The 55,056-nt window shown below is 70.6% G+C and carries 54 protein-coding genes and 1 pseudogene (2 of these 55 only partly in view); 25 read left to right on the top strand and 30 right to left on the bottom strand.

Translation table 11 applies throughout. From position 1 onward, the window contains the following. Window positions 1-411 carry the 5' portion of a hypothetical protein gene (locus AB0I43_RS29580; protein WP_356977164.1) on the bottom strand. The gene continues 117 nt to the left of window position 1, outside the view, so only the first 411 of its 528 coding nucleotides appear in the window; it begins with the start codon at window positions 409-411; its stop codon lies off the left edge, out of view. Window positions 412-825: 414 nt separating this feature from the next. Here AB0I43_RS29580 and AB0I43_RS29575 point away from each other — a divergent pair, with 414 nt between their 5' ends. Together AB0I43_RS29575 and AB0I43_RS29570 are read left to right on the top strand one after the other, a co-directional pair. After that, window positions 826-1,650, top strand: a complete 825-nt coding sequence (locus AB0I43_RS29575) for a hypothetical protein (protein WP_356977162.1) — start codon at window positions 826-828, stop codon at window positions 1,648-1,650. A gap of 75 nt (window positions 1,651-1,725) precedes the next feature. After that, window positions 1,726-2,778 carry a glycerophosphodiester phosphodiesterase family protein gene (locus tag AB0I43_RS29570; RefSeq protein WP_356977160.1) on the top strand — a complete coding sequence of 351 codons (1,053 nt, stop codon included), beginning with the start codon at window positions 1,726-1,728 and terminating at the stop codon, window positions 2,776-2,778. Between the two features lie 25 nt (window positions 2,779-2,803). Here the strand turns inward: AB0I43_RS29570 and AB0I43_RS29565 are convergent, their stop codons facing one another. Next, on the bottom strand, window positions 2,804-3,769 hold the full coding sequence (locus AB0I43_RS29565; RefSeq protein ID WP_356977159.1) for a YafY family protein: 966 nt from the start codon (window positions 3,767-3,769) through the stop codon (window positions 2,804-2,806). Between the two features lie 128 nt (window positions 3,770-3,897). Here AB0I43_RS29565 and AB0I43_RS29560 point away from each other — a divergent pair, with 128 nt between their 5' ends. Together AB0I43_RS29560 and AB0I43_RS29555 are read left to right on the top strand one after the other, a co-directional pair. Further along, entirely contained in the window at window positions 3,898-4,509 is a 612-nt protein-coding gene (locus tag AB0I43_RS29560) for an NAD(P)H-dependent oxidoreductase (RefSeq protein WP_356977157.1), read from the top strand. Between the two features lie 84 nt (window positions 4,510-4,593). Then, window positions 4,594-5,811 carry a lipase family protein gene (locus AB0I43_RS29555; protein WP_357432989.1) on the top strand — a complete coding sequence of 406 codons (1,218 nt, stop codon included), beginning with the start codon at window positions 4,594-4,596 and terminating at the stop codon, window positions 5,809-5,811. Window positions 5,812-5,862: 51 nt separating this feature from the next. On the opposite strand, the gene AB0I43_RS29550 is transcribed toward AB0I43_RS29555, so the two are convergent. Next, window positions 5,863-6,252 (bottom strand): DUF4870 domain-containing protein, encoded by a 390-nt coding sequence (locus tag AB0I43_RS29550; protein WP_356977153.1) that lies wholly within the window; start codon window positions 6,250-6,252, stop codon window positions 5,863-5,865. 88 nt (window positions 6,253-6,340) lie between these two features. On the opposite strand from AB0I43_RS29550, the gene AB0I43_RS29545 reads away from it, so the two are divergent. The 4 genes from AB0I43_RS29545 (at window position 6,341) to AB0I43_RS29530 (ending at window position 8,451) form a co-directional block, all read left to right on the top strand. Continuing rightward, complete coding sequence (locus AB0I43_RS29545) at window positions 6,341-6,862, top strand: hypothetical protein (protein ID WP_356977151.1); 522 nt, start codon at window positions 6,341-6,343, stop codon at window positions 6,860-6,862. Between the two features lie 70 nt (window positions 6,863-6,932). Further along, window positions 6,933-7,358 carry a hypothetical protein gene (locus tag AB0I43_RS29540; protein ID WP_356977149.1) on the top strand — a complete coding sequence of 142 codons (426 nt, stop codon included), beginning with the start codon at window positions 6,933-6,935 and terminating at the stop codon, window positions 7,356-7,358. A gap of 145 nt (window positions 7,359-7,503) precedes the next feature. Beyond that, window positions 7,504-7,938, top strand: coding sequence for a YdeI/OmpD-associated family protein (locus AB0I43_RS29535; protein WP_356977148.1), 435 nt, complete (start codon window positions 7,504-7,506; stop codon window positions 7,936-7,938). Between the two features lie 120 nt (window positions 7,939-8,058). Continuing rightward, window positions 8,059-8,451, top strand: coding sequence for a DUF4259 domain-containing protein (locus AB0I43_RS29530; protein ID WP_356977147.1), 393 nt, complete (start codon window positions 8,059-8,061; stop codon window positions 8,449-8,451). Window positions 8,452-8,483: 32 nt separating this feature from the next. Here the strand turns inward: AB0I43_RS29530 and sigJ are convergent, their stop codons facing one another. From sigJ to AB0I43_RS29510, 4 genes are all read right to left on the bottom strand, one after another. Further along, a complete protein-coding gene (gene sigJ, locus AB0I43_RS29525) occupies window positions 8,484-9,359 on the bottom strand; it encodes an RNA polymerase sigma factor SigJ (protein WP_356977145.1) in 876 nt (291 codons plus the stop codon). 180 nt (window positions 9,360-9,539) lie between these two features. Beyond that, complete coding sequence (gene cysC, locus AB0I43_RS29520) at window positions 9,540-11,372, bottom strand: adenylyl-sulfate kinase (protein ID WP_356977143.1); 1,833 nt, start codon at window positions 11,370-11,372, stop codon at window positions 9,540-9,542. Continuing rightward, on the bottom strand, window positions 11,372-12,304 hold the full coding sequence (gene cysD, locus AB0I43_RS29515; RefSeq protein WP_356977141.1) for a sulfate adenylyltransferase subunit CysD: 933 nt from the start codon (window positions 12,302-12,304) through the stop codon (window positions 11,372-11,374). Before cysD ends, cysC begins: the two co-directional genes overlap by 1 nt. 32 nt (window positions 12,305-12,336) lie before the next feature. Further along, window positions 12,337-13,227 carry a helix-turn-helix domain-containing protein gene (locus AB0I43_RS29510; protein WP_356977139.1) on the bottom strand — a complete coding sequence of 297 codons (891 nt, stop codon included), beginning with the start codon at window positions 13,225-13,227 and terminating at the stop codon, window positions 12,337-12,339. A 75-nt stretch (window positions 13,228-13,302) separates the two neighbouring features. Between AB0I43_RS29510 and AB0I43_RS29505 the strand changes: the two genes are divergently transcribed. From AB0I43_RS29505 to AB0I43_RS29495, 3 genes are read left to right on the top strand one after another with little or no spacing between them, the layout of a single operon-like run. Beyond that, window positions 13,303-14,487: a hypothetical protein gene (locus AB0I43_RS29505; RefSeq protein ID WP_356977341.1), complete on the top strand. Its 1,185-nt coding sequence runs from the start codon at window positions 13,303-13,305 to the stop codon at window positions 14,485-14,487. After that, window positions 14,487-15,263, top strand: a complete 777-nt coding sequence (locus tag AB0I43_RS29500) for an SDR family oxidoreductase (protein WP_356977137.1) — start codon at window positions 14,487-14,489, stop codon at window positions 15,261-15,263. Before AB0I43_RS29505 ends, AB0I43_RS29500 begins: the two co-directional genes overlap by 1 nt. Window positions 15,264-15,283: 20 nt before the next feature. After that, a complete protein-coding gene (locus AB0I43_RS29495) occupies window positions 15,284-16,447 on the top strand; it encodes a sulfotransferase (protein WP_356977135.1) in 1,164 nt (387 codons plus the stop codon). Window positions 16,448-16,505: 58 nt separating this feature from the next. Here AB0I43_RS29495 and AB0I43_RS29490 read toward each other — a convergent pair whose 3' ends face one another. Then, window positions 16,506-17,192, bottom strand: a complete 687-nt coding sequence (locus AB0I43_RS29490) for a PaaI family thioesterase (RefSeq protein WP_356977134.1) — start codon at window positions 17,190-17,192, stop codon at window positions 16,506-16,508. A 175-nt stretch (window positions 17,193-17,367) separates the two neighbouring features. On the opposite strand from AB0I43_RS29490, the gene AB0I43_RS29485 reads away from it, so the two are divergent. Continuing rightward, entirely contained in the window at window positions 17,368-18,024 is a 657-nt protein-coding gene (locus tag AB0I43_RS29485) for an HAD family phosphatase (protein ID WP_356977132.1), read from the top strand. A 14-nt stretch (window positions 18,025-18,038) separates the two neighbouring features. On the opposite strand, the gene AB0I43_RS29480 is transcribed toward AB0I43_RS29485, so the two are convergent. Beyond that, window positions 18,039-18,629, bottom strand: coding sequence for a TetR family transcriptional regulator (locus AB0I43_RS29480; protein WP_356977131.1), 591 nt, complete (start codon window positions 18,627-18,629; stop codon window positions 18,039-18,041). A gap of 20 nt (window positions 18,630-18,649) precedes the next feature. On the opposite strand from AB0I43_RS29480, the gene AB0I43_RS29475 reads away from it, so the two are divergent. Together AB0I43_RS29475 and AB0I43_RS29470 are read left to right on the top strand one after the other, a co-directional pair. Further along, on the top strand, window positions 18,650-19,018 hold the full coding sequence (locus tag AB0I43_RS29475; protein WP_356977130.1) for a hypothetical protein: 369 nt from the start codon (window positions 18,650-18,652) through the stop codon (window positions 19,016-19,018). Window positions 19,019-19,067: 49 nt separating this feature from the next. Next, window positions 19,068-19,829, top strand: coding sequence for an alpha/beta hydrolase (locus AB0I43_RS29470; protein WP_356977129.1), 762 nt, complete (start codon window positions 19,068-19,070; stop codon window positions 19,827-19,829). A 17-nt stretch (window positions 19,830-19,846) separates the two neighbouring features. Here the strand turns inward: AB0I43_RS29470 and AB0I43_RS29465 are convergent, their stop codons facing one another. Both AB0I43_RS29465 and AB0I43_RS29460 read right to left on the bottom strand, forming a co-directional pair. Next, entirely contained in the window at window positions 19,847-20,656 is an 810-nt protein-coding gene (locus tag AB0I43_RS29465; protein WP_356977127.1) for an ATP-binding cassette domain-containing protein, read from the bottom strand. 23 nt (window positions 20,657-20,679) lie between these two features. Then, window positions 20,680-21,351 (bottom strand): FCD domain-containing protein, encoded by a 672-nt coding sequence (locus AB0I43_RS29460; protein WP_356977126.1) that lies wholly within the window; start codon window positions 21,349-21,351, stop codon window positions 20,680-20,682. Window positions 21,352-21,588: 237 nt separating this feature from the next. Here AB0I43_RS29460 and AB0I43_RS29455 point away from each other — a divergent pair. Both AB0I43_RS29455 and AB0I43_RS29450 read left to right on the top strand, forming a co-directional pair. Next, window positions 21,589-22,917 (top strand): annotated as a pseudogene (locus tag AB0I43_RS29455) (2-isopropylmalate synthase); the annotation flags it as partial. A 73-nt stretch (window positions 22,918-22,990) separates the two neighbouring features. Then, window positions 22,991-25,312, top strand: a complete 2,322-nt coding sequence (locus tag AB0I43_RS29450) for a LuxR C-terminal-related transcriptional regulator (RefSeq protein WP_356977125.1) — start codon at window positions 22,991-22,993, stop codon at window positions 25,310-25,312. A 6-nt stretch (window positions 25,313-25,318) separates the two neighbouring features. Here the strand turns inward: AB0I43_RS29450 and AB0I43_RS29445 are convergent, their stop codons facing one another. The 5 genes from AB0I43_RS29445 to AB0I43_RS29425 all read right to left on the bottom strand — a co-directional run bounded on the left by AB0I43_RS29445 (window position 25,319) and on the right by AB0I43_RS29425 (window position 29,805). After that, window positions 25,319-25,846, bottom strand: coding sequence for a DinB family protein (locus AB0I43_RS29445; protein ID WP_357432988.1), 528 nt, complete (start codon window positions 25,844-25,846; stop codon window positions 25,319-25,321). 40 nt (window positions 25,847-25,886) lie between these two features. Beyond that, complete coding sequence (locus tag AB0I43_RS29440) at window positions 25,887-26,741, bottom strand: alpha/beta fold hydrolase (RefSeq protein WP_357432987.1); 855 nt, start codon at window positions 26,739-26,741, stop codon at window positions 25,887-25,889. Then, the gene (gene hsaA / locus AB0I43_RS29435; protein WP_357432986.1) at window positions 26,741-27,907 is read right to left on the bottom strand and encodes a 3-hydroxy-9,10-secoandrosta-1,3,5(10)-triene-9,17-dione monooxygenase oxygenase subunit; all 1,167 of its coding nucleotides are present in this window, start codon (window positions 27,905-27,907) and stop codon (window positions 26,741-26,743) included. The genes AB0I43_RS29440 and hsaA overlap by 1 nt, the downstream gene beginning before the upstream one ends. A 141-nt stretch (window positions 27,908-28,048) precedes the next feature. Continuing rightward, the gene (locus AB0I43_RS29430; RefSeq protein WP_356977117.1) at window positions 28,049-28,267 is read right to left on the bottom strand and encodes a hypothetical protein; all 219 of its coding nucleotides are present in this window, start codon (window positions 28,265-28,267) and stop codon (window positions 28,049-28,051) included. An 86-nt stretch (window positions 28,268-28,353) separates the two neighbouring features. Then, complete coding sequence (locus AB0I43_RS29425; RefSeq protein WP_357432985.1) at window positions 28,354-29,805, bottom strand: FAD-dependent oxidoreductase; 1,452 nt, start codon at window positions 29,803-29,805, stop codon at window positions 28,354-28,356. Window positions 29,806-29,969: 164 nt separating this feature from the next. Here AB0I43_RS29425 and AB0I43_RS29420 point away from each other — a divergent pair, with 164 nt between their 5' ends. Beyond that, window positions 29,970-32,396 (top strand): PEP-utilizing enzyme, encoded by a 2,427-nt coding sequence (locus AB0I43_RS29420; RefSeq protein WP_356977113.1) that lies wholly within the window; start codon window positions 29,970-29,972, stop codon window positions 32,394-32,396. Between the two features lie 45 nt (window positions 32,397-32,441). Here the strand turns inward: AB0I43_RS29420 and AB0I43_RS29415 are convergent, their stop codons facing one another. The 4 genes from AB0I43_RS29415 to AB0I43_RS29400 form a co-directional block, all read right to left on the bottom strand. Beyond that, window positions 32,442-33,065: a maleylpyruvate isomerase family mycothiol-dependent enzyme gene (locus tag AB0I43_RS29415; RefSeq protein ID WP_356977111.1), complete on the bottom strand. Its 624-nt coding sequence runs from the start codon at window positions 33,063-33,065 to the stop codon at window positions 32,442-32,444. Between the two features lie 61 nt (window positions 33,066-33,126). Further along, a complete protein-coding gene (locus AB0I43_RS29410; RefSeq protein ID WP_357432984.1) occupies window positions 33,127-34,845 on the bottom strand; it encodes an amidohydrolase family protein in 1,719 nt (572 codons plus the stop codon). Between the two features lie 191 nt (window positions 34,846-35,036). Next, window positions 35,037-36,428, bottom strand: a complete 1,392-nt coding sequence (xylB, locus tag AB0I43_RS29405; RefSeq protein ID WP_357432983.1) for a xylulokinase — start codon at window positions 36,426-36,428, stop codon at window positions 35,037-35,039. A 13-nt stretch (window positions 36,429-36,441) separates the two neighbouring features. Continuing rightward, window positions 36,442-37,437 (bottom strand): zinc-dependent alcohol dehydrogenase family protein, encoded by a 996-nt coding sequence (locus AB0I43_RS29400; RefSeq protein ID WP_357432982.1) that lies wholly within the window; start codon window positions 37,435-37,437, stop codon window positions 36,442-36,444. 118 nt (window positions 37,438-37,555) lie between these two features. On the opposite strand from AB0I43_RS29400, the gene AB0I43_RS29395 reads away from it, so the two are divergent. From AB0I43_RS29395 to AB0I43_RS29375, 5 genes are all read left to right on the top strand, one after another. Further along, window positions 37,556-38,053, top strand: a complete 498-nt coding sequence (locus AB0I43_RS29395; RefSeq protein WP_357432981.1) for a hypothetical protein — start codon at window positions 37,556-37,558, stop codon at window positions 38,051-38,053. A gap of 228 nt (window positions 38,054-38,281) precedes the next feature. After that, window positions 38,282-39,700 carry an L-fucose/L-arabinose isomerase family protein gene (locus AB0I43_RS29390; RefSeq protein ID WP_357432980.1) on the top strand — a complete coding sequence of 473 codons (1,419 nt, stop codon included), beginning with the start codon at window positions 38,282-38,284 and terminating at the stop codon, window positions 39,698-39,700. Continuing rightward, window positions 39,697-41,196, top strand: a complete 1,500-nt coding sequence (locus AB0I43_RS29385) for an FGGY-family carbohydrate kinase (protein ID WP_357432979.1) — start codon at window positions 39,697-39,699, stop codon at window positions 41,194-41,196. The genes AB0I43_RS29390 and AB0I43_RS29385 overlap by 4 nt, the downstream gene beginning before the upstream one ends. Before the next feature lie 78 nt (window positions 41,197-41,274). Then, on the top strand, window positions 41,275-41,730 hold the full coding sequence (locus AB0I43_RS29380; protein WP_356977098.1) for a thioredoxin domain-containing protein: 456 nt from the start codon (window positions 41,275-41,277) through the stop codon (window positions 41,728-41,730). Beyond that, entirely contained in the window at window positions 41,727-42,740 is a 1,014-nt protein-coding gene (locus AB0I43_RS29375) for a glycoside hydrolase family 172 protein (RefSeq protein WP_357432978.1), read from the top strand. The genes AB0I43_RS29380 and AB0I43_RS29375 overlap by 4 nt, the downstream gene beginning before the upstream one ends. Window positions 42,741-42,742: 2 nt before the next feature. Here the strand turns inward: AB0I43_RS29375 and AB0I43_RS29370 are convergent, their stop codons facing one another. From AB0I43_RS29370 to AB0I43_RS29355, 4 genes are read right to left on the bottom strand one after another with little or no spacing between them, the layout of a single operon-like run. Then, window positions 42,743-43,621, bottom strand: coding sequence for a family 43 glycosylhydrolase (locus tag AB0I43_RS29370; RefSeq protein ID WP_356977095.1), 879 nt, complete (start codon window positions 43,619-43,621; stop codon window positions 42,743-42,745). 40 nt (window positions 43,622-43,661) lie between these two features. Then, on the bottom strand, window positions 43,662-44,378 hold the full coding sequence (locus AB0I43_RS29365; RefSeq protein WP_357432977.1) for a hypothetical protein: 717 nt from the start codon (window positions 44,376-44,378) through the stop codon (window positions 43,662-43,664). Window positions 44,379-44,397: 19 nt separating this feature from the next. Beyond that, window positions 44,398-45,162 (bottom strand): tyrosine-protein phosphatase, encoded by a 765-nt coding sequence (locus tag AB0I43_RS29360; RefSeq protein ID WP_356977092.1) that lies wholly within the window; start codon window positions 45,160-45,162, stop codon window positions 44,398-44,400. A 3-nt stretch (window positions 45,163-45,165) separates the two neighbouring features. Further along, window positions 45,166-47,424, bottom strand: coding sequence for a pyruvate, phosphate dikinase (locus AB0I43_RS29355; RefSeq protein WP_357432976.1), 2,259 nt, complete (start codon window positions 47,422-47,424; stop codon window positions 45,166-45,168). Window positions 47,425-47,668: 244 nt separating this feature from the next. On the opposite strand from AB0I43_RS29355, the gene AB0I43_RS29350 reads away from it, so the two are divergent. Together AB0I43_RS29350 and AB0I43_RS29345 are read left to right on the top strand one after the other, a co-directional pair. Next, on the top strand, window positions 47,669-49,540 hold the full coding sequence (locus tag AB0I43_RS29350; RefSeq protein WP_357432975.1) for an ABC transporter ATP-binding protein: 1,872 nt from the start codon (window positions 47,669-47,671) through the stop codon (window positions 49,538-49,540). A gap of 85 nt (window positions 49,541-49,625) precedes the next feature. Next, window positions 49,626-50,153, top strand: coding sequence for a hypothetical protein (locus AB0I43_RS29345; RefSeq protein WP_356977089.1), 528 nt, complete (start codon window positions 49,626-49,628; stop codon window positions 50,151-50,153). 14 nt (window positions 50,154-50,167) lie between these two features. On the opposite strand, the gene AB0I43_RS29340 is transcribed toward AB0I43_RS29345, so the two are convergent. From AB0I43_RS29340 to AB0I43_RS29315, 6 genes are read right to left on the bottom strand one after another with little or no spacing between them, the layout of a single operon-like run. Further along, window positions 50,168-50,518: a type II toxin-antitoxin system PemK/MazF family toxin gene (locus tag AB0I43_RS29340; RefSeq protein WP_357432974.1), complete on the bottom strand. Its 351-nt coding sequence runs from the start codon at window positions 50,516-50,518 to the stop codon at window positions 50,168-50,170. Further along, entirely contained in the window at window positions 50,515-50,766 is a 252-nt protein-coding gene (locus tag AB0I43_RS29335; RefSeq protein WP_356977085.1) for a hypothetical protein, read from the bottom strand. The genes AB0I43_RS29340 and AB0I43_RS29335 overlap by 4 nt, the downstream gene beginning before the upstream one ends. A 37-nt stretch (window positions 50,767-50,803) precedes the next feature. Then, entirely contained in the window at window positions 50,804-51,622 is an 819-nt protein-coding gene (locus AB0I43_RS29330) for an SDR family NAD(P)-dependent oxidoreductase (RefSeq protein ID WP_357432973.1), read from the bottom strand. An 8-nt stretch (window positions 51,623-51,630) separates the two neighbouring features. Continuing rightward, window positions 51,631-52,362: a glucose 1-dehydrogenase gene (locus AB0I43_RS29325; RefSeq protein ID WP_357432972.1), complete on the bottom strand. Its 732-nt coding sequence runs from the start codon at window positions 52,360-52,362 to the stop codon at window positions 51,631-51,633. Between the two features lie 15 nt (window positions 52,363-52,377). Next, window positions 52,378-54,033, bottom strand: coding sequence for a 3-oxosteroid 1-dehydrogenase (kstD, locus tag AB0I43_RS29320; RefSeq protein WP_357432971.1), 1,656 nt, complete (start codon window positions 54,031-54,033; stop codon window positions 52,378-52,380). 13 nt (window positions 54,034-54,046) lie between these two features. Beyond that, entirely contained in the window at window positions 54,047-54,796 is a 750-nt protein-coding gene (locus AB0I43_RS29315; protein ID WP_357432970.1) for a glucose 1-dehydrogenase, read from the bottom strand. Between the two features lie 156 nt (window positions 54,797-54,952). Here AB0I43_RS29315 and AB0I43_RS29310 point away from each other — a divergent pair, with 156 nt between their 5' ends. After that, window positions 54,953-55,056, top strand: the 5' end (the start) of a protein-coding gene (locus AB0I43_RS29310; protein WP_356977077.1) for an LLM class flavin-dependent oxidoreductase. 1,030 nt of this gene lie beyond the right edge of the window; the window shows 104 of its 1,134 coding nt (coding positions 1-104); it begins with the start codon at window positions 54,953-54,955; its stop codon lies off the right edge, out of view.

Here is a 55,056-nt window from a genome sequence, read left to right as displayed (position 1 = left end):
GCCGCTCTGCACGCCGAAGGTGCTGATGGCGTTCTGGCCGACGGGGGAGGTGACCCAGTTGCCGGAGACGACGCTGACCGAGCCGTCGGACCAGGCGATGGTGCCGTTGGCCGGGTTGCCGCCCGCGCCGGTGCCGGACGAACTGCCGGTCACGACGTTGAACGGGTAGGTGATGTTCAGCATGCCGCCGGTGACGCCGGGCAGCTGCGGGCTGCCGCAATCGGTGAGCCCGCCGGTCACGTTGACGTTCATACCGGCGCTACCGGTGCCGGGGACGTTGGTGGTGGTGAGCTGGCCGCCGTAGCAACCGCCGGCGACCGGATCTGCCGTGGCGGGCGCTGCCAAGCCGGTCAGCGCCGGTATCACGAATATCGTGCCGAGAAGAGCTGCTGTGCCGCGCTGGGATCGCATACTTGTACCTTTCGTCGTGATGCACAGGTGCATCTCGAAGGCAGTGCGAACGACAAATCCATCGTAGGCCGATATTTCGGGGGATGCGAAAAGAAATTCGGCGCGACAGAAATCCGTATTCTCAGCTGCGAAACTGCATTGCTGTAATTCGCGGAATTTCGGATCATGCCCCGTCCGATCGGCGTGATCCCCCAAAAAATGCTGGCTGTCGGCGGCTGTCGGTGAAACGTACGGTGAACCCGGCAACCCGTCGCGCCGGCACGAAAGTGGGCGCGGAACAAAGGAGTCGATACGATTCGCAGCTCGGGGAGAGTCCTGGCCGTAGTCCTGACCGCACTGGTCCTCAGCGCCTGCACCGCTCTGTTCACCGACCATCGGGCCGAAGCCGACGACCTCGAGCGGGAGATCGCGGCCATGCCCGGCGTGCAGCGCGTCGTGGTGAGCCTTGCCGAGGATTTCCTCGAGGGGGACAGTTTGTTTCGGGTCTCCGTCGACCTGCCCGCGGCCGATGAAGCGCAGATCCGCGAGGTCGTCACCCGCATCGACGCGCGTATGGGCCGTTTCTCGGGCGTGCGGGAACGAGAGGTCGACGCGCTCGTCGGCAGCGGGGCACGAGTGAGCGCGGGCAAGGAGTTCGAGGTCGAGCCGTTTCTCGCGGCGGTCCGAAACGTCCGGCAGTACACCGCTTCCGAGCCCTCGGGCTCAATCTCGTGGGTGTTGCGCGCGACCCCGTCCATCTCGATCAGCGACGCGCCCCGCGGCACGGCGGAACCGCTCGCGGCGATCCGGGCGATGATCGGCCCCGCGGCCGCCGCTGAGGTCTCGATCCGGACCACCGAACGCCGGCACTGGAACGTCGAATTGCCGCTGCCCGCCGAGCGGGAAGACGAGTTGCGCCGGCGGCTGCCCGAAACCCGTTGGAACGCCGACTTCGTCGTCGTCCGGGCGGGCCGGATCGCCCAGCTGACGCTGCACGGCACGGAGCCCGGGCCCGTCGATCCCGATCTCGACTTCAGCCGATTGGCCTACATCGTCCGGACGCTGGATCCCACCGGCGCGCTGCCGCTGCGCCTGGACTGGACGTGGTTCTCCGCCGCCGCCGGGGACAAACGCAACGAGGGCTCCGTCCACGTCGGCGGTTGCGATTACACGGTGCCCACCGTCGCCCCGGAGTCGCTCAGCGCCGAAGCGCTCGGCGTGCAGACCAGGATGCGCCAGGAATTCGACGCCTGCCCGTGACACGCGCCGCGCGATGTGGCCCCGCGTTCACCCGATGGACGCTCACGCGTCGCGGCGCGCGGTGAGGATGGGGCGATGCGATGGATCGGTGCGGCGGTTCTGGCGATACTGACGACGCTGTCCGGGGCTGGCCCGGCGACCGGCGGCGGGTTCACCTTCGACCTCCAGGCGCACCGGGGCGGCTTGGCCCTGGTCGTGGAGAACACGTTGCCCGCCTTCGCCAATGCCCTCGAACTCGGGGTGCGGACCCTGGAACTGGACGTGCAGATCACCGCGGACGGCCACGCGGTGGTGACCCACGATCGGGATCCGAGCCCGGCGAAATGCCTCGACACCGCACCCGCGTTCCCGGGCGACCCGAAGTTTCCGTACGTGCCCGGCACCACCTACATCCGCGATCTGACGCTGGCCCAGGTGCGCACCATCGATTGCGGCAGCCTGCGCCTGGCCGCCCACCCGGGGCAGCGCACCGCCCCCGGCGCTCGGATGCCGCTGCTGTCGGAGGTTTTCGACCTGGTCCGGGACTATCGCGCCGATTCGGTGGGGCTCAATATCGAAACCAAGGTCGAGGCCGCCGCGCCCGAGCAGACCGCGCCCCGCGAACAGTTCGCCCAGGTGGTCTCGCAGGAGATTCGGCGCGCGGGCGTGCAGCAGCGCGTCACCGTGCAGAGCTTCGACTGGGGTGCGCTGCGCCGCGTGCGCGAACTGGCGCCCGAGCTGTCCTTGGTCGCGCTGACCAACGGGCAGCAGTTCCTCCAGGTGGGAGCCCCCGGCGCCTCCCCGTGGCTCGGCGGCCTCGACATCGATGACTTCCCGGGCTCGCCCCAGGAGAAATTCGTCCGTGCCGCAGCCACTTTCGCGGTCGGCACCGTCTCGCCGGTGCACGGCGACCCGCAGGACGCCGCCGTCACCAGCCCCGGCTACCAGCCCTTCACCACCGCCGAGCTCGTGCGACTCGCGCACCGGCGCGGCCTGCGCGTGGTGCCGTGGACCGTCGACGACCGGGACACCATGTCCGCTCTGCTCGATCTGCACGTCGACGGCCTGATCACCGATCGCCCGGAGCTGCTGCGCACCGTGCTCGCCGAACGCGGACTCGCGCTGCCTCCGGCCTACCGTCGAGGGTGAGCGCGGGGGGATCGCCGTGCCGCGCTCAGCGTTCCGGGCCGGGTTCGACCGCGGCGCCGAAGCGTCGCGTCAGCGCGCGCAGGTGATCGAGGAGTTCCGGTGGTTCGTGCACATGGAAGTCGAAGCCGAAAAGTCCGGTGTAGAGGGCTATTTCATCGAGGGAGTTGGAGCCGACGCGCAGCAGGCAGTGATCGTCGTCGATCGCCTCGAGGACGCCGATGGTCGGTGGGATGCGGTCGGCAGCGACCGCGACCGGCACGTCGAGGGTGATGCGCGCCTGATAACGGTAGGGGGCGTTGCTGACTCCGCGGGAGACCCAGCCGGTCAGGTCCGCCTCCGGCGCCGCGCGCGGGGTGAACCGGGGCCCGTTGGGGATACGCAAGGTGAGCCGGTCGACCCGGTAGGTGCGCCAATCCTGTTTCGCCACATCCCAGCCCACGAGATACCAGTGCCGCCCGGTGTGCACGAGCCGATGGGGTTCGGCCGCGCGCCGGGTCTCCGAACCGTCGTGGGCGCGGTAGTCGAAGCGGAGCTGTTCGTGGTCGCGGACGGCGGCGGCGATCGTGGTGAGCAGCCCGGCGTCCACCGGCGGTGTGCCCGCCGGCATGCTGACCGTCGCGGCCTGCAACGCCGAGACCCGGTGCCGCAGGCGCGACGGCAGCAACTGCTCGAGTTTCGTCAACGCCAGCAGCGAGCTCTCCTCGATGCCGGTGATCGTCCCGCCCGCGGCGGTGCGCAGTCCGAGGACCACGGCCACCGCCTCGTCGTCGTTCAACAGCAGGGGCGGCAGCTTGGTGCCCGCGCCGAGCCGATAGCCCGCCGCCCCGGCCACGGCGTGCACGGGATAGCCGAGGTTACGCAGCTTGTCGATGTCACGCCGGACGGTCCGGGCGTCGACCTGGAGGCGTTCGGCCAGGTCGGCGCCGGTCCACACCCGCGGCGTCTGGAGCAGCGACAGCAGTTCCAGCAGACGAGCCGAAGTTTCCAACACCTGCCGCATTCTGCCGCACCGCTAGGACAACGACTGTCCTAGCGGCTGGTCGGCGCGTCCGTTTGCCCTCGATGGGCCGGGGTATGGCCCGTGGACGCAAACGCCCGCAGACCCTCGGAAGGAACACCATGACCGCTCCGACCGCATTGGCGCTGGTGTGCACCCTGAACCCATCGCCCGCGAAATCCAGTAGCGACCTCATCGCTCGCCATGTGCTCACCGCGTTCGCCGCGCACGAGATCAAAGGGGAGATCTTGCGGGTGGTGGATTACGACGTGCGGCCCGGCGTCGGCACCGACGAGGGCTCCGGCGACCAGTGGCCGACCCTGCGCGAGCGGATTCTGGCGGCCGACATCCTGGTCGTCGCGACGCCGACGTGGGTCGGGCACATGTCCTCGGTCGCGCAGCGCGTCCTCGAACGGCTGGACGCCGAACTGTCCGAAACCGATGACGAGGGCAGGCCCTCGATGGTCGGGAAGATCGCCCTCGCCGCGGTCGTCGGCAACGAGGACGGCGCGCACAAGATCGTCGGTGACCTGTTCCAGGCCCTCAACGACATCGGCTTCACCATTCCCGCCCAGGGCTGCACCTACTGGAACGGCGAGGCGATGGGCAGCGTGGACTACAAGGATCTCGATCCGGTTCCGGAGCGCATCACCACGACCACCGAGACGATGGCGCGCAACGCCGCGCACCTCGCGACCGCGCTGCGGTCGGCGCCGTACCCCGCGTACGAATAGCGCGATCGGGGGGCGTCCGACCCCGGGGATGCGCTACACTCACCGGCACAAACTGAAACAGGTTCTCGGGGTGGGGGTTACGCGATGGCTGTCGCGGCGATGCGGATATCGGTGATCGGTGCGGTGCTCGCACTCATGACGATAGGCACGGGGTGGGCTACGGCGGTGCTGCTGCCGGAACAGGATTCGTTCTACGCCGAGCCCGCCGGGCTCGCGGAGTCGGCGAACGGGACGGTGCTCGCGTCCCGGGCGATCGAGCCGGAGTCGTTCGGGCAGCCGCTGCCCGCGCGGGCATGGCAGGTGCGGTACAAGACCGTCGACGGGCACGGTGCGCCGCGCGCCTATGTCGCGACCGTGCTCGTGCCGCACCGCGAATGGACCGGCGGCGGTCCGCGCCCGCTGCTGTCCTACCAGGTCGCGGAGGACGGCGTCGGCTCGAAGTGCGCGCCCTCCTATGCGTTGCGGGGCGGAGCCGAGGCGGTGACGAGCAACGCCTACAGCGAGACGGGCGTGATTCGCGTTGCGCTGGAGCAGGGTTGGGCGCTGGTGGTGCCGGACTACCAGGGCCCGGATTCCGAACTGTTCGGTGCCGAGGGCTATGTGCACGGCGTGCTGGACGGCATTCGCGCGGCCAAGGCGTTCGCCCCCGCGGGCATCGATCCGGCGGCGCCGCTGGGCATGTGGGGCTATTCCGGTGGCGCGCAGGCCAGCGCCATCGTGGCGCAGGCGCAGCACGCCTACGCCCCGGAGCTGCGCGTGAGCGCGGTCGCGCTGGGCGGGATCGTCGCGGATCTGGAGTCGACGCTGGCCGGCTTCAACGGCGGCGTCGCGGGTGGGGCGGCCGTCGTCGGCCTGGTGGGCGTGAACCGCTCGTATCCGGATGCCGATGTGGCGCAGTACCTCAACGAATCCGGGCGCGCGATGCTGGCCGCGAGCCGCGATCTCTGCCTGGCCGATGCCGCCCTCGCCTATCCGTTCCTCGACGCGGCGTCGCTGGAAGCCTGGCCCGGATCGCTGACGAACAATCCCGCGCTCAGCGAGGTGCTGCGCCGGGCCAGTCCGCTGTACCGGGCGGGCGCACCGGCGGCTCCGGTACTGATCCATCACGCGGTCGGCGACGAGTTCGCGCCCATCGGCGCGGCGCGGGCATTGGCCGGAAAGTACTGTGCGGCGGGCAGTCCGGTGCAGCTGGTCGAGAATCCGGTCGGCGAGCACGGCACCGAAGCCGTGCTCGGGATGCCTGCGGCACTCGCCTTCCTGGCCGACCGGTTCGCCGCGAAGCCGGTGATCAGTACCTGCTGAAACGCGGCAACGGCCCGAGATCGCCTCGGGCCGTTGTGCTTCGGAGGTGTTCTACTCGACCGCCCCGGCCAGCCGGTCGGCGTAGGGTGCGACGAACTTGCCGACGAGGGGGAGTTCGGCGCGGACGCCGCCGGTCCTGCCGGCCCGGACCATGGCCAGGACCCAGAGCACGACCGTGAAGATCGAGAGCGCGAGCCCGGCGAGGCCGAACAGGATTCCCAGGGCGCCCAGGAACGAGCCGACGATGCTGAGCACGATATTGAGCACCGAGACCGCGCCGAAGAAGACGATGGATTGCGCGGCATGGAATTTCACGTCGGGGTCGTGCTTGCCGAGGAAGAGCAACACGACGCCGGTGAGCCAGCCCAGCGCGTAGGACAGGATGGCGCTGGTCTTCTTGTCGAGGCCGGTGGACTGCGGGTGGTTGTGCGAAGTTGTCATGGGGGCAAGTACACGCCGGGCCCGGCACCTACCGATCCCAGGTTTCGTGCCGCGGCCGAGGTCGGACGGCTCGGCTAGCGTGTGCGGAATGACGCTCGACGACAGGCAGTTTCCCGCCGCCCTGGCCACCGCGTTGGCCACCGATTTCCCCTATGACGACGGGCACGGCATCGATTTCGAGCCCTACACCGCCTTCCTCTCCGCCGCCGATACCAGCGACTGGTGGCAGTCCTGGACCGGCAACCCCGAACTGAACGGCGACGCTTTCCGCGTCTTCGGCCAGGACGGCACCGGTGGCTACGCGGCCCTCTGGCTTACCCGCCCGTCCCGCCCACTCACCGATCAGCCCGTCGTCTTCCTCGGCTCCGAAGGCGAAACCGCCGTCGTAGCAACAGATCTACCCGCCTTCCTCTGGCTACTCGCCGCCGGATTCGGCCCCTACGAGGCCACCGAATACGGCCCCGACTGGACCCCCCAACCCAACCCCGCCCTCACCTCCGTCGCCGAACAATTCGCCCCCGACCGCCGCCAACCCGCCACAGCCATCCTCGAATCGGCCCGCACCGAATTCCCGGACTTCGGTGACATGATCATGGGACTGTGCCGCTGAAAGCGCGGGCTGTTCCGAGGCCGCGCCGTCTTGGTGAGAACCTCTGATGTCAGAAACGAGTCGTGACCCGGTGGCGGTGCGTGCGCCCGATAAGCGCATCGAGAGTTGGTCGGTGACGACGAGAATTGCCGAAGCGAACCGGTGGCTCGTCACGCTGACCGATCCGGCGGGTGTCGAATGGACCGCTGTGGGCGAGGATGTATTCGAGGGGTTCGCGGAGGCGCGTAAACCGCTGGAAAGTAGCGGTTTTCGATTTCTCGTCGTCGGTGCTCGACCGGAGTACTGGCCGACTGGGATGAGCGGTGACATGGGCGGCGGGTTCGATCTGTGGGCCCGCTATCGGTGCGGCTTCCGCAATGTTTTCCGGACAGCGATCGCGATCATCACGCGCGAACGCGGCTACCGGTACATCTTCGCACCGGCCCCGGCGAGGAAGGTAACCACCGCCGAGCGGCAACTGGCGTATCGCGAGCGATGGTTGGCAGGTGGACCCTGAGCGAGTAGTGCTTCGTCCCTGCGGTGGCGCCCCGGACCGGTGTTTGCCGGGGATCACCGGCGACCGGTCAGGAATCGAGAAGCTCGGGGTGGTGGGCTGGTTCTAGCGTGGTGCTGACGGTTGTGCCGAACGACAGGAGTGCAGCATGAAGTTTTCGACGGAGGTCGAACCGGCCGAGCCGATGCGGGGACTGGAGGTTCCGGCCGAGGTGGTGGCGGGGCTCGGGGGTGGGGCGCGGCCGCCGGTGACGATCACGGTCAACGGGCATTCCTGGAAGAGCCGGGTGGCGATCATGCGGGGGCGGCATCTGCTCGGGCTGAGCAAGGCGAATCGGGAGGCGGCGGGGGTGGAGATCGGCGAGGTGGTCGAGGTCGAGTTGATGCTCGACACCGAACCGCGCGTCGTCGTGGAACCCGCGGATTTCGCCCGCGCCCTGGACGAGGACCCCGCCGCCCGTGCCGCCTACGACAAGCTCTCGCACAGTCACAAGCGGGAGCACGTGCACGCGATCGAGAGCGCGAAGAAGCCGGACACCCGCCGGCGGCGCATCGAGAAGGCCATCGCGACCTTGCGCAGCTGATTTCGTCAACGCGGTGCTGGTTCCATTTTTCGATCCGCACACGCCGGCCCGAGGCGACCTGACATCGAAGTGCCATTGATAAGCTGCCCCGCGCAAGGGTTTTCGGTGGAAGAGGGTGTCATGGGTGTCTGGGGTCCGGGGAATTTCGACAGCGACACCGCCGCGGACGGCCTGGGCGAGTTGACCGACCGCCTCATCGCCGACATCGCCGAGCAATTCCAGGATCCCACCGACGACACACCGCTGGAACCCGACGAGTGGGGCGGGGACATGGTCCCCGCCTGGCTGGAAATCCTCGTCCAGATCGCCGAACCCGCGCGGGTGGGCGCCAGCTTCCCCGCCGCCGCCCAGCTCGGCGAGTGGCGCGACCGGTATCTGCGGGTCTGGGACGGCCACATCGATGAGCTCGGCCCCGACGAAGACTTCAAAACCCGCCGACGCGCGGTCCTCACCGCGACCTTCGACCGGGCCGTCGCGCTGGCCACGGCCCGTGAGCGAGACCGAATCGGGTGAACCGCGAGGACGCCGGCTGAACGGCCGGGCAGTCAGCTCGTCCACTGCCGGAGTTTGTCGGGATTGCGGACGGCCCAGACCTGGCGGATGCGGTCACCGGCGATGTCGAAGGCGAGCACGGTGACGGGAGTGTGGTCGATTTCGACGATGAGGCCGGGGAAGCCGTTGACGGTGCGTTCGACGATGGTGGGTCGCGGGCCCGCGGGGGTGAATCCGGTCAGGTAGCGGGCGATGGGTTCGGCGCCGATGATCGGGCGTAGGACGGCGTTGGCGCGCCCGCCTCCGTCCGCGGTGGCGATGGCCTCGGCGTCGAGCAGGGCGACGAGCGCGCTGATGTCCTTGGCTTCCCAGGCCTGTTTGAACGCGCGGACGATGTCGGCCTGACGCCCCGCCGGGGTCGCGGCGGGCCGGGCGGCGTCGATCCGCCGCCGCCCGGAGACGGCGAGCTGACGGCAGGCGGCCGGGGTGCGTCCGACGATGGCGGCGACTTCGGCGAAAGGATAGCGGAAGACGTCGTGCAGGACGAAGGTGACGCGTTCGGCGGGCGTCATCGACTCCAGCACAACCAGAAACGCCATGCTGATCGATTCGTCCAGGGTGATCCGGTCGGCGGGATCGCTGCCCCACTCGTCGTGATCGGGCACGGGCTCGGGCACCCATTCACCCACGTAGCGCTCACGCCGCACCCGCGCCGAACCGAGCAGATCCAGGCAGATCCGGCTCGCGACGCGCGTCAGCCAGCCCCCCGGCGCGGCGATGCTCGCGCGCTGCTCGGGCCGCAGCGCGTACCAGCGGGCGTAGGTCTCCTGGACGACGTCCTCGGCGTCGGCCAGTGAGCCGAGCAGCCGATACGCGAGGTTGATCAGCTGCGCGCGCTCGGCCATGACCGTGTCGATGTCCTCACTCATATCTTTCCGACGATATGACCGCCCGCGATGTGAGGTGCGCCCGCCACCTCACATCGCGCCGACCCGCGTCGTCGTATCTCTCGGGCGGGGATTCCGCTCCGCCTGAGAGGAGACAAGCGATGACCCGCACCGATTCCGGCCTCGACGCGTTCCTGGCGACCCGCGTCGCGGCCCAGCCGGCTAATCCAATCCGTTGAGCAGGGCGATGACGGCTCGCGCCATCGCGGCGGGGTCGCCGTCGCCGGGGCGCAGGACGAGGTCGGGGTTCGCCGGGCGTTCGTAGGGCGCGTCGATGCCGGTGAAGCCGCGGATCTCGCCGGCGCGGGCCTTGGCGTACATGCCCTTGGGGTCGCGGGATTCGCAGATCTCCAAGGGTGTGTCGACGAAGACCTCGACGAACGGGAGCCCGGCGGCCTCGTGCACGGCGCGGGCGCGGTCGCGATCGGCCTGGAACGGACTGATCAGCGACACCACCGAGATGACGCCGGAATCGGCGAAGAGCCGGGCGACCTCGCCGACCCGCCGGATGTTCTCCACCCGGTCCGCGTCGGAGAAACCGAGATCGGCATTGAGCCCGTGGCGCAGGTTGTCGCCGTCCAGCAGGAACGCCGGCCGCCCGGCGGCGACTAGCCGACGCTCCAATTCGACTGCCACGGTGGACTTTCCGGAGCCGGAGAGGCCGGTCAGCCAGACTGTCAGCCCGCGGGTGGCGCGCTCCTCGCGGCTGACGGCGGTGGCGTGCCAGACCACCCGCGCCGAGGGCAGCGTGGGCCCGGTGATCATGCCCGCGGCGACGGTGTTGCCGGTGGTTTCGTCGACGAGGATGAAGCTGCCGGTGCCGCGGTTGCGGCGGTAGGGGTCGAACAGCAGCGGCTGCCGGGTGCGCAGCTGGATGCGCCCGATCTCGTTGAGCCCCAGCGACTCCGGATTCTCGTCGCGATGCAGGGTGTTCACGTCCAGCCGGTAGTCCAGGGTGCGCACCTCGGCGGTGACGGCGCGGGTGGTGTGCCGGACGGTGTAGGTGGCGCCGGGGGTGAGCCGGCTGTCCTCGGCGAACCAGCACACCATGGCGTCGATGTCGCGCCCGACGAGCGGCCGGTTGGCGGGACGGCAGATCAGGTCACCGCGCGAGATGTCGATGTCGTCGGCCAGTTGCAGCGTGACCGCCTGCGGCGGAAAGGCTTCCGCGATCGGCGTGCCGCCGGGACCCCAGATGGCGGTCACCGTGGTGCTCAGCCCCGAGGGCAGGACCGCGACCTCGTCGCCGGGTTTGAACACCCCGCCCGCGACGGTGCCCGCGTAGCCGCGGAAATCCTTGGCATGGCTGCGGGTGACGTACTGCACCGGGAAGCGCGCGTCGATCAGGTTGCGGTCCGAGGCGATGTGCACCTCTTCCAGATGGTGCAGCAGGGGAGTGCCCTCGTACCACGGCATCGCCGATCCCCGGTGCACGATATTGTCGCCGTTGAGCGCCGACATCGGCACGAAGGTCAGGTCCGAGACGTCGAGTTTCATGGCGAAACCGGCGAATTCCTCGCGGATCTCCTCGAAGCGCTGTTGCGACCAGTCGACCAGATCCATTTTGTTCACGCACAGCACCAGGTGCGGGATGCCGAGCAGACCGGCCAGGAAGGCGTGCCGTCTGGTCTGCTCCACCACACCTTTGCGCGCGTCGACCAGGATCAGCGCCAGGTCTGCGGTGGACGCGCCGGTCACCATGTTGCGGGTGTACTGGATGTGCCCGGGGGTGTCGGCGATGATGAATTTGCGCCGGGGCGTGGCGAAATAGCGGTGCGCGACGTCGATGGTGATGCCCTGCTCGCGCTCGGCGCGCAGGCCGTCGGTGAGCAGCGCCAGATTCGGGTAGGCCTCACCGCGATCGCGGCTGGTGCGCTCCACCGCCTCGAGCTGATCGGTGAAGATCGTCTTGGAGTCGTAGAGCAGGCGGCCGATGAGCGTGGACTTGCCGTCGTCCACACTGCCCGCCGTGGCCAGTCTCAGCAGCGTGGTCATCAGAAGTAGCCCTCTCGCTTGCGATCTTCCATGCCCGCCTCGGAGATGCGGTCGTCGGCGCGGGTGGCGCCGCGTTCGGTGATCCGGGTGGCGGCGACCTCGGCGACCACCTCTTCCGGTGTGGCGGCGGCGGATTCCACGCAGCCGGTGCAGGTGGCGTCGCCCACCGTGCGGAAGCGCACCAGCGCCTCGACGGGTTCCTCGCCCGCCAGCAGACGCAGGAATCGGGTGTGCGCCAACAGCATTCCGTCGCGTTGCACCACCGGGCGGCGGTGCGCGTAGTACAGCGGCGGCAGCTCGATGCGCTCGGCGGCGATGTAGTGCCAGATGTCGAGCTCGGTCCAGTTCGAGAGCGGGAACACCCGGATGTGCTCGCCGCGCCGGTGTTTGCCGTTGTAGAGGTTCCAGAGTTCGGGGCGCTGGTTGCGCGGATCCCACTGCCCGTACTCGTCGCGGAAGCTGAACACCCGCTCCTTGGCGCGGGCCTTCTCCTCGTCGCGGCGGGCGCCGCCGAAGACGGCGTCGAATTCGCCCTCCCGGATCGAGCGCAGCAACGTGGCGGTCTGCAGCCGGTTGCGGGACGCGCGCGGTCCCGTCTCCTCGACCGCGCGCCCGGCGTCGATGTCGTCCTGCACGCTGCCGACCACCAGGCGCAGGCCGTAGCGGTCGACGGTGCGGTCGCGGTATTCGATCACCTCGTCGAAATTGTGCCCGGTGTCGATGTGCAGCACCGGGAACGGCAGCGGCGCCGGCCAGAACGCCTTCGCCGCCAGGTGCAGCATCACCACCGAATCCTTGCCGCCGGAGAACAGCAGGACCGGACGTTCGAACGTCGCGGCGACTTCGCGGAATATGTATGCCGACTCGGCCTCGAGCGCGTCCAGATGCGGCAGCTCGTAGGTGCTCGCCGTCGACTTTGCGTACTGGCTCACGGATCAAAACTAGAACACGTTTCTACAAATGGTCAATGGGTGCCCCGGGTCGGCCGCTGCCCGCCGGAGGCGTCGGTCACCGCGTCGGCGGCCGCGACGAGAACCTTTCCTCGCCGGTCGATTTCGGCCCCGGTGACAGCCGCGCCGACGTGCATGGTGAGCACCATGTTCTGCCGCCCGTCCCCGCCGTAGGTGGGCGCGGCGAGCAGGCTCACCGGGTGCTCCTTGCGCGGCCGCAGATCGCTGCCGAGGTAGACCCGCTCGCCCAGGCTGGTCACCAGTTCGGCCACCAGTTCCCGCAGCTCGTCGGGCAATTCCCGGGCCGCGACACCGGCCAGCAGCGAGTACAGCTTGCCGCCCGCGGAGGTCATGCTCTCGACCAGATAACCGCGCTCCCGGCAGTCGGCGACCACCTGGCGCAGCCGGGATTCGTCCTGCCGCACCGGCACCGTGGGCGGCTTGGCGAGCCAGGCGTCGAAGGCGGCGTCGGTGTCCCACAGCACGTACATCAGGCCCACGGGCGGGGCGAACTGGTAGGACGCGCCGACCTTCACCAACCCCGGCCCGGTGCTCTCCAGCACCAGGATCTGCTCGCCCACCACCGCCGACGCGGTGCAGGTGGTGCGGTATCGAGCGCTGAGTTTCGCCAGTTCGGTGCGCGCGATCGCGGAGATGGCGAAGCTGTCCTGGGCCACCCGGCCGGCCGCGATCAGCGCGGGCCCGAGCCCGTAGGTGCGGGCCAGCGGGTCGCGCACCAGGTACCCCGCGGCGGTGAGTTCGGTGAGAATCCCCAGGCAGGTGGGTTTGGCGAGGTCGAGTTCGCGGGCCAGTTCGGAGAGTCCGAAGCGCTTGCCGCGCTGCTCGACCAGGAAATCGAGCACCTGCACTACCCGGGTCGTGGGCGCGGATCGACGGGCAACCATGGACAACTCCTAGAACAGGTTCTAATCTTGCTCGTATCGAAATGTACCAGACCGGTACATATTTGGAACATGGAGATGCCGTTGACCGAGCCCGCCTCGCTGACCCAGCCGTTCGCCGACGCGATCGCCGCGGCCGAGCAGATCATCACCACCGCGCCGCACATCCGCACCGAGCAGGATCTCGTCGAGGGGTACGACTACCTCGCGGGCAGTATCCGCGCCTCGCTGCAGATGGCGTGGGCGTACGAGCGCGATTTCCCCTTCTTCGTGCAGTCCACCGGCCCGTACACGAAGATGGGCCTGGACAACCCCGACACGCTCTACTTCCACGCCTACCTGCGCCCCGACGCCGAATACGTCGTGACCGGCACGCGCGGCACCACCCGGGACCTGAGCTTCCAGGTGCTCAACGGCGACTACTCGCCCGTCGACGTGCCCGACAGCCTCACCGCCTTCGACGATCGCGCCCTCGACATCGCCGAAGACGGCACCTACGAGATCCGCTTCGGTCCCGGCGAGCCCGGCCCCGGCTACGTGCAGCTCGGCGCGGACGCCGCGATGCTGGTGGTGCGCGAGGTCTCCAGCGACTGGGCCGCCGAGCAGGCCGGCACCCTCCGCATCCAGCGCGTCGACAAGATCGGCGACGCGCCGCCGCCGCTGAGCCGGGACGTGCTCACCAAGCGCTACGGCGTGGCGGGCAAGATGCTGATCTCCCGGCTCAACACCTTCCTGGCCTTCCCGAAGTGGTTCTACCTGAACCTGCCGGTCAACACGATGACCGAGCCCCGCCTCACCCCGGGCGGGCTCAGCACGCAGTTCTCCTCGGCCGGGCACTACGAGCTCACCGACGACCAGGCGCTGCTCATCACGGTGCCGAAATCCGATGCGCCGTATCAGGGTTTCCAGCTCGGCAGCATGTGGTACCTGTCGCTGGACTACATCAACCACCAGACCAGCCTCACGGCCGACCAGGCGCGCGTCGATCCGGACGGCAAGATCCGCCTGATCGTCAGCGAACGGAATCCCGGTCTGGTCAACTGGATCGAGCGCACCGGGCACGATCGCGGATATGTGCAGTTCCGCTGGCAGCGGGTCGCACGGGACATGAAGCCGGAGGACGGCCCAACCGTGGAGGTGGTCTCGGTCGACGACATCCCCCAGCGCCTGCCCTTCTACGAGCAGGCGCGCATTACCCCCGAGGACTGGCGCGCGCGGATCGCGGCGCGCCAGCAGGCCGTCGCGGAGAGGATGCAGGGCTGATGCTGTTGCAGGACAAGGTGGTTGTGGTCTCGGGCATCGGCCCGGGGCTCGGGCGCGCGCTCGCGGTGCGGTGTGCGCGGGCGGGCGCCGACGTGGTGCTGGCCTCGCGCACCGAATCCCGGTTGAAAGAGGTGGCCGCGGAGGTCGAGGGTCTGGGCCGGCGGGCGCTGGCGGTGCCGACCGATATCGACGACGACGCCGCCGTCGCGAATCTGGTGGCGGCGGCCCGGGCCGAGTTCGGCCGCGTCGACGCGCTGGTGAACAACGCCTTCGCCATGCCGCCGATGGCGAACCTGGCGCAGGTGGACCTGGTCGATCTGCGCGCCGCCTTCGAAACGAATGTCCTTGCGGCGCTGCGGGTGACGCGCTCCTTCGTGCCCGAGCTGGCCGAATCGAAGGGCGCGGTCGTGATGATCAACTCGGCCGTGCTGCGGCACTCGCGCCGCCCGTTCGGCCCGTACAAGATGGCCAAGACGAGTCTGCTGGCGATGGCGCAGAGCCTGGCCTCCGAGCTCGGGCCGCAGGGCATCCGGGTGAATTCGGTTGCCCCCGGCTATATCTGGGCCGAGAACCTGAAGATGTATTTCGACTACCTGGCGCAGAAGCGCGGCGTGACGCCCGAGGAGGTGTACGCCGACACCGCCAAGACACTGGACCTGCGCAAACTGCCCGAGCCCGACGAGATCGCGGACGCGGTCGTGTTCCTGGCCTCGGCGATGGCGCGGGCGATCACCGGGCAGTGCCTGGACGTCAACTGCGGCGAGTACCACCACTAGAAGTTCTGAGGAGAACCCAGATGATCGGTCGACCGGACGTCGGCACCCTGGATGACTTACACGCCTCGGCGACCAAGGTCGTCGGCCTGGACGATTTCGGCGATCCCGGCTATCGCGAGGGTCTGGGGGTGCTGCTGAAATCCCTGACCGAGGACGCGGAGCTGACCCCCTTCGGCAACAAGGTCAACCGGGCATTCCTGCGCGGCGCGCTGATCGCCCGGTTGCTGAGCGAGTCGGCCTGGCAACGCTTTCCGGAGCACGAGCAGGTCGCGATCCAGCGCCCGATCTTCGTCACCGGCTTGCCGCGCTCGGGCACGACGGCGGTGCACCGGCTGCTCAACGCCGACCCGGGACACCAGGGTCTGGAGATGTGGCTGACCGAGTTCCCGCAGCCGCGTCCGCCGCGGGCGAGCTGGGCGGAGAACCCGGTGTATCAGCGCCTGGCCGCCGCCTACGAGCAGCATCACGTCGAGCATCCGGAATTCATGGGCGTGCATCACATTTCGGCCGATCAGGTCGAGGAGTGCTGGCAGCTGCTGCGGCAATCGGCGCTGTCGGTGTCCTACGAGTGCCTGTCCTACCTGCCGACCTATTCGGAGTGGCTGCGCGAGCAGGACTGGACCGACGCCTACCGCCGGCACCGGCGCAATCTGCAGTTGATCGGCCTGAACGACGCGAATCGCCGCTGGGTGCTGAAGAATCCGAGTCACCTGTTCGCGCTGGACGCGATCATGGAGGTCTACCCGGACGCGCTGGTCATTCAGATGCACCGCGATCCGAGCACCATCATCGCCTCGGTGTGCAGCTTGAACGAGAAGGCCACCGAGGGGTGGTCGGAGAAGTTCCGCGGCCCCGTCATCGGAGAGACGCAGCTCGATCTGTGGGCGCGCGGCTCCGAGCGCTTCCTCTCGGATCGTAAGCGGCACAACGCCGCTCAGTTCTGCGACGTCTACTACGAGGATTTCGTCGCCGACCCGATCGGCATGGTCGCCGCGATCTACCGGCATTTCGGCCTGGAGCTGACCGAGGCCGCCCGGGCCGCGATGGCGGCCCTGCATTCCGAGAGCACCTCCGGCGCCGCGCGCCCGGTGCACAAGTACACCCTCGGCGACTTCGGCCTGACCGCCGGTCAGGTCGACGCCCGCTTCGCCGAATACCGGGAGACCCACTACCCGAGCCGCTGACCCGGCATTACCCCGGCATCGGGCGCACTGCGGCGGCGGGGCGCCCGATGCCGTTCCGCTACTGCTGGCCGGGCTTGAGGACGATGAACAGGCCGTGCGCCTCGGCGCAGAGACGGTCGCCGTCGTGCAGAGTGGCGCGCAGGTAGACCTTGCGGCCGTCCTGGCGTTCGGCCCAGGCGTGCAGGCGGAGTTCGGTGTTGAGCGGGGTGACCGAGCGGTAGTCGACGGTGAGCGAGGCGGTGCGGGTGACCGAGCCGGTGTTCATGGCGGCGGCCATGCCCATCAGGTCGTCGAAGCCGAGGGAGATGTGGCCGCCGTGTGCCGCGTTGTTGCCGCCGAGGTGGAAGGTGCGGAAGGTGATGCGCGCGTGCACGCCGTCCCGGTCGGCGGTGTCGATGCGGAACGGCGGCAGCGTGATGTTGCCCCGGCCCGGCAGATCGTGGCGGGTCCAGGTCGGCGCCGACCACTCGGTGACGGTGGCCGCGGTGAGCTTGTCGTTGAGCTTCTCCAGTACGCCGATGGCCTCGAGGGCCAGTTCGTCGGTGGGGCTGATCAGGCGTGCCCGGTCCATCAGGGTGCGGACCTGTTCGATCAGCTCGCCGTAGTGCGGCCCGCCGCGCAGCGTGGAATCGCCGTTGGCCAGTTCGGCGTCGATGGCCTCCACCATCGGCCGGAACCCGCCCTCGTGGTGCTCTTCGCTGGGCAGCGCGGCTGCCTTGTCGATACCGGGCCGGGGTTCACTCATATGGAACATGTTATTGGTTGCCCGCCGGACGCTCGCGCACGGGACCCCGCCCCCTCGGCGCGCGCCGGACCCGGGGCACCTAGTCTGGGTATCCGATTATCCATCAGGTATCGACGAGAAAACGCACGCGGGCGGCTTCATCGGATGTCTGCGGCTGGCGAAAGGCGTTGTCCCGATGCGTATTACGGCGGTCGTCTTCGACATGGACGGCATCCTGATCGACTCCGAACCGGTCTGGGAACGGGTCCGCCGCGACTATGTCGCGGAAAAGGGCGGGCGGTGGCTACCGGATACGCAGAAGCGGCTGATGGGCATGAGCACCGGCGAATGGTCGGAGTACCTCAGCGGTGAACTCGGCGTCGGGGGCACCCCCGACTCGGTCGCCGACGACGTGATCGAGCGCATGGCCGCGCACTACGACCACGAGGTGCCGCTGCTGCCCGGTGCGGTGGCGGCGGTGCAGCGGATGAGCGAGAACTGGCCCCTGGCCGTGGCGAGTTCCTCGCCGCGCACGCTGATCAACACGGTGCTGGGCCGCACCGGCCTGATCGAGTTCTTCGACGTCACCTTCTCCACCGAGGAGGTCGATCGCGGCAAGCCCGCCCCGGACGTGTACGTGGCGGCCGCGGCGTTCCTGCGCAAGAAGACGACCGACTGTGCGGCCGTGGAGGATTCGAGCAACGGCATCCGGGCCGCGCACGCCGCGGGCATGCGGGTGATCGCCGCACCGCGCCCGGAGTATCCGCTCGACGACGACGCGCGCACGCTCGCGGCCCATGTCATCGACGGGCTCGACAAGCTCACGCCCGCGCTGGTGGACGAGCGCGACTGACGCGCCGGGGCGAGTCAGCGATAGGACTCCAGCAGCGTGCGGGCCGCGTCCGCGATGTCGTCGTCGAGCCAGCCGGGCAGCGCCGCCGCGTGCGCGTGCCGGCGCAGCGCCGCGTAGGGCAGGTCGACGACCGCGCGGCTGACGGCGTCGATCTCGCGGTCGCCGTGGCGGCCGGTGAGGTCGTGCGCGATGCGGTGCAGGTGCTCGATCAGCGGTGCGTTCATGCCGGCGAGCCGGGTCTGGAACGCGTCGTCGGGCCCGCCGTCGAGCAGGTCGCTGGGCCGCAGGCTCAGGAGAAGCCTTGCGTCATCGCGTAATTCGCGTCCGAAGCGGATGGACGCGCGCACCATCGCTACCCCGGCCTCGACGGGGTCGGGCACGCCGGCGGCGGCGATGACCCCGGCCTGGAAGCGGGCCAGCGCGCGCAACCAGGCTTCGGTGAGCACGCCGTCGCGATTGCCGAAACGGTGGTACAGCGTGCCGACCGGCGCGCCGCTGGCCGCCGCGATCGCGGCGACGCTGGCGGCGCGCGGTCCGTCGCTGAGCACCAAAGTGCGTGCGGCGTCCAGGATCACATCCGAGTCGTGCTTGCGAGGTGGTGCCACTACTAGTACGTTCCTTCTATATGCAGCGGTTGCCCTATATCGATGAGCATTCCAGGTCGGTCGACGCCGATCGTGATCGGGTTTGGCGGGCACTGCTGCGCGTGGTCTGCACGGATCCGCTGGACCCGGCGACGGTGCCCACCGGATTCGTGCTCGATGCCGCCGAGGAACCTACCCGGTTGGCCTTGCGCGGCCGACACTGGTTCGCGGAATACGAACTGGTCTTCTTGCTCGAGCAACCGCACCCCGGCCGCACGCTGCTGCGGGCGCGCAGCTGGGGGAGATTTCCCGGGGCGCACGGCAAGATCTATCGCGCGCTGGTGATCGGCAGCGGCGGGCATCGGCTCGTGGTCCGCCGGATGCTGCGCCGAATCGCCGCCGTGGCCTGACGCCGGGGCCGCGTCGGCGCCCGGTTCGCGGGCGGCGCATGATCGACCGATGTCGAATTACGTTCAGCTCGGGGATGTTCGGACCTGGTACGACGAGCACGGCGCGGGGGAGCCGGTGCTGCTGTCGCACGGCGGCTTCGTCGACTCCCGCATGTTCGACGCGGCGCTGCCGTTGCTCGCGGACTTCCAGGTGTATCGGGCTGACCGGCGCGGGCACGGCCGGACCGCGGACGTGGCGGGGCCGTTCAGCTATGACGCGATGGCGGCGGACACCATCGCGTTCCTGGACACCGTGGTCGGGCGGCCCGCGCACCTGGTCGGCTACAGCGACGGCGGGATCGTGGCGCTGCTGGTGGCGCTGCGGCGGCCCGACCTGGTCGGCAAGCTGGTGGCGATCAGCGCCAACTTCCATCACGAGGGCCTGGTGCCCGGGGTGCTGGACGGCTTCGCCGACGAGGAGCCGATGCGGCGGCTGGCCGGGCGCTACGGCGAGGTGTCACCGGACGGCGCAGATCATTTCCCGGTCGTCGCCGACAAGGTGCTGGCCATGGCGACCGGTCAGCCGACACTCACCGCCGCGGACCTGGGCGATATCGGGGCCCGCACCCTGGTGCTGGCCGCCGACGACGACGCGGTGACCCTGGAACACACCATCGCCCTCTACCGCGCGATCCCGAACTCCGAATTGTCCATCGTGCCGGGCACGTCGCACCTGCTCGTCGTGGAGAAGCCCGAGGAGGTCTACCGCCTGGCAGGCGACTTCCTCCGGTCCGGGCCGCCGCACACCTGGCAGCCGTTGCGCCGCGCCTGAGCCGGACCGCCGCGGCGCTAGTGCGGGACGGCGATGCCCTCGGCGTGCGCACGGGCGGACCAGCGGCCGCGGTCGTGCCGGACCTCCACCGGGTGATCGAAGGCGGTGGAGACCGTCTCGGTGGTGATGACCTCGTGCGCGGGCCCGGCGGCGACGGTGCGGCCGTCGGCGATGAGCAGCGCATGGGTGGTGGTGGTCGGGAGCTCCTCCAGGTGGTGGGTGACCAGAATGGAGGCGACCTCGGGGTGGGTCTCGCCGAGGGTGTCGATGGTCTGCAGCAGTTGTTCGCGGGCAGCCAGATCCAGGCCGGTGGCGGGCTCGTCGAACAGCAGCAGGCGCGGTTCGGCGATCAGCGCGCGGGCGATGAGGGTGCGGCCGCGCTCACCCTGGGACAGGGTGGGCCAGGTGCTGTCGGCCTTGCCCTTCAGGCCGATGGTCTCGATCATCGCCTCGGCACGCCGCAGCTCCTCCGGGCCCGGCCTCCAGCGCATCGGGAGATCGATGGTGGCGGTGAGGCCGGTGAGCACCACCTCGCGCACGCTGAGCGAATAGCGCAGCGGGTGCCGCGGATTCACGTGGCCGATGGAGCGCCGCAAACCCGCCAGTTCCACCTTGCCCATCTGCGCGCCCAGCACGTGCACCGCGCCGGTGGTGGGAAAGGTGACCGCGCCGCAGAAGCCGAGCAGCGTGCTCTTGCCCGCGCCGTTGGGGCCGAGCAGCGCCCAGTGCTCGCCGGCGCGCACGGTCAGCGAGATGCCGTGCAGGATCTGGTTGCCGTCGCGGCGGAAGGTGACGTCGTCGAGCAGCAGGACGGGTGCGTCGGGCACGGGGGTACCTCCTTGGATCGTGGTCACGAGAACGCCGCCTTCAGCTGCGTCAGATGGGTGCGGCTGAATTCGGCCGCGGCGGCGGGGTTTCGGTGCGCGATGGCGTCGGTGAGCCGGATGTGCGCGTCGTGGTCGGCGGCCTCGGAGGGCACCGGGCGGATCTTCAGCATGTCGATCATCGCCACCCGCAGCCGGGGCAGGAAGCTGTCGAACAGCTGGGTGAGCACGTCGTTGTGCGCGGCGAGGAGCACCGCGCGGTGGAAGGCCATGTCCGCGTCGACGTGCTCCTCGACCGACTCGCCGTGCGCCTCGCGCGCGGCCAGCGCGCGCCGGAGGGCACGCAGGTCGGCGGGCGTGCGGCGCTGCGCGGCCAGCGCGGCGGCCTCGGCCTCGATGGCGATGCGGGCCTCGATCACCGCGGCGATGGTGGCGCGGCGCAGCACGACATCCCAGTCCTCGGTGACATCGAGCGCGGTGACGAAGACGCCCGCGCCCTGGCGACTGTCCAGCACGCCCTTGCCGGCCAGCTCCCGGATGGCCTCGCGCAGCGTCGAGCGGCCCACGCCCAGCTGCGCGGCCAGCGTGGTTTCGCCTGGCAGGCGGTGCCCGAGCGGCCACTCACCGGCCCGGACGCGGGCGAGCAGCAGCTCGGCCGTCTGCGCCGCCAGCGGGTGGCGGCGAACCTGGGCAACCATCACGACCTCTCTACTTGTCTGAGGAGTTGTGTAGAGTCTAGCCATCATGCGCACCATGCTTCTGCTTAGCCGCCACGGCGGGGCCTGACCGACCGGCCGCCCGCCGTGGGGCTTCGTCGTGGCCGGTCACCCATGTCTATTCGTGACAGGACCTCGAGCATGCGTGCTTTTCCCACCATCGCCACCCCGTCCGGGCCCGCACCCGGCCCGGCCTGGAACCCGCAGCGGCACTCCCGGATGCCTTCGCACCGCTACCGCGACGTCTACGACCGAGTGGAAGTGCCACTCGCCCAACGGCAGTGGCCGGGCAACCGGATCACCCGGGCGCCGCTGTGGGTGCCGGTCGACCTACGCGACGGCAACCAGGCGCTGGCCGAACCCATGGATCCCGAGCGCAAGCGCCGCTTCTTCGAGCTGCTGGTAGCCATGGGCTACAAGGAGATCGAGGTCGGCTACCCCTCCGCCTCCCAGGCCGACTTCGATTTCGTCCGCCTGATCGCCGAGTCGGATCTGGCGCCCGCGGACGTCTCGATCGTCGTCTTCACCCCCGCCCGCGCGGATCTGATCGAGCGCACCGTGGAGTCGGTGCGCGGGATCCGCAACGAGGTGGTCATCCACCTGTACACGGCGACCGCGCCGGCTTGGCGAAACCTGGTGCTGGGCAAGGCGGAAGCCGAGGTGCGCGAGCTGATCCTGGCCGGCGGGCGGCGCATCCTGGAGCTGGCCGGCGGGTGGCCGAACGTGCGATTCCAGTTCTCGCCCGAGGTCTTCAACCTGACCGAGCCCGACTTCGTGCTCGACGTCTGCGACCGGATGACCACGCTGTGGGACGCCACGCCGGAGCGTCCGGTGACGCTGAATCTGCCTGCGACAGTGGAGGTCGCGACACCCAACGTCTACGCCGACCAGATCGAGTACATGCACCGGAACCTGGCCCGGCGCGCGGCCGTCATCCTGTCGGTGCACCCGCACAACGACCGCGGCACCGGAATCGCCTGCGCGGAACTGGCGGTGCTGGCCGGAGCGCAGCGGGTGGAGGGCTGTGTGTTCGGTAACGGCGAGCGCACCGGCAATGTCGACATCGCCACCCTGGCGCTGAATCTGCACGCCCAGGGCGTGGACCCGATGATCGATTTCTCCGACATCGACGAGATCCGCCGCACGGTCGAGTTCTGCACCCGCCTGCCGATCCACCCGAGGCACCCCTACGCCGGGGACCTGGTGCACACCGCGTTCTCGGGCACGCACCAGGACGCGATCCGCAAGGGACTGGCCGAGCATCGGGCCCGCGCGGCCGCCGCGGGCGTCGCCGAGCGCGAACTCGATTGGCAGGTCCCGTATCTGCCGATCGATCCCGCCGACCTGGGCCGCAGCTACGAGGCGGTGATCCGGGTCAACTCGCAGTCCGGCAAGGGCGGCATCGCCTATCTGCTGGAGACCGAATTCGGCCTCGAGCTGTCGCGGGAGCAGCAGATCGACTTCGCCCGCCGGGTGCAGGCCCATGTCGACGCCACCGGCCGCGAGGTCACCGCCGCGGAACTGCGCGCCCTGTTCGCGGCGGCGTATCCGGCGCCCACGGCGGCTGCCGGAGGGTAGCTCGCACAGCACCCGGCCGACATCTTCGACCAAAATGCCCGAGATGTCGGCCGGGCGTGCGAAGGTAATCGGCGTGGTGCGGCACGTGCAAGGGAACCTCCCGGCGGAGGTGACGAGCTTCGTCGGTCGTGGTGGCGAGGTGGCCGCGGCCAAGGCGCTGCTGTCCAGCACCCGGTTGCTCACCCTGACCGGGCCGGGCGGGGTCGGCAAGACCAGGCTTTCGCGGCGGGTCGGCGCGGAGGTGCGGCGCGCGTTTCCCGACGGCGTCTGGCTGGTCGAGGTCGCGCATGTGCACGACGGCGAATTGGTCGGGCTCAGCGTCGCCACCACCCTCGGCCTGCGCGATGACACCAGCGCCCCGCTGACCGGGCTCATCGAGTTCCTGGCGGGCAAGAGCCTGCTGTTGATCCTGGACAATTGCGAGCATCTGATCGACGCCTGCGCCGAGCTGGCCGACCGGCTGATCCCGGCCACCGACGGTGTGCGCGTCCTGGCGACCAGCCGCGAACCGCTGGGCGTCGACGGCGAACAGGTCATGCCGGTGGCCCCGCTGGCGGTGCCCGCCGCCGACGAGGACGGCGGCGAGCGCGCGGACGACAGCGATGCGCTGCGTTTGCTCACCGAACGCGCGACCGCCGCGAATCCGGAGTTCCGGGTCACCGAGGCCAACCGCGCCGCGCTGGCCGCGATCTGCCGCCGCCTCGACGGCATCCCGCTGGCGCTGGAACTGGCGGCGTTGCGCCTGCGGATGTTCACTCCCGATCAGGTGCTGGCCCGCCTGGACGACGCCATGAAGCTGCTGACCACCGGCCTGCGCACCGCGCCGCGGCGGCAGCAGACCCTGGAGGCGGCGATCCGGTGGAGCTATGACCTGTGCCGGCCCGGCGAGCAGCGGCTGTGGGAGCAGCTCTCGGTCTTCGCGGGCGGCTTCGATCTCGACGCCGCCGAGGCCGTGTGCGTGCTGGAACCGCCTGCGCTGCTGGTGGATTCGCTGACCGGCCTGGTGGACAAGTCGGTGCTCGGCTACCGGCACGACAGCGACGGCACCGGCCGCTACACCATGCTGGAGCCGCTGCGCCAGTTCGCCCTGGCCGAGCTCGCGGCCCACGGCGACGAACGAGCGGTCCGGATCCGCCACCGGGAGCACTACTACCTGCTGGCCCATCGCGGGCGCACCGACTACTGGGGCGACCGCGACGCCGACTGGTTCCGCGAGGTGACTCGCGAACACGCCAATCTGCGTGCGGCGCTGCAATTCTCGCTGTCGGATCCGGAGGGCGCGCACCGCGCCCTGGAGATCGCCAACGAGCTGCGGCCGTTCTGGGAGCACTACCGGTTCCTGCTGGAGGGGTACCGCTGGCTGGGCGAGGCGCTGGCCCGCGATCCGCGGCCCAGCGTCGCCCGGGCCCGGGCGCTGGCGGCCGCCTCGGTGATCGCGGCCATGCTCTCCGACGTCGCCGAGGCCAATCGGTTCGCCGACGAATGCCGGGAGCTTGCAACGGAATTGAACGCGGTGGAGGTGCTGGTCGAGTACCGGCTGCTCTCGGCGCTGCTGACCTTCGCCGAGGGGGATCCGCACGGCGCGCTCGACATCGCCGTGCAGGCGGCCGAGGAGGGCGCGCGGTGCGCGCACCACGGGGTGCAGATGGAAAGCCTGGCCTTCGGCTACGTGTGCGCGCTGACGCTCGAGGACGCGCGCGCCGACGCGATCGCGGACCGCTTCCTGGCCAAGACCGCCGAGCACGGCTCACATCTGCTCGGCGGCCTGGCCAACTGGGCCGTCGGCACCAACGAGTGGCGAAAAGGTCACCAGGACAAGGCGATCACCGAGCTACGCCGGGCGATCGAGCAGTTCCGGCTGTTCGATCGCTGCGTGTGGGCCGCCTCCGGGTTCGACGGTCTGGCCTGGGCCGCGGCCGCCCAGGGCGATCAGGTGCGCGCGGCCCGGCTGATGGGCGCCGCGGTCGCGGTGCGCCGGGGCAGCACCCAGCGCCTGGCGCACGCCATGACCGAATCGGTCGGCGACAAGGTCCGGGTCCAGGTCGCACACGCGCTGGGGGACAAGGAGTTCCGCGCCGCCTTCGACAGCGGCGCGGCCATGCCGCTGGCCGAGGCCATGGGGTACGCGCTCGGCACCGAACCGGTGCCCGCGCCGGCGCCGAAAGCCGCGGCCGCCGACGTGCTGACCCGGCGCGAGAAGGATGTCGCCCGGCTGGTCGCCGCCGGATACAGCAACAAGCGCGTCGCCGCCGAGCTGGTCATCTCGATCCGCACCGCGGAGAGCCACATCGATCACATCCTGACCAAGCTCGGCTTCTCCTCGCGCACCCAGATCGCCGGGTGGGCGGCTCAGCATCTGGCCTGAGCGCGGCTACTCGCCGGTCTTGCCGTCGATCGCCTCGCGCAGCAGGTCGGCGTGGCCGTTGTGGCGCGCGTACTCCTCGAGCATGTGCAGGTATACCCAGCGCAGGCTGTACAGCTCGGTCCGTTCGGGGTACGGGTGCCGGAAGGTCGCCTCCAGCGCCAGGTCGCGGACGGCGGCGTCGCACTTGCCGATCTCGTCCAGGTAGCGGGCGTAATCGTGTGCGGCGTCGGCAGTTTCGATGCCGTTGAAGTCGGCGTCGATGTCCTCGGTGTAGTCGAAGACATGGCCGACGTCCTTGCCCGCCGCCGTCTTGCGGAACCAGCCGCGCTCGACCTCGGTCATGTGTCGCAGCAGCCCGAGCAGGGTGAGATTGGAGGTGGGCAGCACCCGCGTCTTGAGCTGCTCGCCGGTGAGCCCCGAACACTTCCACAGCAGGGTGTCGCGGTGATAGTCCAGGAAAGCCCGCAATTGGCTGCGCTCGTCGCCGATGAGTGGGGGTTCGCGTCGATCGATATCAGGTGCCGTCCACGTCATCGGCCGACTCTAACCCGCGGCGTTCAGCTCCCGCGAACGATCACCGCAGTCCGTGGACGAGGAAGTCGGTGACCGCCCGCTCGAAGGCGGCCTTGCGTTCGATCTGCACCCAGTGCCCGCAGCGGCCGAACAGCCGCAGGTCGGCGTTCGGCAGTTGCCGGGAGGGCAGCAGCGCGCCCTCGGCCGGGGTGACCCGGTCGTCGCGGCCCCACAGCATGAGCACCTCGTGGCGCAGGCCGCGCAAGCGCGCCCACAGCGGAACCTGGTCCGCCAGAGCGGGATTGGCGAAAGTGGCGTACGCGTCGCGCAGCGCGGCGATGGCGGCGGGGTCGGCGGCGGTGCGCAATCGGTCCGACACCAGTTCCTCGGTGAGGATGGACTGATCGAAGACCATGGTGCGCAGCCAATCCAGCACCCGGTCCCGGGTCGGGTCCGCGGTGAAGTCCAGCAGCCGCCGGATCCCCTCGGAGGGTTCGGGTCCCAGCACGTTCACGCCGACGCCGCCGGGCGCCATCAGCACCAGCCGGTCCACCCGGCGCGGATGTTCCAGCGCCACCAGGGTGGCGACCGCGCCGCCCATGGAGTTGCCCAGCAGGTGCGCGCTGGGCAACTCCAGCTGATCGAGCAGCCCCACCACCGCGTCGGCGGCGATCCGAAGATAGTTGCGCTCATAGATTTCCGGGCGTTCGCTGGCGCCGAAGCCGGGCTGGTCCAGGATCAGGCAGCGGAAGCGCTCGGCGAGCACCGGCAGATTCGCCCCGAAGTTCGCCCAGCCCGAGACCCCGGGCCCCGAGCCGTGCAGCAGCACCAGCGGCGGGCCCGAACCCGCTTCGTGGAAGCGGAGTTTGAGGCCGTCGGCGGTGACCCAGCGGGTGGTGGATTCCGCGGTCGTCATCAGATCATCCGGTCTTCGACGGTGATCCCGAACTCGCCGCGCCCGAACATGGCCAGCGCCCGTTCCACGTCGTTGATGACGTGCACGCTGCCGGCGTGCGCGTCGCGCCAATGCCGTTCGATCGGGTTGGGTTTGCGGATGGAGTGCCCGCCGGAGTTGTCGAAGAGCAGCTCGATGGCCTGGATCGAACGCTCGGTGCCGCGCACCTGATCGCGGCGCGTGCGCAGGCGCACCCGGGCCGGAATCTCCTCGCCCGCTTCGGCATAGCGCAGCAGTTCGGTGATGTTGCGCTCCATCTGCAGGATCGCGGCATCGATCTCCGAGGCCGCGCGGGCCACCCGGACCTGGGCGAAACCGTCGTCGGCCACCTTCTGGCCGCCGTAGGACAGCCGCACCCGGTCCCGCATCCGCTCGATGTGCGCCTCGTAGGCGCCCTCGGCCGCGCCGATGATGGGCGCGACGATGGTGTTGGAGAACACCGCGGCGAACGGAATCCGGTACAGCGCGGCGGGATTGGCCTCCTGGCCCGGGCCGCGCAGCTGGGACTGTTCACTGGCGCTGTAGGCGCGATGGTGCGGGACGAACGCCTTGTCGATGATGATGTCGTTGCTGCCGGTGCCGGACAGGCCGACCACGTGCCAGACGTCCTCGATCCGATAATCGGCGCGCGGCACCAGAATCGTCAGGTAGACACCGGGATTGCCGTTCTCGTCGGGCGCCAGCGCGCCCAGGAAGACCCACTCGGCGTGCGCGCACCCGGAGGAGAAACTCCAGCGGCCGCTCACCTCGTAACCGCCCTCGACGGGCGTGAGCTTGCCGGTCGGCGCGTACGACGACGACACCAGGGTGTCGCTGTTCGCACCCCAGACATCCTCCTGCGCCCGCAGCGGGAACAGCGCCAGCTGCCAGGGGTGCACGCCGAGCACCGAGGACACCCAGCCGGTCGACGGGCAGGCCGCCGCGATCGCACGGATGACCTGGTAGAACTCCACCGGGGAAGCTTCGTCACCACCGAACCGCGCCGGTTGCAGCATCCGGAAGACGCCGGCCTCGGTGAGTTCCTGGATGCTCCGCACCGGCACCTGCCGCTGCTGGTCGGTCTCTGCGGCCCGCTCCCGGATCTCCGGCAGCAGCTCTCGCACCCGATCGAGCACCTTGTTGGTCATGACGGGCGTCCTCCTGCGTTCTCCGGGAATAAGATCCGGCACTCTCAGGATCGCGCGTCAGAGGCGCAGATCGTGCCGTTTCCCCGACGTTAGGCCCGAAGATCCACCGCGGCAGCGAACAGTCCCGATGATCGGAACCCGTCAGTCGCCGCCGCCCCCGCCACAGCCACCGCCTCCGCAGCTGGAACCGCCGCCGCACCCGCTGCTCCCGCCGCCGCATCCGCTGCCGCTGTCACCGCTGTCGCCGCCCCCGGCATGCCAATCGGTGTCGCCACCGCCGCCGGAGCTGCCGCCCACGATGAGCGCGATGATGCCGAGGACAACGAGCGCCACGCACGCGATGCCGATGAACGTACCCATTTCCGAAACGGTAGCCGCCGGTCGCCGGGCACGGCGGGGTTGCCGAGCGGATTAGGGGACGGGCCCCGGCGCGGGGCTCGGCCGGGTCAGCGGGCCGCGGTGGCACCGGCGCGGCGGCCGAAGAAGGTGCCGTCGCCGAGTGACGTGCCGCTGATGTAGCCCTCGCCGTGCAGCCCCGCGCTTGCCCGTCCCGCGGCGAACAGGCCCGGGATCGGCGCGCCGCCGAGGTCGAGGACCGCGCCGTCGACGGTGGTGTGCAGGCCGCCGAGGGTGAAGACGGACGCGCCCGTGCCGCGCCGGGCGGTGCTCTGGCCGGGCGGGCGTACCCCGGCCCTGATGTCGATGGCGGCCAGCGGGGGAGTCAGGGGCCGCAGCCAGCGCGACGCCTTGTGGAAATCGGGATCGGTTCCGCGCGCTGCGAATTCGTTGTAGCGGGTGAGGGTCTCGGCGAGCGCGCCGTCGGGTAGGCCGAGCGCGTCGCCGAGTTCCGCGGCGGTCTCGGCGAGGTGGGCGGGCCGCACGCCCCAGCGCTGCGGTTCGGGAACGTCTTCGAATGCCCGCTCGTCCACGATCACCCAGACGTCCATGTCCTCGCGGAACAGGGCGGCCTGCCCGATGCGGCCCGGATAGGTGTCCTCGGTGACGAAGCGCCGGCCGCGACCGTTGACGAGGATGCCCCGGGCGGCGAGTCCCGGGATCAGCGCGATGCCGACCTGACCGGTGGACATGTGCCGGACCGCCGCGCCGATCGCCTGCGCCATCCGGATGCCGCTGCCGTCGTCGGTGCCCGCGCTGACCTTGGTGTGGCCGGTCAGGCGCGGCGCGTGCGCGGCCAGCATCTGCTCGTCGTCGACGAAACCGCCGGTGGTGAGCACGACGCCGCGCCGGGCCCGCACCGTAAGTTCCCGGCCGTACCTTCGGGCGCGCACCCCGGCCACCCTGCCGTCCGCGACGATCAGCTCCGTCGCCGCCGTGTCGTACTGCGCTCGCGCCCCGGCGGATTCGGCCGCGGCGACCAGCACCTCCATCAGCAGCTTGCCGCCGAAATCCTGGGCGGTGGGCCGGTGTCCGCGTGGCGCGGGGGTGGCCAGTTCGGTGAAGGGCCAGCTGTTCTCGCCCAGCCACATCAGTCCGTCGTCGGTCGGCGGCACCCACGCGGGCGCGTCCCACAGACTGGGCTTGAACGGGACGCCCCGCTCGACCAGCCAGTGGAAATGCGCGACGCTCTCGGCGCTGTAGAGCTCGATCTTCGCGGCGTCGGCCCCCGGGCCCAGCGCGGCACGCAGGAAAGCGGCCATCTGCTCGGGGCTGTCGTCGAACCCGCAGGCGTGCTGGATCGGCGTGCCGCCGCCGAGGTAGATCTCACCGCCGGAGAGCGCCGACGCTCCGCCCGGCCCGCCGGCCCGGTCCAGCACCAGGACCTCCGCCCCGGCGCTCGCGGCCTCGAATGCCGCTGCGGCCCCGGCACATCCGTATCCGATCACCAGGACGTCGGTCTCGAGGTCGAATGTCGCGGGCTGCTCTGAGGTCTCAACCATGGGGGCCAGATTCGCCGGTTCGGTCCGCGTGCGGCGGAACCCATCTCGGTGGGCAGGGGCGGGCTACCGGTGAGTGGGACTGGGTTCGGCCGGGCTCCGGCGGGACGCAACAGTGTGTGAACGGCGTCACTGTCACGTGGACGCGAATGGAGGAGAGGTAGTCGATGCGGGTCCTGATCACCGGAATCACCGAACCCGGCGGACGCGCGGTGGCGCGCATGCTGCTGGCCGCCGGGCATGAGGTGGCGGGGCTGGATCGGCGGTGGCATCGCTTCGTCGACCCGCGGGTCTCGTTCGTCGAAGGCGATCCCGCCGACCGCGCGGCCTGCGCGAGCGCGCTCACCGGGTGCGCCACGGCGCTGCACCTGGCCGGGCCCGACGTCGCGGCCCTCGCCGCCGCCGCGCGGGACGCGGGCGCGCACCTGGTGGTGCCGGTCGTGGCGGGCGCGCGCTCCCGGGGTGTCCCCGAGTCCGATATCGCGCGGGCTCTTCAGGATTCGGGTGCGGACCACCTGCTGGTCCGCACCGCGCTGCCCGCCGGACGCCGCATCGGGCAGCAGACCAGGCGCGCCCTGGAACCCGTCCTCGGCTCCGGCTCGGGCGAGAACGTGCAGCTGCTGCACACCGATGATCTGGAGCGCTTCCTGGTGCTGGCCCTCACCGCGCCGCGCGCCGGGGTCGTCGAACTCGCCGCGCCCGGCGTCGTGACCTCCGCGCAGGTGCTGAGCCTGATGCGCGCGCAGGGCGTCCGGTACTCGGCCTGGGTGCCCGGCTGGTCCGCGCGCCGCCCGCTGCTGGATTCGGCTGCCGCGCAGCGGGACTGGGGCTTCCGCTGCGGCTGGACCGCGGCCGAGGTGGCCGCCGACGTGGTGCGCGGCCTGGTCGGGCGCAAGCCCGCGGGCGGCGGTTTCCGGACCCGCCGGGGCGCGATTCCCGTGCCGGGGCACGTGATTCCGGCCCGCGCCCGCACCTCCGACGGGCACGAGCTGGCCGATGTCGCGCCGCCGGGCCTGGAGGGCGAGTTCGACGATCGCGTCGACCCGCGCTACCCGGTGCACACCGCCACCAACACCTCCGAGGCGCTGCCGGGCCCGCTCACGCCGCTGACCATCGACCTGCACGCCGGGGCCATCCGGCTCGCCAACGAGGCCATGGGCACGATGATCGCCCTGGACGGTATCGCGCTGGAGCACTGGACGAGCCGGGTCACCACGGTGCTGGGGCACCACATCTACATCAACGCCTCGATCGGCGTGCTGGCCGCGGAGAACATGCCCGGCTGGGACGAGGACAGCATCCGCCGCGACGCCTACGGCAACATCCCCGACGAGATCCCGCTGACCCCGCACGGCAAGCCGCCGATGCCGACCGGCCTCGGCAGTGTCGCGGGCACCTGGCGCGCGACCGGCCGGGTGCTCGGCACCGCCCGGCGGTTCGCCGCCACCGCCGAGCTGATCAACGCCGCCGCGAAGGCCGAGGCCATGGACGCCGCCGCGATCCACGACCTCACCGACGAGCAGCTGCACGTGCGCGCGCTGCTCTGGCGCGACCGGCTCTATCAGGCCTGGCAGGCGGCCTCGATCGGGGTCATGATGACCGGCGCGGCGACCGCCGTGCACGCGCGCGGCAAGAACGCCGGTGAGGTACCGATCGATCTGCGCCGCCTGGAATCCGCGAAACCGATGCTCGCGGTGGAACGCCTCGCCGAATTCTGCCGGGCCGAGCCGCGGCTGCGGGAGGCGGCACGCGCCGGCGACGTGGCGGCGGCACGGCAGCTATCCGCGGCCTTCGGGGCGGCCCTGGACGAGGAGCTGGCCGCGATCGGCCACCGCGGGCCGGGCGAGTGCGAAATCCTCAATCCGACCTTCGGCGACAAGCCGGCGCTGCTGGTCACCGCCGCCGCGCGAGCGGCCGAAATGCCCGCTCCGAAAAGGGAACCCGTCGATCCGTCGCCGGGACGCACCGCGCGGATGGCCGCGGGCGCGACCGTCGCCCGCGAACGCGCTCGCGACGCCGTCGTGCGGATCAACCACTGCCTGCGCCTGACGATCCGGGAGCGCGGCGCCCGATTGGCCGAGGCCGGGGTGCTGCGGTCCGCCGAGGACGCCTGCTTCCTCACCCTGGACGAGATCTTCGGTCCGCCGAAGGACGTGGCCGCCGTGGTGGCGCGGCGCCGCGCCGAACGCGAGCGCATGCGCGGCGTGCGGATGCCCGATGTCATTGCCGGACAGTGGGAACCGGTCGCCGACGCGGGGGCGCTGGCCGCCGAGGAGAGCCTCACCGGGATCGGTGTCTGCTCCGGCGTGGTCGAGGGCCGGGTGAAGCTCGTGCTGTCGCTGGACGACGACATCGAGCCGGGCGAAATCCTGGTGGCCGCCGTCACCGACACCGGCCACACCGCCATGTTCGCCTATGCCGCCGCCGTGGTCACCGATATCGGTGGCTCGGCTTCGCATGCCGCCATCGTCGCCCGCGAGTTCGGCGTCCCGTGCGTGGTCGACACCAAGACGGCGACCACCAGCCTCGCCGACGGTCAGCTCGTCCGGGTGGACGGGTCCGCCGGCACCGTCACCCTCCTGGCCGAGGACTGAGGCGCGGGCAGTGCCGCCGCGGGTGCCCGCGGCGGCAGCGTCGCGTCAGGCGGTGAAGCGCTCGGCCGCCGCGCCCTGGAGATGACCGGGCGGCAGCTTGCGGCCGCACTGCACGAGCAACAGGTCCTGGGCGCGGCCGGTCAGCGGCGCGCCGGAGCCGTAGGTCCAGTCCATGTCGTCGGCGCGCAGCTGGATGCCGTCCAGGTCGACGCCGAAGAACTTGATGCTCTTGGGCGACTGGTCCGCCAGCACGTAGCGCAGGCTCTCGGGCGGGACCACCCGGTCGAGTCCCAGGCCGACCGTGATGTCGAGGCCGTGGATGATGTCGTGGCCCAGCGCGCCCTCGTAGCCGCCGCCCGGCGGCTTCCAGGGGTGATTCACGTTGTCGCGCACGCATTGCAGCAGGTCGGCGGCCGAGATCTCGGCGGCTTCCCGGCGCGCCACCCGATCGGCCATCGCGTTGAAATTGCCGCGCGCCTTCAGCATCTCCCAGGCGAATTTCGGCAGCGGCATCCGGTACGCCATGGTGATGTGCGCGACCGTTTCGCGCACCCGCCACCCGGCGCACAGGGTGGGGTGGTCCCAGCCTGCCTCGTCGAGCCCGGCCAGTACGTCGGCCAGATCACGTCGTTCCTGTTCGATCGCCTTGCGGATCTCGGTCTCGCTCATCGTGCTCCTCGCTGTTCGGACACCTCTGTGCCGAACATAAGACGCGCCGGCGACCGGAAAATCATCGGGCGGGCAGAAAAGTCCCAGCGTGCAGCGTGCTGCCGAAGCCGTCGGCGAACTCGCCGTACTCGAAGAGCACCTGCCCGGCGACCAGGGTGGCGGCTACGGCGCGGTCGTTGCGGTTGACCATGCGCCGGACCTCGATCCCCGGCATCGGCGCTTCGGCGTAGGCGGCGCTCGACCCGTCGAAGCCGGCCGGATCGATGACCGCGATATCGGCGCGCGCCCCCGCGCGCACATATCCGGCGTCCAGGCCGTACCAGTCGGCGAGTTCGCCGGTGAGCCGGTGCACGGCCCGCTCGATCGGCATGAAACCGCGCTGGTGGACGCGTTCGAGCAGGCGCACACCGAAGTTGTAGAAGGCCATGTTGCGCAGGTGCGCGCCCGAGTCGGCGAAGCCGACCTGCACCTGCTCCGAGCGCTGCAGCCGGTCCAGCACGTCGTCGCGGTCGTTGGCGATCACGGTGCGCCAGCGCAGCGCGGTGCCGTGCGCGACGGTCAGATCCAGCAGCGCGTCGGCCGGGTGGATGCCGCGCTCGTCGGCGACCTGGCCGAAAGACTTTCCGACCAGGGCGGTTTCGGGGCAGGCGACGATCTGCGCGTCGTGCAGGTCGCGGTGCCAGACCCGCGGGCCGAAGCGTTTGGCCAGATCCTTGCGGAAGCGGCGGCGGTAGGTCTCGTCGGCGAGCAGTTCGCCGCGCCGCATGACGTCGCGGATGTTCAAAGCCGCCACGCCGGAACCGAATTCCTCGAAGACCACCAGATCCACGCCGTCGGCGTAGACCTCGAACGGGACCGGCAGGTGCTGCCAGCGGAAGCGCGCACCGCCCAGCCGATTGGCCAGCCAGGCCGCGCCCACCGCCGCGCGGGCGGTGGTCCGATCGGCCTTGACATCGGCGGCGGCGATCAGCGTCGTTTTCAACGGGCTGCGGCCCCGGCCCGCGCTCTGCGCGAAATATCGGACCAGTTCCGCCCGCGAGGTCAGGTTCGGGGTGCTCTGATGTACGCGGCCGCGCTGCCGCAGAATCGCGTTGAGCGCGGCGTACTCCCGCCAGCTCGCGTAGGTCGACGGGAGGCGCCGCGTGGGGTAGCGGGTGCCCTCCAGCTTGGAGAACGAGCTGCGGATGGTCGACAGGCCGAGGAAACCGGCGTCCAGCGCGTCGGTCAGCATGCGGCGCATGGCTTTCAGCTCCGCCGTCGTCGGGGCGACTCGCTCGTCCACCGCGCGCGCCAAGCCCATCACCGCGACGCGGATATCCGAATGACCCAGCAGCGCCGCCACATTCGCGCCCAGCGGACGGGCCGCCAGCGACGCGGCGTAGGACTTCGGATCCGTCCAGTCCCGATGCTCCTTGACCGCCGCGTGCACCGCGTCCCAGGGCAGCGCCTCCACCCGGGCGAACATGTCGGCGCAATCCTCGGCCTCCGCGTACACCGTGGACAGCGAGCAGTTTCCGAAGACGACGGTGGTCACGCCGTGCCGGATCGATTCGCCGAGACCGGGACTGCCGAGGACCTCGGCGTCGTAATGGGTGTGCACGTCCAGCATGCCGGGAATGACCCACTTGCCCGTCGCGTCGATCGTGCGAGCGCCCTCGGGCAGCCACCGGCCCACCGCCGCGACCGTGCCGCCGGTGATCGCGACATCGGCGATCCGTGGCGGGCTGCCCGCGCCGTCGAATACCAGGCCGCCGCGGATCACCAGGTCATAGCGTGTCATCGTCGTTCCTCATGCCTTCCGGACTATCCAGTACCGCGGGTACATGGTCCCACGGTGTCCGCGGCGGCAGGAGCGCTTCACCGTGCTCGTCGAACGCGCACAGCGCCTCGGCGCAGCGGATCAGCGGCTCCGGGCTGTCGATGACGAACGCGGTGGGCGGGCGCCGGATCGGCGCGCGGCCTCCGATCCGGTCAGCTGTGCGCCGACTCGTGCGCGGCACGGAATCGGGCGCGGATTTCGGGACCCGGATTCCGCTGTGGCACCGGGATTTCGGCGACGACGGGCGTCGGCCAGGGCGGGGGCTCCGCGGTGCCCGCGAGCGCCCAGGCGGCTTGCCGGGCCGCGCCGAGCGCGACGTACTCGGCGGGCTCGGGCACCGAGATCGGGATGTCGAAGATCTGGGCGGCGAGGGTGCGGACCAAGGGGGAGCGGGCCGCGCCGCCGATGAGCAGGACGCGCTCGGCCGCGACGCCGCCCGCGCGCAGGTGGTCGAGGGCGTCGGCCATATGGCATAGCATGCCCTCATAGGCGGCCCGGGCCAGGTTGGCGGGCCGCATCGTGCCGGGGCGCAACCCGTGCAGGCTGCCGGTGGCGTGCGGGAGATCGGGTGTCCGCTCCCCGGTGAGGTACGGGATCAGGACCAGCCCGCCCGCGCCCGGTTCGGCCCGGGCCGCGAGCTGTTCGAGCCGATCGAGTCCGACGCCGAGCAGGTCGGCGGCGCTGGTGAGGACCCGCGCGGCGTTCAGGGTGCAGACCAGCGGCAGGAAATCGCCTGTCGCGCTCGCGAATCCGGCGATCGCGCCGGAGCTGTCGGCGCTCGGGCGGCCGGTGCGCGCGAACACGGTGCCGCTGGTGCCGAGCGAGACCACGACCTCGCCGGGTTCCAGGCCCAGACCGAGGGCCGCGGCGGCGTTGTCGCCCGTGCCCGCGGCGACCAGGACGCCGCGGGGCGTACGCCCGGCGGGCTCGGCCGGCCCCAGCACGCGGGGGAGCCGCGGCCGGCGATCCCGGAAGGCCAGGGCGAGCAGATCTTCGCGGTATTCGCCGCTCGCCGGCGACCAGTACCCGGTGCCGGAGGCTTCGCCGCGATCGGTGGTCGGTTCGCCGCCCGCACCGCGCATCCGCCAGGTCAGGTAGTCGTGCGGGAGCAGCACCGTGTGCGTGCGGTCGGCGAGCTCGGGTTCGTGATCGGCCAGCCAGCGCAGTTTCGCGACCGTGAACGCCGCGACCGGCCTACTGCCCATCGCCTCGGCCCACGCCTGCGGGCCACCGAGTTCCGCGATCAGAGCGGTCGCGGCGTCCGCGGAGCGGGTGTCGTTCCACAGCAGGGCGTCGCGGACCGGCCGCCCGTGGGCGTCGAGGGCGACCAGGCCGTGCTGCTGGCCCGCGATCGCGAGGGCCGCGACATCCCCGAGCAGCCCCTCTCCGGCGGTCGTCAGGGCCTGCCACCAGGCTTCCGGGTCGACTTCCGTCCCGTCCGGATGCGGCGCGGATCCCTGCGCCCGGATCGCGCCGGAATCGGCGTCGCAGACAACGACTTTGCACGACTGCGTGGAACTGTCCACGCCCGCGACCAACGTCACCGCCGGCCCCCGTTCACGCGCGTCCCGGCCGGATCTGCACCTTGCGTCCCACCCCGTCCCGGAACGTTCGCAGCGCCTCGTCGAACTCGTCCAGCCCGAAGGTGTGGGTGATCATCGTGTCCGCGTCGATCGCGCCCGTGGCCATGAGTTCGACCGCGCGCCCGAAGCTGTGCAGCACCGCCATCGAGCCGACGAGGGTGATCTCGTCGTTGTAGAGCCGGAACGGCGACAGCGCGGCCGTCGCCGTGCCCGGCGCGACGCCGAACTGCTGATAGGTCCCGCCGCGGCGGACCCGGGTCAGGCCGTCCTCGATCGCCGCGACCACGCCGGTGCAGTCGATCACCACCTCCCAGCCCTGTGGCCGTTCGAATTCGGCCGCGTCGACGGCGACCGCGTCGGCCCCCAGCCGCGCCGCCACCGGCAACCTGTCGGTGTTCACGTCGACCACCGACACCGACGCCGCGCCCGCCGTGCGCGCCAGCTGCGTCATCAGCAGACCCATCGTTCCCGCCCCGTAGAGGAGATAGTGCGCACCGAGCGTGCGCGGCAGCCGGTCGAACGCGTGCACCGCGCACGACAGCGGCTCCACCAGCGCCCCGTGCGCCATCGGCAGCTCGTCGGGCAGGCGATAGCAGTTCGCGGCGGGGACGGCGACGTACTCGGCCATCGCGCCGTGCACGGTGTCGCCGATCGCGCCCCAGCGTTCGCACAGGTTGCCCCGGCCCAGACCGCAGTAGTGACACGCTCCGCAGAACAGTGACGGGTCCACCGCCACCCGGTCACCGGCCCGCCACCCGGCGACCTCCGATGCCACGATCTCCCCGGCGAATTCGTGCCCCGGCACGATCGGATACGGCGTCGGCGGGAACTCCCCGTCCACGATGTGCACGTCGGTTCCGCAGATGCCCACCGCGTCCACCCGCACCACCACCTCGCCGTGGCCCGGCGCCGGATCCGGCACCTCCGTCACCGAGAACCGGCCGGGCGTCTCGATCACCAGCGCGCGCATACTCCCTACCTTGCACCCGTGGTCGCGCGCCCGGACGCATTTCGGTGGCGGCGCTGTGTCCGGCCCGCTCGCGCGGCTACCCGCGACGGCCGATCCGGCGATGAGGCACACTGGCGCGGTGGATGAGGCAGCGAGCGAGGAATCCGAGGTCCGGGTCCACACCGGTGACGGGCTCACCCTGCCCGCGTTGACCGAACCGGTGCTGGACGAACTGCTGGACGGCTCGGCGCCCGACCGGGATCCGTTCCTGGAAATGGAGCGCGGCCCCGGCCGCATCCGCGCCCGCCTGCTCCCCGATCTCGTCTACCAGCTCACCCACCGCGACACCGGCGGCGCCGAATTCGAGCTCTACACCTCCGACGCGGGGCTGGTCCGCGACATCCTGTGGGCCTGGGTGGACGAGGAACCCTGGTGGCAGGAGACCGTCGCCTGGTCCCCGATCGACCCGGCCGTCGCGGAAATCGAAGCCATGCGCGAGGAGATGGCGGGCATGCTGGACGGGATGTCGCTGCTCGACGATCTCGGTGCCACCATGGACGATGCTTTGGCCCGTGCCGACGAGCTGCTCGAAATGGATTGGGACGCGCTGGATTCCGGGGCCGGGGACGAGGACTGAGCCGCGGTTCATCCGGTGCGGGTGATTGCGATCCGGTCGCCGTTCGGCGGAAGCGGCGCGCGGGGTGTGCGGGCACTGGTATCTGTTGATCGGAGTCGCTGGATCCCGGCGTTCGCCGGGATGACGGAGAGCCGTTCGCCGGGACGATGGCGTCACCTCGGGCGACGGAGATGTGTCCGCCGGTCAGGCCGAGGGCGTCTGCCGGGTGGCGGTAGTTCGGAGGCGCGCATGGCACGGATCGGTGTGATCAGTTTTTCCGACGGGCGTGCGTATGTGCACGCGGGGATCGTGGATTTCCTTCGGGCGACCGAGGATCGGCTGGTCGCGGCGTTGATCGGCGCGGGGCACGAGGTGGTGGCCGGGGCCGCGCCCGTGAGCGACAACGCGCTGGCCGGGTCGGTGGCGCGGACGGTGGCGGCGGCGGGCGTGGATCTGACCGTATTCCATTACGCCGTCTGGGCTTTCCCGCACTTCACGATGCTGGCGGCGGGCGCGACACCGGGCCCGCTGCTGCTGCTGTCGAATATCGATCCGGTGCAGCCGGGGATGGTGGGGATGCTGGCGGCGGGTGGGGCGCTGGATCAGATCGGGCGCGAGCACGCGCGACTGTGGGGCGATCCGGCGGACGCGGAACTGATCGCCGCGGTGGGCCATCGGGCGCGGGCGGCGGGGGCGGTCGCGGCGTTGCGGGGCAGCACGTTCGGGCGGTTCGGCGGGCGGCCGATGGGGATGAACACGGCGGTGGCCAACACCGATCAGTGGCAGCGGATGTTCGGGGTCGACGTCGAGGAGATCGATCAGTGGGAGATCGTGCGCCGCGCCGAGCTGGCGGACGCGGGGGAGGCGAAACAGGCGCGGGAGTGGCTGGAACGGCACGCCACCGTGCACTACGACGGCGCCAAGCTCACCCCGGAACTGCTGGAGCGCCAGATCCGCTCGTATCTGGCGGTGCGGGACCTGATCGCGGAGTGGCGATTGGATTTCAGCGGCATCAAAGGCCAGCCGGAGCTGACCCAGCATTTCGCGACCATGGATGTCACCGAGGCGTTCCTCAACGATCCCTATGACTGGAACGGGCCCAAGCAGCCGCACGTGTGCGCGACCGAGGCGGACATGGACGGCGCGCTCACCATGCAGTTGCTCAAGCACATCGCCGGCACGCCGGTGCTTTTCGCCGACGTCCGGCACTATCACGCCGACCGCGACATCTGGGATCTGTGCAACTCCGGTCAGCACGCGACCTGGTTCGCGGCCCGCAGCGCCGACCCGGCCGAGAATCTGGCGCGCGTGCACCTGTATCCGGAGGTGTTCTTCTTCCCGGCGGGCGGCGCGTCCGTGCACCACCTCGCCGCGCCCGGCGAGATGACGCTGGCGCGGCTCACCCGCAAGGACGGCGAGTATCGGATGCAGTTGATGCTGGGCGAATTCGAGACCTATGACGCCGCGACGAACGAGGAGCTGATGCGGCAGTCGACCTGGGAGTGGCCGCACGCGTTCGCCCGGCTCGACGCGCAGGCCGGGGATTTCCTGTCCCGCTTCGGGGCCAATCATATTCACGCGGTTCCCGGCGACCACCGCGAAACCGTCCGCGCGGCTTGCGGATTGCTCGGGGTCAGGCTGGACGAGTTCACCCGGGACGACCGATGACCGAGGACATGTTCGCGGGCATCGATATCGGCACCTCCGCCGCCAAAGGCGTGCTGGTGCGCGCCGACGGCAGCGTCCTCGCCAGAGCCGAACGGGCGCACGGCGTCTCGACGCCCCGGCCGGGGTGGGTGGAACACGACGCCGAACAGATCTGGTGGACCGAGTTCGCCGACATCGCCCGGGAACTGCTGGCGGCGGCCGGGGGCGCGCGGCTCGGCGGGCTGGCGGTCTCGGGGATCGGCCCGTGCCTGCTGCCCGCCGACGCCGCGGGCGATCCGCTGCGCCCGGCCATCCTCTACGGTGTGGACACTCGCGCCACCGCCGAAATCGAGGAGCTGAACGGCGAATTCGGCGCGGCCGCCATCCTGGAACGCGCCGGATCCCCGCTGACCACACAGGCCGTCGGCCCGAAACTACGCTGGCTGGCCTGGAACGAGCCCGATATCGCCGCCCGCACCGAACTGCTGCTGATGGCGAGTTCGTTTCTGGTGCACCGGCTCACCGGGCGGTACGTGCTCGACCATCAGTCGGCCAGCCAGTGCGCGCCCATGTACGACCTGCGCAAGCGTGAGTGGGCGAGCGACTGGTGCGAGGTGATCGCGCCGTGGCTGCGGCTGCCGGAGCTGGCCTGGCCCACCGAGGTCGTCGGTCATGTCACCGAGAGCGCCGCCGCGGCGACGGGTCTGCCCGCCGGCCTGCCGGTCACCGCGGGCACCGTCGACGCCTGGGCCGAGGCCGCCAGCGTCGGCGTGCGGGCGCCCGGGGACGCGATGGTCATGTACGGCACCACCATGTTCCTGGTGCAGGTGCTGACCGAACCGCGCCCGCATCCCGGCCTCTGGACCACCTGCGGCGCGTGGCCGGGCACCTACACCGCGGCGGCGGGCATGGCGACCTCCGGCGCGGTCACCGACTGGCTGCGCACCCTCGTCGGCGGCGACTTCGCGGAACTGCTGGCGGCGGCCGCGCAGGTGCCGCTGGGCAGCCGCGGATTGCTGATGCTGCCGTACTTCGCGGGTGAGCGCACCCCGCTGTTCGATCCGGACGCGCGTGGCCTGATCGCCGGGCTCACTCTCGGGCACGGGCGCGCCGAGTTGTACCGGGCCGCACTGGAATCCATCGCCTACGGCGTGCGGCACAACCTGGCCGCGATGAGCGAGGAGGGCGGGCAGGCCGAGCGCCTGGTCGCGGTCGGCGGCGGTACGCGCGGCGGGCTGTGGACGCAGATCGTCTCCGATGTCACCGGTCTGCCCCAGCAGTTGACGGCCGAGACGATCGGGGCCTGCCTGGGCGACGCCCGCTTCGCGGCCGCCGCGGCGGGCGTCGACACCGCGGCGTGGAACCCGGTGGTGGACACCGTGATACCCGATCCGGACCGCCACGAACAGTACGAACCGTTCTATCGGCACTACCGCGAGCTCTACACCGCCACCGCCGACATCTCGCACTTCCTGGCGCGCGAACAGCACCGCGCGCACCGGTCTGGCGAGAGCTGAGGAGCCCATGCGAGGATACAAGGTTCGTTTGACCATGATTGGGTGTTGCGGTAACAGCGAACACCCGGGAGGACCTGCATGCCCACCGTGACCTTGACCCAGCACAACTTCAGCACCGTCGTCGCCGGGAACAACATCGTGCTCGTCGACTGGTGGGCCGGCTGGTGCGGCCCGTGCACCCACTTCGCGCCGGTCTACGAGGATTCCTCGCAGCGCCACCCGGAGATCGTCTACGGCAAGGTCGATATCGAGGCCGAGACCGAGCTGACCTCGGTGGCCCAGGTGGACCGGTTTCCGACGCTGATGGCCTTCCGGGAGGGCCTGCTGGTGTTCAACCAGGCGGGTTTCCTGCCCGCCGCGGATCTGGAAGAGGTGGTGCAGCAGATCATGTGGATGGACATGGACGCCGTGCGCCGCACCGCCGCCGAGGCCGAGGGCGGTCAGGTCGCCGCACAGCCCACCACGCCCGCGCGGACCCAGCGGCTCGCCAGCCAAGCCCCCGGCCCCGCGCGGTACGGCTGGCCGGGGTTGTGAACCCGGCGGGATCCGCCCCGGAGCTGTGGCGGCTCGACGCGGCGCGCACCCGGTCGGTCAGTCCCGAGAACCCCACCGGCGCAGCCGGTGGCGGAGCCCGGGCGAGTACCGGCACCGGGGCGCACGCCGCGCGGCTGCTCGGCCCCGGCTGGAAGGTCTCGCCCTCGATCGAGCTGGCGCCCGGAGCGACGGCCGTGCTGGCCGACATCGCCGGTCCGGGTGTGATCCGGCACTTCTGGCTGACCACCGATCGCGCGGTGCTGCGCCGGCTCACGCTGCGCGTGCGGTGGGACGACGACCCGCGGCCCGCGATCGACCTCTCGCTCGGGCACTTCTTCTGCAACGGCTGGGAAGAACTGGCGCTGTTCGGCTCGGAGATGATGGTCGTCGCGCCCGCCGGCGGCCTGAACAGCTACTGGCCCATGCCCTTTCACTCCCGGGCCCGCCTCACCCTGCACAACGGCAGCGACCGCGCCGTCCCGGTCTACTACCAGGTGACCTACACCGAGGAAGATCTCCCCGGCGACGCCGCCCGCCTGCACACCCGGTGGCGGCGCAGCGCCCCGCTCGGCACCCCCGCGATCCACACCATCCTGGACGGCGTCGAGGGCCCCGGCCGCTACGTCGGCACCTATCTCGCCATCCAGCCCGGTGCGCCCGGCTGGTGGGGCGAGGGCGAACTGAAGTTCTACCTCGACGGCGACGACGAGCATCCCACCCTGTGCGGCACCGGCACCGAGGACTATTTCGGCGGAGCCTGGAACTTCGACCTGGCCGGGACCTACCGCACCTACACCTCCCCGTATCTCGGTCTGCACCAGGTGCTTCCGCCGGAGGAGATCTACCGGCCGCACCAGCGGTTCGGGATGTATCGCTGGCACGTGCGCGATCCGATCTGCTTCCGAACCGGACTGCGGGTCACGCTCCAGGCGCTGGGCTGGGGCGATTCCGAGACCTATCTGCCGCTCGAGCACGCCGACATCGCCACCACCGCTTGGTATTACGCCTGACCTCAGCGCGGCACGACCGCGGCGGAGGTGCGGGTGGGAAAGCTCAAGGGCGCGAGGTGCACGCCGCCCTGACCCCAGCCGGCGCTGGTGATCCACCACCGGTCGGCGTCGTGCACCAGTTCCGCCGCATGCGAGCGGATGTGGCCGACCTTGTCGCCGATGCGGAAGCGGAAGGGGCTGTCGCTGCGGAAGACGTCGGTGCCGACATAGCTGGGCCGGGGACCGATGAACAGATACCAGGACCCGTTGTGCGGCACCACGAACGGGGATTCGGTATTGCCCGCCTCGGTGCCCGAGGACGGATCGGTGAAGGCGATGTGGCGCTCGCCCCAGTGCGTCAGATCGGTGCCGAGCCGATAGCAGACGACGTGATGCCCGCCCTGCGGAGTGCTGGTGGCGCAGTAGTACATCACCCACTTCTCGCCGATCCGCAGCACCATCGGATCGCGGGCGTCGTAGCCGTCACGGAACAGCGGGCCCCGGGGCGCGCGGGTCCAGCGGAACAGATCGGTGGAGGTGGCCAGGTTGAGGGCGGCCCGGGTGCGATCCGGGCCGCCGCCCGCATAGAACATGTAGTAGCGGCCGCGGTCGTAGACCACATGCGGCGCCCAGAGGTGGGTTTCGCCGTACTCGCGATCGACGGTGAGGGCGGGCGCGCGCTTGGTCCAGGGCCCGTGCAGGGCGGGGGCGACGGCGTGCGCGAACTCGGTCTCGTGGAACGGATCGGCCGGTTCGGGATGGGTGATGCCGAACAGGTGCCAGCGGCCGTCGTCGGCGCGCACCACGGTGTGATCGTTGATATACCAGGGGCGCTGGCCGCTCACCGTGGGGTCGTAGATCTTCGCGAACGGGCCCGCTCGCACCTCTTCGCGCGTCGCCATCTCTCCATGATCCCGCCGCGACGCCGTTCGCGGGCCGGACTCAGCGCTCGGGGCCTGGGTACTGCTGTGCGCCCGGATGTTGCGGTGCGCCCGCGCCGTTCGAGTATCGCTTGGTCTGATCGTGCGTGATCTGCTCGGTCGGCTCGCTCGGATACGGCTGCTCCGCGCCCGGCCGCGGATACTGCTGGTCCGGGCCGCCGGGGAACTGCTGGTTCGGGAAGCGCTGTTCGGCCGGGAATTGCTGGCCCTGGCGTGCGGGGTGCGGCATGAACGCCGTCGGCGCTTCCGGGCCGGTCGGATACGGATGCCGGACCGGCGGCGGCTGGTGTGCGGAGGCCGGGGTGTCGCCGGTGCCGCGACGGAAACGGCGGGTCAGCCGGCCGACTCGGCTGTCGGTGAAATGCGCGCCGTATATCCCGGTCGCGATCCCGCCGGTGACCAGCGCCACAATGCCGGCGATCCAGGCGATCTGCCAGAACGCCGCGATCACACCGATGCTCGACGCGAGCACCGCCACACCCTTGGCCGCGGCACCGGACCCTTCGCCGATCAGGAGCAGCACCGCGAGCAGCGGCAGCGCGACGGCGAAGGCGAGCACCGAGATCGTCCCGGCGGAGCTCAGCGGCCCCGCTGTCAGCATGCCCTGCGCGAACAGCGCGCCGACCGCGATCAGGCCGCCGCATAGGAGGTTGTGCTGCCGGGCCCGGCTCTGCCGCTCCTCGGCAGTGGCCGGTTCGGTGTAGTCGTCCGCTCTCATGCGGCCGACCCTACCCGCGCTACCCCTCCACCAGCACCTGGCGTAATCGCGCCAGCTCGGTCGCGCTCAGGCCGTGCGCGCGCAACCAGGCCGCGCCGCCGCCGTGCGTGCTGTGCAGGCCCGCGAGGAACTGCCGGATCACCTCCGGGTCCACGGCGAGGATGCCGGTATTGACCGGCGGCAGACCGTGATACGACGGCAGCGCGTCCAGCCGGGCCCGGATGCGGCCCAGCCGCTCCCCGGTCAGCGCGTAGTCGGCGGCGATCGCCTCGGCCGGGACGCCGACCGCGTCCAGCAGCACCGCCGCGACCAGGCCGGTGCGGTCCTTGCCCGCGGCGCAGTGGAACACCACCGAGTGCCGGTCGGGGTCGGCGATCAGACGGGCCGCGCCGACCACCGATTCCGGACTGCCGCCGAGCAATTCGCGATACAGCCCGACCAGGTCGTAGCGCTGCCCGTCGGGCACCAGGTCGGCCGGGGTGAGGCTGGTCTGGGTGGCCTTGCGCACGGGCAGGTTGACCACCCGCACCGCAGCGCGGCCCAGCAGCCCATACCCCTCGCGCTCGACCTCGTCGGGATTGCGCAGGTCGATCAGGGTGCGCAAGCCGACCGGCCCGAGCAGGGTGCGCAGGTCCTCGGCGGTGAGGTGCTGCGGCGTGCTGGCCCGGAAGACGACGCCGAAGCGGGTCGTCCCGCCGTCGGCGACCGGGAGGCCGCCCAGATCACGCACGTTGTCGATCTCGGCGAAGTCGATCCAGCGCCGTAAGTTGGTCTCGCTGTGCATGAGTCAGTGCGCCCGTCCCGCCGCGGCTTCGTCGGCGCGGTCGAGCCCGCACAGACCGATCAGGTCCTCGTGCAGTTCGAACCACACCGTGTGATAGCTGTCGAGGACGGGGCGCGCCACCCAGAGATGCTCGCCCGCCGCGATTCTCGCGATCGCGGCATCGAAGCGGGCGGGGTAGGGGCGCAGGCGCGGCGTGACCGAGCCGATCCAGCGGACCAGCGGCGTCACCCGCTCGTGCAGGCCGTGCAGGCGGGCCAGGACCCGCTGGTCGTAGTCGGCGTCGCCGTGGTCGTTGGGCGTGGCGGCGTCCTTCATCTGCCAGGCGGTGATGATGTCCTTGAGTTCGGTGTTGAAGCCGCAGAATTCGGTGTAGATGGTGGCGACGGCGCCGGCGTCGACCTGGCGGCGTTCCTGCTCCAGCAGGGCGGCGACGTGCTCGCGGCCCGCCGGGGTCAGGCGCAGTCCGGCCGGGGTGTTCGCGCACCAGCCGTGATCGACGAGATCGGCGCAACGGCAGACGGTTTCGTACTCCGGTAGGCCCAGGCTCTCGGCCACGGCTTCCGGGCGCACCCGCCCCTTGATGCCGATCAGTCGCAGTAGTGCCGAATCGGGGTGGTGGCCGGGGGTATCGGTGGCGGGCTGCGTCTGACTGTCGAGCGGGGTGGTGCGCGGCAGAACGAGATCAGACGCAGGCAGGGTCCCTGCTGTCATGGTTCCATTGTCTGCCGGTTCGGTTGCCGATGAACGGGTTTCGGCCGGGACCGCGCGGGCGGCCAGGGCTGCCGGAAGTTCGCCGGGTGCCACCCCGGCCCAGTCCGCGAGTCGGGCCACGTCCTCGATCACGGCCTGCTCCACCGGTTTTCCGGCGACCTCGCCGAGCAGCACCACACCCGCGCCGCCGTCCACGGTGACGGTGCGCCCGGCCAGCGCCGCCACCACACCGGGCCCGCAGCCGACCACGCACGGCCGGCCCAGCTCCCGGCTGACCAGCGCCGCGTGCGAGGTGGCGCCGCCCAGCTCGGTGACGATCGCGCGGGCGGCGATCATGCCGTGCAGATCGTCGGGACTGGTGGTGGCGCGGACCAGGACCACGTCCTCCCCGGCGGCGGCCCGGGCCTCGGCCTCGTCGGGATCGGTGACCGCGACCCCGGAGGCCAGTCCGGGACAGGCGGATTCACCGCGGGCCAGCGGCATCGCGCCGGTCTCCGCGCCCGACTCCGGGCGCAGGACGGTGCGCAGCTGCTCCGGGCTGACCCGTCGCAGGGCGGTCTCGGCGTCGATCAGCCCCTCCTCGGTCATCGCCACCGCCGCCCGGACCGCGGCGCGCGCGGACCGCTTGGCCGGACGCGATTGCAGCAGCCACAGCCGCCCGGACTCCACGGTGAACTCGATGTCCTGGATGTCACGGCCGTCGCGCTCGAGCAGCGCGGCCGCGGCGAGCAGGTCGGCGTGCACGGCGGGCAGGGCCTGCGCGAGGTCGCCGAGGGGACGCGGGGTGGTGCGGCCCGACACCACGTCCTCGCCCTGGCCGCCGGCCAGCCACTCGCCGAAGGCCGGCGTCGCACCGGTGTTCGGGTTGCGGCTGAACAGCACGCCCGTGCCGGAGTGCTCGTCCAGGTTGCCGAACACCATGGCCTGCACGGTGACCGCGGTGCCCAGCTGGTCGGAGACGCCGCGATTGCGCCGATACGCGCGGGCACGGGCGGACTCCCAGGAGCGGAACACCGCGACGATGGCGCCGCGCAGCTGCGCCCACGGATCGGCCGGGACCTCGGCGCGCGGGTCGCCGAGCACGATCTCGCGGTACTGCGCCAGGAACCGCCGATGGGTGTCGCTCGCGTAGCGGGGGTTGCCGGTCTCGGCGAGCAAGGCGCGTTCGGCCTGCGTGGTCATGCCGAGATTGAGGACGGTGTCCATCATGCCGGGCATGCTCACCGCCGCCCCGGAGCGCACCGAGACCAGCAGCGGCCGGGTGGCGCCGCCGAATTCGCGTCCGGTGCCGCGCTCGAGGGCCGCGATGCCGGCGCGGACCCCCGCCCAGATCTCGTCACCGAGCTCGCCGCGCGCCTGGAATTCGGCCCACGCCTCGGTGGTCAGCACGAACGCGGGCGGCACCGGAAGGCCCAGGGCCCGCATGTGATCGACGCTCCAGGCCTTGCCGCCGATGCGGTCACGAGACAGCCGGCAGGCGCCGTCGAGCTCGGCCACCGCGGGCGCGGTGCCGGTATCCGGCGACTCCACTGGCCCCACTCCGGTTGACATGTCACTCCTTCGATTTCGATGCGGCCACCACGACGGGAGGTGACGGGGATCGGCCGCGAAGACGGGGGTCGCGACCGGCCGGGGCGCGGATCCTGCGACGGATCGCCCGGGCGAGCAGCGCGGCAGCGGCGCTCACTCCAGCCTGCCCGGGTGCTCGCGGAGTGCGTACCGGTCGTCCCGGTCACCAGGATCACGGCCGGAAAATGGCTGGGCGGAACCGCGCTCGCGCGCCTACCGTGGGGCGGTGCTGGATCGGCTACCCGAAGACGAGGCCCTCGATCTGTCCGCGGACCCCTGGTCCGCCTACGACCAGCAGGTCGCGAACACCGGGTTCTGGGCCATGGCGCGGGAGCTGCCGGTGATCATGGCGCGGGTGCTGCGCGAGTGCTGGGCGGTGAGCCGCCGCGATACCGCCCTGCTGGTGCTGTGCACGTTGTTCGCCGAGGGGTTCACCGCCGTCGGCCTGCTGGCGACCACCAGCGTGCTCGAGCGCCTGCTCGCGGCGGGGCCCACCCCCGAGCGGGTGCGGGCGGCGGCTCCGGCGCTGATCCTGATCGTCACGGCGGTGGTGCTGCGCGGCGCGTTGCGCGAGGCGGCCACCTGGGCGCGATCCCGGTTGCAGCCGCAGCTGCGGCGCAGCATGCGCACGGCGATCCTGGAGCTGGCCACCGGCGTGGAGCTGGCCGCCTTCGACGACGACGAGTTCCAGAACACCATGCACCGGATCCGCGAGCGGGCCCAGCACGCGATCGCGCTCGTGCTCGACGGCATGCTGCGGCTGCTGGGCGGGCTGATCGGGCTGCTCGCGGTCGCGGGCGTGCTGGGTGTGCTGCATCCGGTGCTGGTGCCGCTGTTGCTGCTGGCGCTGGCGCCCACCTGGTGGTCGTCGGTGCGCTCGGCGCGGATGGGCTACCAGGTGTGGGCGGCGACCAGCGGTGCGGAACGGCGGCTGGAGACGCTGACCGCGCTTATGGCCGATCGCGCTCCGGCGGCGGAGGTGCGGGCGTACACGATGCGGGGCTTTCTGCTGAACGAGTTCCGCCGCGTGGCAATGCAGGTGCAGGACCGGGCGCTGCGGCTGGAGTGGCGGCAGGCGGTGAGCAGATCCGCAGGGCAGGCGCTGAGCGGGCTGGGCGTCGGAGTGGTCTACCTGGTATTGGGTGCGCTGCTACTGGCCGGCGCCATGCCGCTGGCCGTGGCCGGGACCGCGGTCGTGGCGCTGCGCACCGCCATGGCCGCACTGCGCGAACTCGTCGAGAGCATGAACTGGAGTTACGAGAACGCGCTCTACTACCGGGATTTCCTGGATTTCGGTGCCGTGGCGCAAGCGCGGCAGGAGCGGCAGGGCGGGGCCGCGCCGCCGGCGGACATCGATCGGATCCGGGCGCGGGGGCTCACCTTCACCTATCCGGCGGCGCGACGGCCCGCGCTGCGCGGCGTCGACCTCGATATCGAGCCCGGGCAGGTCATCGCGCTGGTCGGCGAGAACGGTTCCGGCAAAACCACACTCGCCAAGATTCTGAGCGGGCTCTACGAGCCGGACAGCGGGACGCTCAGCTACGGGGGAGTGCCGCTGTCCGAGCTCGACCTGGCCGCGCTGCGGGACCGGATCGCGGTGATCGCCCAGGACTTCACGCACTGGCCGTTCTCGGCGCGCCAGAACATCACCATGGGGCGGCCCGACCATCCTGACGCGCTCGACGAGGCCGTTTCGGCCTCGGGCGCGGCGGCGGTGTTCGCCGAACTGCCGAAGGGAGCCGACACGCTGCTCGACCCCAGTTATCAAGGGGGTGTGGAACTCTCGGGCGGGCAGTGGCAGCGGATCGCGGTGGCGCGCGGGCTGTACCGGGACGCGCCCCTGCTGATCTGCGACGAACCCACCGCGGCGTTGGACGCCCGCAGCGAGCACGCCCTGTTCCAGACCATCCGCGAGCACGCCGCGCAGCGCACCGTCGTGCTGATCACGCACCGGCTGGCCAGCGTGCGCTACGCCGATAAGATCTACGTGCTCGAGCAGGGGCGGGTGGCCGAGTGCGGCACCCATCGGGACCTGCTGTCCCGCAACGGGATCTACGCCGAGTTCTACTCGCTGCAAGCCCGGTCCTATACGGACTGAAATGCGTTCGCCAACGGCGGCGCGGTGCGCGATACTCTGTCGCGGGGGAGCTGTCCGGTGCTCCGAGATCGAATGTGGGGGAACGATGTCGAAACGTCTCTGGGTCGTCGCTGCCGTGCTGGTGGCCGCGCTGGTCACCACTGGCTGCGGATCCACCAAGCACAAGAGCGCGTCCTCGACCACGACGAGCCGGGTGTCCACGTCCAAGGCGACCACCCCCAAATCCACCGCCCCGCCCGCACCGCTGCTGAACCGCCGCGGCGCGCACGGCTCGATCGTCCAGCAGAACGGCCTCAACGGCCGGGGCACGCTGCGGATCGAGAACGGCAACAGCGCCGATTTCGCGGTCGTGGTCACCAACCGCGACCCCAAGACCCCGCAGGCCACGATCTACGTGCACGGCAACTCCGAGGCCACCCTCGACGGCATCGCCGGCACCTACTACGTCTACCTGAAAACCGGCACCGACTGGGACCAGGCCACCCTGAACTTCACCCGCGCCCGCCAGTTCCAGAAATTCGACGACCCCTTCGACGCCAACTCCAGCTGGGAGATCACCCTCCAGCCCTCGGTCGCCGGCAACGCCAGCACCAGCGACGTCCCCGCCTTCTGACCCGCGACGGCCACCTACGAGAAGGCCGTCATCCTGGCCAGCACCGATCGTAATTCGGCCGCCTGCTTCGCCGGGACGGTTCCGATCGGCCGATTCCCGGTGAAGCGCCGCGCGGAGATCGTGCGGATCTGCTCGGTGATCGCCCAGCCGCGCGCTTTCGCGCCCGCATCGATCGGGACGCGGTGGCGCCAGCTCGGGCGGTCGACGGAGGTCAGCGGCACGATGGTGATCAATTCCCGCTGCATCAGGCGCAGATGAAACGCGGAGGAGACGACGATCGCGGGCCGGGTCCTGCCCTGCTCCCGGCCGGCGATCGGCTCCAGATCGACCCACCACACCTGCCAGGGTTCGATCCGCTCGGTCATCGTTCCGACCAGCCGTCGGCGGCGCCCGCCGAGGCTTGATCGGTGTGCTCGGCGTCGGCCAGGTACTCCCGCCATTCGTCGGGATGGGCCGCGCGGTAGCGCTCCATCGAGTTGACGGCCATCGCCTCCCAGTGCTCGTCGAGAAGGTGGATGAGCACCTCCTCGACCGTCGCGCCGCCGAACTCCTCGGCGGCGAGCGCGAGCACGCGATCCCGGGTGGCCTCGCTGACGCGCAGCATCACAGTCATACCCACGAGTATACGACCATGTATACGGCACCGTCGCTCAGGCGACTTCTTTCTTCATCTGGGCGGTGATGATCTTCTGGTAGCCGGGGCCGAAGAGGCGGGGGAGCAGGGCGATGAGGTGGGCGTCGGGGCCGATGAGGATTTGGGCCTTGTCTTTGCGGATGCCCTTGAGCATGGTTTTGGCGGCGGCTTCGGGGGTGGTTTTGGCGAGGCGGTCGAAGTTGGCGGCGAGGGCGTCGCGGTCGCGGTCGCCGCCGGCGCGGGCCTTCCAGGCGATGCCGGTCTTCACCATGCCGGGGTGCACGGAGCTGACGCCGACCTGGTGGCCGGCGATCTTCATTTCCTGGCGCAGGGCGTCGGTGAAGCCGCGGATGCCGAATTTGGTGGCGTTGTAGGCGCTCTGGCTCGGGCACGCGGCGAGACCGAACATGGAGGAGACATTGGCGATGTGCGCGTCGCCGGAGGCGATCAGCTGCGGGAGAAAGGCTTTCGTGCCGTACATCACGCCCCAGAAGTTGATCGCGACGATCCACTCGAAGTCTTCCCAGCTGAGCTCCTCGACGGTGGCCGTCAGCGAGACGCCCGCGTTGTTGACCAGCAGGTTGGCCCGCCCCAGATCGGCCTGCACCTGCTCGGCGTGCACATAGACCGCGGCCCGGTCGGTGACGTCGAGCCGATAGGCGCGCGCCTCGGCGCCCTCCTTCTCGCACAGCGCGGCGGTCTCGGCGACATTGTCCAGATTGCGCCCGGACAGCGCCAAACGCGCTCCGCCGCGCGCCAATTCGAGCGCGAGCGCCCGCCCGATGCCCGCGCCCGCCCCGGTGATGACGGCGACCTTGCCCTCGAAATTCTTCACGGTGTTCCTTACTTGGTGGTGTAGCCGCCGTCGGCGACGAATTCGGAGCCGGTGCAGTACCCGGCCTCGTCGGAGATCAGGAACAGCACGAGGTTGGCCAGTTCCTCCGGCGCGGCGGCGCGCGCCAGCGGCTGATCGCCGACCATCGAGTGCGAACGCTCGGAGGTGTCGGTCATCTCGGTGGCGACCACGCCGGGATGCACCGAGTTGACCCGGATCCCGTCCGCGCCGAATTCCTGCGCCGCCGCTTTCGTCATGCCGCGCACCGCCCATTTCGAGGCGACGTAGCCGAGGATGTTGGAGAAGGCGATGATGCCGCCGATCGAGGAGATGTTGACGATCGAGCCGCCGCCGGCCCGCCGCATCGAGCCCAGCACGGCTTTCATGCCGAGGAACACCCCGATCTGGTTGACGTCGAGCACCTTGCGAAAATCCGCCTCCGCCAGCCGCTCGATCGGATCGACGTGCACGATCCCCGCGTTGTTGACCAGCCCCGAGACCGGCCCGAACTGCTCTTCGGCCGCCGCGACCACGCCCTGCCAGGCGTTTTCATCGGTGACGTCGAGCGGCAGGAACAGCGCCCGCTCGCCGAGCTCGGCCGCCACCGCCTTGCCCTCCTCGACGAGAACGTCGGTGACCACCACCGCCGCGCCTTCGGCGACGAGCCGCCGTGCGAAGGCCGCGCCCATGCCGCGCGCGCCGCCGGTGATGATCACCGTCTTGCCGTTGACCCTGCCCATATCCGTGTCCTCCGATTACCGTGTCGTGTCCGCGAGGTGCTGGGCCGCCAGATAGCCGAACACCATGGCGGGGCCGATGGTGGCGCCCGCGCCCGCATAGCTGTTGCCCATGACGGCGGCCGAATTGTTGCCTGCCGCATAGAGACCCGGGATCGCGCCGCCGTCGGCGCGCAGCACCCGGGAGTGTTCGTCGGTGACCAGTCCGCCCTTGGTGCCCAGATCGCCGGGCACCATCTCGACCGCGTAGAACGGGCCCTGATCGATCGGGGCGAGGCAGGGATTGGGCCGCACGGTGGGGTCGCCGTAGTACTGGTCGTAGGCGGATTCCCCGCGGTGGAAGTCCTCGTCGCGACCGGCCCGGGCGAAGCCGTTGAAGCGCTGCACCGTCGCGGTCAGCGTCGCCGCGGGCACGCCGATCAGATCGGCCAGTTCCGCCAGGGTGTCGGCCTTCTTGATGATGCCCGCGTCGAAGTACTTCTGCGGGATCGGCCGTTTCGGGAAGGTGCCGAGGAACAGGTACCGGTCGCGGAAGCGCTGATCCATGATGAAGTGCGCGGGCGCGTGCCCGACGCCGGTCGCGTGCAGCTCGTACATGGTGTGCACCACGTCGACGTAGCTGGCCGACTCGTTGGTGAAGCGCTCACCCGCGTCGTTGACCATGATGCCGCCGGGCTGCGAGCGTTCGGCCAGGCAGAAGAACGGCGGGCCGTCCGGGTTGCGCACCGACGGACCCCACCAGGCGTCATCCATCAAATCCACTGCCGCGCCGAGGGATTGGCCCGCGTGAATGCCCTCGCCGACGTTCTCGGTGGCGCCGACGGTCCAGTCGGTGCTGACCGGCTCGGGCAGGTACTGCCTGCGCATCTCGAGGTTGTGCTCGAAACCGCCGGCGGCCAGCACGACACCGCGCCGGGCGCGGATCTCCACGGGCTGTCCGGCGCGTTCGGCGCGCACGCCGACCACCGCGCCGTCGGTGGTGAGCAGCTCCAGCAGCGGGGTGTTCAGCCACACCGGCACACCCTCGTCGCGCAGCGCCAGCCACAACCGGGCCACCAGGGCTTTGCCGAGGGCGAGCGGAATGCGCCCGCGCAGCCGGTTCGCGACCGTTTTCGCGCCCACCTTCAGCGCGGTGCGCTTGCCCTTCCAGGTGCGCCCGATCATGTTCAGATCGTGGAAATCGCTGACCGTGAACGCGATTCCCTTCGGCCCGGACATGGTCGGCTTGTTGATCAGTTCGAGATCGGCGCCGAGCAGGCGGCCGTCGACGATCGCCGGTTCGATACTGCGGCCCTGGGCCAGCCCGCCGGGCTTCTCCGGGTGATAGTCGGAATAGCCGCGGTCGTAGACGAATTCCAGGTGCGGGGTGCGCGCCTGCAGATAGCTCAGCATGCGCGGCCCGTTGTCCAGGAAGGCGTCCTGCTTGGCCTGCGGAACCCGATCGCCCACAACCTCTTTGAGATATACCCGGGCCAGGTCCGGACTGTCCGGCACCCCCTCGCGCACCAGGACCGGATTGTTCGGGATCCACACGCCGCCACCGGAGCGCGCGGTGGAGCCGCCGAATTTGTCGCTCTTCTCGATCAGCACCACCGACAGCCCGCGATAGGCCGCGGTGAGCGCGGCCGTCATCCCGGCCGCGCCCGAACCGACCACTACAACATCGAATTCCATCTGTACCCCTCGCTCAGTAACCGGCGCCGGTGAGCATGCCGCCGTCGACCACGACTTCGGTGCCGGTGCAGTAGCCGGCGGCATCGGAGGCCAGGAACACCACGGCCTCGGTGACCTCGGCGGGCTGACCCCAGCGCGGAATCGGCAGCTTCGCGAAGAACGCGTCGCCGTCGACCCCGGAGCCCGCGGCCACGGTCATCGGGGTCGCGATGCCGCCGGGATGCACCGAGTTGACCCGGATGCCGTGCTTGCCCAGCTCCCGCGCGGCCGACTTGGTGACGCCCCGGAGCGCGAATTTGCTTGCGCTGTAGGCGGACAGACCCGCGGCCCCGACGAAGCCCTCGACCGAGGAGACATTGACGACGGACCCGCCGCCCGCCTCGATCAGCGCCGGCGTCGCGGTCTTGATGCCCAGCCAGGAGCCGGTCACGTTGACGTTCAGGATGGTCGTGAAGTCCTGCACCGGCATCTCCGCGATGGTCTGGAACCGGAGGATGCCGGCGTTGTTCACCAGAATGTCCAAGCGCCCGAAGCGGCCCTGCGTCTCGGTGACGGCCGCGGCCCAGTCGGTTTCGCTCGTCACATCGTGATGCAGATAGTGGCAGCCGGGGCCGAGTTCGGCCGCCAGCTGCTTGCCCGCGTCGTCGAGCACGTCTCCGAACACCACCCGGGCGCCCTCGGCGACGAACCGCCGGACGTGCTCGGCGCCCATACCGCGCGCGCCACCGGTGATCAACGCGACCTTGCCTGCGAGACGACCCACTCGTTCCTGCCTTTCCGATACCCCTTGACGCTTCGAACGCTAAGTCCGGGTTCGGGGCGGGTGCGGGTGCAGTCTCAGCCACCGAGACATGCGGCTGACCTCCACGCAAGCATCGGAAATATTTCTACTAGGCATATACAGACTTGGAGGCAGTGCATGAAGTTCTCGATGATCTTCGAGGCGCAGATGACCAACCCGTCGGCCGATCACGAACGCCAGGTGCTTCGTGACTGCGTCGAGCAGGCGGTGCTGGCCGAGGA

The organism is Nocardia sp. NPDC050435 (genome assembly GCF_040655395.1).
Taxonomy (GTDB): Bacteria; Actinomycetota; Actinomycetes; order Mycobacteriales; family Mycobacteriaceae; genus Nocardia.
Note: the sequence above shows the minus strand (reverse complement) of the source record. Positions and strands in the feature narration are given on the sequence as shown.

What these genes read in the sequence shown, in the direction of transcription:
- AB0I43_RS29575 (WP_356977162.1), top strand. Translation starts at nt 826, where the DNA reads ATGCCCGGCGTGCAGCGCGTCGTGGTGAGCCTTGCCGAGGATTTCCTC.
- AB0I43_RS29570 (WP_356977160.1), top strand. Translation starts at nt 1,726, where the DNA reads ATGCGATGGATCGGTGCGGCGGTTCTGGCGATACTGACGACGCTGTCC.
- AB0I43_RS29560 (WP_356977157.1), top strand. Translation starts at nt 3,898, where the DNA reads ATGACCGCTCCGACCGCATTGGCGCTGGTGTGCACCCTGAACCCATCG.
- AB0I43_RS29555 (WP_357432989.1), top strand. Translation starts at nt 4,594, where the DNA reads ATGGCTGTCGCGGCGATGCGGATATCGGTGATCGGTGCGGTGCTCGCA.
- AB0I43_RS29550 (WP_356977153.1), bottom strand. Translation starts at nt 6,252, where the DNA reads ATGACAACTTCGCACAACCACCCGCAGTCCACCGGCCTCGACAAGAAG.
- AB0I43_RS29545 (WP_356977151.1), top strand. Translation starts at nt 6,341, where the DNA reads ATGACGCTCGACGACAGGCAGTTTCCCGCCGCCCTGGCCACCGCGTTG.
- AB0I43_RS29535 (WP_356977148.1), top strand. Translation starts at nt 7,504, where the DNA reads ATGAAGTTTTCGACGGAGGTCGAACCGGCCGAGCCGATGCGGGGACTG.
- AB0I43_RS29530 (WP_356977147.1), top strand. Translation starts at nt 8,059, where the DNA reads ATGGGTGTCTGGGGTCCGGGGAATTTCGACAGCGACACCGCCGCGGAC.
- sigJ (WP_356977145.1), bottom strand. Translation starts at nt 9,359, where the DNA reads ATGAGTGAGGACATCGACACGGTCATGGCCGAGCGCGCGCAGCTGATC.
- cysC (WP_356977143.1), bottom strand. Translation starts at nt 11,372, where the DNA reads ATGACCACGCTGCTGAGACTGGCCACGGCGGGCAGTGTGGACGACGGC.
- AB0I43_RS29510 (WP_356977139.1), bottom strand. Translation starts at nt 13,227, where the DNA reads ATGGTTGCCCGTCGATCCGCGCCCACGACCCGGGTAGTGCAGGTGCTC.
- AB0I43_RS29505 (WP_356977341.1), top strand. Translation starts at nt 13,303, where the DNA reads ATGCCGTTGACCGAGCCCGCCTCGCTGACCCAGCCGTTCGCCGACGCG.
- AB0I43_RS29500 (WP_356977137.1), top strand. Translation starts at nt 14,487, where the DNA reads ATGCTGTTGCAGGACAAGGTGGTTGTGGTCTCGGGCATCGGCCCGGGG.
- AB0I43_RS29495 (WP_356977135.1), top strand. Translation starts at nt 15,284, where the DNA reads ATGATCGGTCGACCGGACGTCGGCACCCTGGATGACTTACACGCCTCG.
- AB0I43_RS29490 (WP_356977134.1), bottom strand. Translation starts at nt 17,192, where the DNA reads ATGAGTGAACCCCGGCCCGGTATCGACAAGGCAGCCGCGCTGCCCAGC.
- AB0I43_RS29485 (WP_356977132.1), top strand. Translation starts at nt 17,368, where the DNA reads ATGCGTATTACGGCGGTCGTCTTCGACATGGACGGCATCCTGATCGAC.
- AB0I43_RS29475 (WP_356977130.1), top strand. Translation starts at nt 18,650, where the DNA reads ATGCAGCGGTTGCCCTATATCGATGAGCATTCCAGGTCGGTCGACGCC.
- AB0I43_RS29470 (WP_356977129.1), top strand. Translation starts at nt 19,068, where the DNA reads ATGTCGAATTACGTTCAGCTCGGGGATGTTCGGACCTGGTACGACGAG.
- AB0I43_RS29460 (WP_356977126.1), bottom strand. Translation starts at nt 21,351, where the DNA reads ATGGTTGCCCAGGTTCGCCGCCACCCGCTGGCGGCGCAGACGGCCGAG.
- AB0I43_RS29450 (WP_356977125.1), top strand. Translation starts at nt 22,991, where the DNA reads ATGTCGGCCGGGCGTGCGAAGGTAATCGGCGTGGTGCGGCACGTGCAA.
- AB0I43_RS29445 (WP_357432988.1), bottom strand. Translation starts at nt 25,846, where the DNA reads ATGACGTGGACGGCACCTGATATCGATCGACGCGAACCCCCACTCATC.
- AB0I43_RS29440 (WP_357432987.1), bottom strand. Translation starts at nt 26,741, where the DNA reads ATGACGACCGCGGAATCCACCACCCGCTGGGTCACCGCCGACGGCCTC.
- hsaA (WP_357432986.1), bottom strand. Translation starts at nt 27,907, where the DNA reads ATGACCAACAAGGTGCTCGATCGGGTGCGAGAGCTGCTGCCGGAGATC.
- AB0I43_RS29430 (WP_356977117.1), bottom strand. Translation starts at nt 28,267, where the DNA reads ATGGGTACGTTCATCGGCATCGCGTGCGTGGCGCTCGTTGTCCTCGGC.
- AB0I43_RS29425 (WP_357432985.1), bottom strand. Translation starts at nt 29,805, where the DNA reads ATGGTTGAGACCTCAGAGCAGCCCGCGACATTCGACCTCGAGACCGAC.
- AB0I43_RS29420 (WP_356977113.1), top strand. Translation starts at nt 29,970, where the DNA reads ATGCGGGTCCTGATCACCGGAATCACCGAACCCGGCGGACGCGCGGTG.
- AB0I43_RS29415 (WP_356977111.1), bottom strand. Translation starts at nt 33,065, where the DNA reads ATGAGCGAGACCGAGATCCGCAAGGCGATCGAACAGGAACGACGTGAT.
- AB0I43_RS29410 (WP_357432984.1), bottom strand. Translation starts at nt 34,845, where the DNA reads ATGACACGCTATGACCTGGTGATCCGCGGCGGCCTGGTATTCGACGGC.
- AB0I43_RS29400 (WP_357432982.1), bottom strand. Translation starts at nt 37,437, where the DNA reads ATGCGCGCGCTGGTGATCGAGACGCCCGGCCGGTTCTCGGTGACGGAG.
- AB0I43_RS29390 (WP_357432980.1), top strand. Translation starts at nt 38,282, where the DNA reads ATGGCACGGATCGGTGTGATCAGTTTTTCCGACGGGCGTGCGTATGTG.
- AB0I43_RS29385 (WP_357432979.1), top strand. Translation starts at nt 39,697, where the DNA reads ATGACCGAGGACATGTTCGCGGGCATCGATATCGGCACCTCCGCCGCC.
- AB0I43_RS29380 (WP_356977098.1), top strand. Translation starts at nt 41,275, where the DNA reads ATGCCCACCGTGACCTTGACCCAGCACAACTTCAGCACCGTCGTCGCC.
- AB0I43_RS29370 (WP_356977095.1), bottom strand. Translation starts at nt 43,621, where the DNA reads ATGGCGACGCGCGAAGAGGTGCGAGCGGGCCCGTTCGCGAAGATCTAC.
- AB0I43_RS29365 (WP_357432977.1), bottom strand. Translation starts at nt 44,378, where the DNA reads ATGAGAGCGGACGACTACACCGAACCGGCCACTGCCGAGGAGCGGCAG.
- AB0I43_RS29360 (WP_356977092.1), bottom strand. Translation starts at nt 45,162, where the DNA reads ATGCACAGCGAGACCAACTTACGGCGCTGGATCGACTTCGCCGAGATC.
- AB0I43_RS29355 (WP_357432976.1), bottom strand. Translation starts at nt 47,424, where the DNA reads ATGTCAACCGGAGTGGGGCCAGTGGAGTCGCCGGATACCGGCACCGCG.
- AB0I43_RS29345 (WP_356977089.1), top strand. Translation starts at nt 49,626, where the DNA reads ATGTCGAAACGTCTCTGGGTCGTCGCTGCCGTGCTGGTGGCCGCGCTG.
- AB0I43_RS29340 (WP_357432974.1), bottom strand. Translation starts at nt 50,518, where the DNA reads ATGACCGAGCGGATCGAACCCTGGCAGGTGTGGTGGGTCGATCTGGAG.
- AB0I43_RS29335 (WP_356977085.1), bottom strand. Translation starts at nt 50,766, where the DNA reads ATGACTGTGATGCTGCGCGTCAGCGAGGCCACCCGGGATCGCGTGCTC.
- AB0I43_RS29325 (WP_357432972.1), bottom strand. Translation starts at nt 52,362, where the DNA reads ATGGGCAGGGTCAACGGCAAGACGGTGATCATCACCGGCGGCGCGCGC.
- kstD (WP_357432971.1), bottom strand. Translation starts at nt 54,033, where the DNA reads ATGGAATTCGATGTTGTAGTGGTCGGTTCGGGCGCGGCCGGGATGACG.